Raw genomic sequence first — 57,240 nt, 5'->3', positions numbered from 1 at the left:
AAACATAGAAACGCTGTGGTGTACGACTTCACACTTAAGTGTTGACCGACTATTTTTTGTATTATTAGGGAAACAAAAGTCTTCTAACAGCATGTAGGCCGTCTCACACGGAAACAGCTTCAGTTAGAGCGAGTTGCCCACCTGCTTAATTGCGCGGGTTCAATACAAACCGTGAAGTTTCGGCACCAATACAGCTTTTTCTTTGCCTCCTTAGCTCAGTTGGTAGAGCAGTAGACTCTTAATCTATGGGTCGCAGGTTCGAGCCCTGCAGGGGGCATAATTTAGTGCCTAAAAGCCTTATTCTAAAGGCTTTTTTTCATATCTGTTCTACTTTTGTTCTACCAACGGATACTCAAGATATATTTGGTGTGTAAAAAATTCTTTTGCCCCTCAGTGATACAATCACTTTACTCAATTACAAACAGATCAAAAGTAAAAGACTTAGCTCTATTTCATACAGAACTAAGTCTTTTATTTAAACAATCTAATGTTTCCTCTTCATCTCAATCAACTCCAGACATTTATCTAGATCTACATCTCGTTCAAAATGTGCAGGAGTCCAAGGAACTTCTATATCAGGAAGAACACCTTTGTCCGTCATCCCTTTGCCTTTATCTATAGCCAACCAGCGAGAAGTTGGGAACATCAAAAAGTAATCATCATAATCTACCTTGCAACAATTTGAGTAGTCTAAAATACCAAGCGTTGGACGGCCGATAACTGTTACTTTCTTAAAATTCTTCATCATCTTGACAAAATTATCTCCTGATGATGCACAATAAATATCCGACAAAACAAAAATCTGCTCTGGATAGTGACTGCCCTTAACACCTGGAAAAAGCTCGTCCTGATCATCCTGATACCGAACATAGCCTTTCCCTCGATTTTGGAGTAAATTATTACGAAAATCTTCAAGCAGTTTCACTGTATCAGGACTGATATTTTCTTGTTGAAGCCATGTTTCAAAGTCTTTTAAGCGTCGATCGACATTTCCTTCTGTATAGAGAATTTCCATTCCATCATCCTGTAAATCAAGAGTGTCATAGCCTTTCCCTTCCTCCAATCCAAGATGTAAAAGTGGAAAATACAAAGAATCCGTGCCCCCATTGTTGTAACGGACATCTATAATAAGAGTTTCTGTCTCAGCAATCTTCTGCAAGCACTCTTGGTATAAACGGCTAATCGCTTCTTCATCCATAAAATTATCTAAGCGTAGATAGAGGATATCTGACTCCAACTCTTTCCAAAAGATCCGAGCTTTTTGAGCTTGCTGGCTAGCACGAACCGTAATAGACATCTCCTGCCCATCTCGAAAGACCATCACTTGCTCTGCCATCAGTAGCAAATCTGCCCATTCTCGGGATCGTCTTTCTGGAGTCAGACTAATAAAGTAATTTTGGTGTTGCAAAGCTACTTGCTCCAAACTCATTCCGTCCAGACCGAGGATTCGATCCCCCACTTGGAGGCCTGTATCTTGGTTTGCTTCCTCGACAAATATTCCCTGCTCACTTATCCTCAAAAGAAAACCTTTCGGACCTGATTTTTTATCATGAAAAGAAACATGCCCAATAATCCCAAAACTAGCAAGATAAGTCCTGACTTGATAGAGAAATTCTTGCTCAGTCATATCATCTGTAATCTTTTTTAGAAAGGGCTGAGGGTTGCACCCTTTACGATCTTTTACTGTAGATGAATCATGTGTCATAATCCAAATAATGTCTTTAAAAATATCTGTTTTTTTCATACGAGTCATTCCTTCTACCTTTAAAATAGTATAACCTTCTTCACAGCGAAAAAGGAGTTTTTACTACAAAGTTAATCTGCTATCTCCCCTTGTCATCTATTTCATCACCATCTTATCAATGTTTCTTTATTATACTACTTCTCCTATTTTTTACGAATAGATAAGTATGATTGATTTTTATTTTTTTCTTGTCGGGAGCATTCTCGCTTCCTTTCTCGGTTTGGTCATTGACCGTTTTCCTGAGCAATCCATTATCCGACCAGCTAGCCACTGCAATTCCTGTCAGACTCGCTTGCGACCGCTAGATTTGATTCCTATCCTTTCGCAGGTCTTCAATCGCTTTCGCTGCCGCTACTGCAAGGCTCGCTATACTATTTGGTATGCCCTCTTTGAATTGGGCTTAGGACTCCTCTTTCTGACTTGGTCTTGGGGGTGGATTGCCTTTGGTCAAGTAATCTTAATCACTGCTGGCTTGACCTTGGGCATCTACGACTTTCGCCATCAGGAATATCCCTTACTAGTCTGGCTAACTTTCCACCTAATCCTCATGGCTTTCTGTGGTTGGAATCTGGTCATGGTCTTCTTCCTTGCCCTTGGAATTTTGGCGCATTTTATCGATATTCGCATGGGCGCAGGGGATTTTCTCTTTCTGGCTTCTTGTGCCCTCGTCTTTAGTGTGACCGAATTACTGATTTTGATTCAGTTCGCTTCTGCGGCAGGGATTTTAGCCTTTCTCCTGCAAAAGAAAGAGGAAAGACTTCCTTTTGTGCCTTTCCTCTTACTTGCTGCTTGTTTGATTATTTTTGGTAAGCTACTGCTTGTTTGATAAAGTCCTCAATCGGCTCTCCTTGGTGGAGGGCTTTTACAATTTTCGAACCGACGATAACGCCATCTGACACCGCATTGAAACGTTCTACATCGGCTTGACTAGATACGCCAAAACCTGTCAAGACTGGGATGTCAGCTACTCGATGCAATTGCGCCAAGTGCTTGTCCAAGTCTGCACGGTAATTGCCTGATTTCCCTGTTACCCCATTGATGGCAACGGCATAGACAAATCCTTCAGCTCCCTTGATCAACTCTTTTTGACGCTCAAGTCCTGTCGTCAAGCTAACTAGGGGAATCAAGGCAATGTCTGTGTCTGCCAAAAAGGGCTCTACAAAGTTGGCATGCTCATGAGGCAGGTCTGGGATAATCAATCCTTTAACCGCTGTATCTGCCAAATCTTTGACAAATTTCTCCACACCGTACTGAAAGAGGGGGTTAAAGTAGGTCATGATAACAAGCGGAACTTCTGTTTGAATGGTTTTCAAAGTTTCAACCAAGGCCTGGGTAGAGGTTCCGTGAGCTAGACTGCGTAAGCCTGCTTCTTCAATCACAGGACCATCTGCAACAGGGTCTGAAAAGGGAATCCCCACCTCAATAGCTGAAACACCCAAATCTTCTAAAAAGTGGATTGTTTCAGCGAGACCATCCAAACCTGTTTCATGGTCTCCAGCCATGATATAGGGAACGAAAATTCCTTTTCCAGCTGCTTTGATAGCATTCAATTTTTCTGTTAGTGTCTTAGGCATGAGCTTCTCCCTTCTTTGCTGCATCTGCTTCCAAGCGGTCTTTGACTTGAACCACATCCTTGTCTCCACGACCGGATAGGCAGACAATCATAGACTTGTCTGGCCCAAGTTCTTTAGCTAATTTCACCGCAAAGGCGATAGCGTGGCTTGATTCTAAGGCTGGGATAATCCCTTCCACACGAGACAAGAGTTGGAATCCTTCCAAGGCTTCCTCATCGGTCACAGGAACATAGCTGGCACGTTTGATATCGTGGTAGTGAGAATGTTCCGGACCGATACCAGGGTAGTCCAAACCTGCTGATATAGAGAAGGCTTCAAGAATTTGACCATGGGCATCTTGGAGCACATCCATGAGGGAACCGTGAAGGACACCCGGACGACCCTTGGTCAAAGTCGCTGCGTGATGCTCTGTATCCACACCAAGTCCAGCTGCTTCAGCCCCATACATATCTACAGATTCATCTTCCACGAATGGATGGAAGAGTCCGATAGCATTCGAACCACCTCCAACACAGGCAACGAGGGCATCTGGTAAATCTTGGCCTGTCAAGTCACGGTACTGTTGTTTAGCCTCTCGACCAATGACACTTTGGAAGTCACGAACGATTTCTGGGAAAGGATGAGGTCCTAAGGCAGAACCAAGGATATAGTGGGTATCGTCGATATTAGCTACCCATGAACGAAGGGCTGCATTGACCGCGTCCTTGAGTACACGCGAACCATCTGTCACAGCCTCAACCTTAGCTCCCAAAAGCTCCATACGGAAGACGTTAAGGGCTTGGCGTTTGACATCTTCCTCACCCATGTAGATGGTACATTCCATCTTAAAGAGGGCCGCAGCTGTTGCAGTTGCCACACCGTGCTGACCAGCACCCGTTTCAGCGATAATTTTCTTTTTGCCCATACGTTTAGCCAGAAGAACTTGTCCCAAGGCATTGTTAATCTTGTGGGCACCTGTATGGTTGAGGTCTTCCCGTTTGAGGTAAATCTTGGCTCCGCCGATATGCTGGGTCAAGTTTTTTGCATAGTAGAGAGGCGTTTCACGTCCCACATACTGACGTAAGAGTTGGTTTAACTCCTCTTGAAAGCTTGGGTCTGCTTGACTTTCACGATAAGCCTTTTCCAACTCCAAAACTGCTGTCATCAATGTTTCTGGGACGAAACGTCCGCCAAATTTTCCGTAAAATCCATCTTTATTTGGTTCTTGATATGCCATTCTTTGCCCTCTCTATAAATCTTCTAATCTTTTCATGATCTTTCTGTCCATCTGTCTCCACTCCACTTGATACATCTACTGCAAAGGGAGTAAAGTGTTGAATTGCTTTTGCTACATTGTCTTCCTTAAGCCCACCTGCGATAAAGAAGGGCTGAGCAAGTCTTGCCGTATCTAGTTGACCCCAGTCAAAGGTCTGACCACTCCCAGCCACAGGGGCATCAAAGAGTAGATAGTCTGCCCGAGAATGAGGCACATGACCATTTCCATCCACCTGCACGGCCTGAATACTGGCACAAGGTAAATCCTCAAACAACTCATCTGCTACCTGACCATGAACTTGAACCAAGTCCAAACCAACTTTTTCAATCGCTTCTAGCAATTCTACCCGACTTGGTGAAACAAATACGCCAACCTTTTTAACATTAACAGGAATGAGCTTTGCCAGCTCAGCAGCCTGATCCAAGGTCACCTGTCTTTTACTAGGTGCAAAGACAAAACCGATGTAGTCTGCCCCTGCTGATACAGCTGTCTCTACCGCTTCTTTGGTCGATAGTCCACAAATCTTAACCTTTGTCAATCTGCAACTCCTTGATTCTCTGAGCCACATCTTCTGCCTGCATGAGAGCTGTTCCCACCAAAATTCCATTAAAGGATGGTGCAACACGTTTTGCATCCTGCCCTGTGAAAATAGCAGATTCAGAAATGTACAAGCAATCGTCCTTGAAGTGTTTGGCCAAGTCTACACTAGTCTGCAAGTCAACTTCAAAGGTAGTCAAATTACGATTATTCACACCGATAATTTGAGCTCCAAGGCGGTGGGCTACTTCTAGTTCTGCTAGATTATGAGTTTCCACCAAAACTTCTAGACCTAGCTCTGTCGCGTAGCCATACAGTTCCTTGAGGCGTTCTTCTGATAAAGCCGCTACGATGAGCAAGATAACTGTCGCACCTGCATTTCGAGCACGGATGATTTGCTTTTCATCGATAATAAAGTCCTTGTTAAGGGTCGGAATCTGCACCTGACTGGAAATCTCTTGTAGATAATCCAAATGCCCTTTAAAGAATACCTCATCTGTCAAAACCGAAATCATCACTGCGCCATTCGCTTCATAAGTCTGGGCCTGTTGCACAATATCCACATCTAGATTGATATCTCCCAGACTAGGGCTAGCCTTCTTGACCTCAGCGATTACCTGTAAACGATCTTGGTGATTCTTCAAAAATTCAGCCAAGCGATAGGTCTGGCGTAGGGGCTGAATCTCCTCCAGCTCCATTTGCTCTACCTCACGCGCCTTCTGCTCCAAAATTCGTGCTAAAAATTCCTGATTCATTTTTGGTACTCCTGTAACAGTCTGAGTTTTTCAAGGGCCTTGCCACTAGCAATCACTTGACGGGCCAAGGCCACTCCTTCCTTGATACTAGCCACCTTACCATTCGCATAGAAACCAAGACCAGCATTTAAAACAGTCGTTTCCAAGAATGGACTTGGTTGATTTTCAAGTACGCTCAGCAAAATCTCTGCATTTTCCTGAGCATTGCCACCACGGATATCTTCGATAGCGTAGCGTTCCATCCCCAAATCCTCTGGAGTGAAGCTTGACAAGGTGATTTCGCCATTTTCAAGAAGAGCAATCTTGGTTGTTCCGTTCAAGCCAGCTTCATCTAGCCCTTCTGGTCCAGCAACTACGATGGCACGTTTGCGACCCATATTTTTCAAAACTTGAGCTGTGCTTTCTAGAAGTTCTGGACGACTAATTCCAAGAAGCTGTGTTTCCAAGGCCATTGGGTGAATCAGTGGACCAGTCAAGTTCATGATCGTTGGAATACCCAATTCCAAACGAGCTGGCATGATATATTTCATGGCTGGATGCATATTTTTAGCAAAGAGAAAGACGATGCCAGTTTTATCGAAAACCTTACCTAGTTCAGCTGGTTTGAGGTCAAGATTGATGCCCAATGCTTGAAGGACGTCTGCCGAACCCGATTTAGAAGAAATCGAACGGTTACCGTGCTTGGCCATATGAACACCGCCACCAGCCAAGACAAAGGCTGCAGTTGTTGAGATGTTAAAGCTGAAGGACTTATCCCCACCTGTACCACAGTTGTCCATAGCATCATGAATTTCAGTTGGAATGTGTTGGGCATGTCCTCTCATGACTTGTGCAATGGCTGTGCGCTCTTCAGGTGTTTCCCCCTTCATCTTAAGAGCCAAAAGGAGAGAAGCAATCTGCGCTTCGGTTACACGTCCAGTTACAATACGCTCAATGACGTCTGTCATTTCCACACTTGATAAATTTTCAAATTTTGCTAATTTTTCAATAATCTCTTTCATCCTAGTTTCCTCACTTTACAACCTTCTCGATAAAATTCCGAATAGAAGACAAGCCATCTGGCGTTCCGATACTTTCTGGATGGTACTGGAAGCCATAAATTGGAAGATTTTTGTGTTGAATTCCCATGATAGCCTGATCGTCAGTCGAACGAGCTGTCACTTCAAAGTCTTCTGGCATTTCTTCAATCAAAATACTGTGGTAACGCATGACTGGACGACCATCCTCAATACCTTGATACAAAACAGATGGCGCTTCAAAGCTGATGTTGCTCTGTTTCCCATGCATGACTTTTGGAGCCAAACCTAGCTTACCTCCAAAGACTTCTGCAATGGCTTGGTGGCCCAAACAAATCCCTAGAATTGGCTTCTTGCCGGCAAATTCACGAATCATGTCTTCCATCTTTCCAGCATCAACCGGCCAACCAGGACCGGGAGAAAAAACCAGACCATCTGCTTTTTCAGCTTCTTCATACAGCTTGGGATCGTCATTTCTCAAGACCTGCACTTCTGCAAAATTCCCAATGTATTGCGCTAAGTTATAGGTAAAAGAATCATAGTTGTCAATCAATAAAATCATGGTCTTAGTTCTCCAATTCTAGTCATAGATTTTGCCTTGTTAATGGTTTCTTGGTATTCGTTTTGGGCGATGGAGTCGTAGACAATCCCTGCCCCAGCCTGCACATAAGCTCTTTGATTTTTGAGAATCATAGTTCGGATGGCAATGGCGAAATCCATATCACCCGTCGCAGACAAGTAGCCGATTGCTCCTGCGTATACGCCACGTTTTTCTGTTTCCAGTTCATAGATGCGTCTCATGGCCCGAATCTTTGGTGCTCCTGAAACTGTTCCAGCTGGAAGTGTAGATTTCAAAGCATCCATGGCAGTTAATTCTGGAAGCAAACGTCCCTTGACCACGCTGGTCAAATGCATGACATAGCGGAAGAGCTCCACTTCCATATACTTGGTGACTTGAACACTAGCAGTTTCAGAGATGCGACCAATATCGTTACGCCCCAAGTCTACCAACATCCGATGTTCTGCTGTTTCCTTCTCATCAGAAAGCAGGTCAGTCGCCAAGGCTTTGTCCTCTTCATCCGTAGCCCCTCTTGGTCGCGTACCTGCAATCGGATTGGTTGTCACGATGCCATTTTTGACAGAAACCAAACTTTCAGGACTGGCACCGATGATTTGATAATCCCCAAAATCATAGAAATAGAGGTAATTAGATGGATTGGTCACGCGAAGATTTCTGTAAAAGTCAAATGGATTTCCAGTAACTTCTGCTGAAAAGCGCTGACTGAGCACGCATTGGAACATATCACCATTACGAATCAAATCACGAGCGGTTTCGACCATTTGCTCAAACTTCTGAGGAGCAATATGCGGTTTGAAATCCAGTGGAGATAAATCCAAGTCTTCAAATTCATTTGGAGCAGGGATGCGTAATTCCTCAAGCACTTGGTTCAAGGCTTCTTCCAAGGCTTCTTGGCTACGATCACTATAGAGGACATCCTCGATAACATGGATTTTTTCCTTCTTGTGGTCAAAGACCATATAGCTCTCATAGACAAAGAAATGCATGTCTGGCGTCCCAATGGTATCTTCAGGGATTTGGCCGATCTCTTCATAAAGAGAAATCATATCGTAACCTACAAAGCCAATGGCCCCCCCACCAAAAGGTAGGTCTGAATGGTGCTGGCTCTTATGAGTCACTTCATAAAGGAAATCCAAGGGATCCCGATCAATCACTTTACCATTTTGATAAAGGACTCCATTTTCAAACTTAATCTCAAAAACTGGATTATAGGCTAGGATAGAAAAACGAGCGGTTTCCTTGTCTCTCGGAATACTTTCTAAGATAACCTTGTGTTGTCCTTTTAAGCGCATATAAGCCAAGATTGGTGATAAGACATCTCCATGAATGATTCGTTCCATTGTAATTTCCCTTTCAGTTCTACTTCTAGTCCGTGGCGACTGTATGAAAAATCCCCACGCAAAATAACTTGCGTGAGGACGAAATTCGCGGTGCCACCTCAATTATAGGATTTCTCCTATCTCTCATTCCTGTCTCAGAACCTTCCTGTAACAGGCTGTGCGATAAAGGGCACTCCCTTGAGAATTATGTTTTCTTCTCTCGTTTCAGATGGACCCAACCTTACAACTTTCTCTGCTTGTTTCCAGCAACCACAAGCTCTCTGTGAGAGAAAGGACTGTAATTTTTCCATCTTTTTAATTAAAAACTTAGATGATAATCTCATCTTTCCTTTGTTTCAGTGTATGATTTTTTCATACAGCCGATGCGATAATATAAAAAAGCCCACACACAGATTGGATTCTGTGTGAGGGCGTTGGTAACGCGGTGCCACCTCAATTATAAAGGGACTATCCCCTTTACATCTCTACCTTGTCTAACAACAAGTTGCACTATAAGGTGTGCGCACCGAATTTTCATTGTTTCAAATTCATTTTTAAAATCAGCCCAATTTCACTACTTCCAACCACCTGTTCACAATCACCACAGGCTCCCTGAAGATCAAACATAGTTACTTTTCTGATTTGTTGAACTTATTTTAATACTTTGTTTTTTCTTTGTCAAGACTTTTTTACGATTTTTTTGATAAAGTTAGTACTTTTTCAGAAACTGTTTTGAAAGTCTCAATGATATAGTCCACTTCTTCATCGCTTAGTTTAGTGTGAAGAGGGAGCGTAATTTCATTTTCAAAGAAGGCATAGGCCTTAGGATAGTTCGCCATATCAAAGCCAAGATTCTTATAAGCTGTCAGGAGAGGAAGCGGTTTGTAGTGGACGTTACTTGCAATTCCTGCTTTAGCCAATTCTTGGATGATGAGGTTGCGTTCTTCTAGACTTGCTCCTTCTACATGGGTGATGTAAAGATGGCGTGAAGATTCGACAGTATCGGTCTTGTGTGCCAATGGACGAATGCGAGAACCTGCAAAACCTCGATCATAGCGGTCCACAATGTCCTTACGACGTTGTAGCAAATCAGGGTAACGGTCTAATTGTACCAAACCAAGCGAAGCCATGATATCCGTCATGTTGCACTTGTAGGCAGGTGTTACGATATCGTATTCCCATGAACCCAATTGCATCTTAGCAAGAGCATCCTTAGTTTGACCATGAAGGGAAAGGATTTGGAATTCCTTGTACATCTCTTCGTCATCAATCGCTGGATTGGCCTTCCAAGTCGCACTTCCTCCCTCAGCCGTTGTAAAGTTTTTAACGGCATGGAATGAGAAGGAAGTAAAGTCAGCGATAGAGCCAGCAGGGTGTCCTTTATAAGTTGATCCCAAAGCATGGGCACTATCAGAGACAATCACAATACGGTTAAAGGCCTTTTGCCACTTGCTTGATGCAGTAAAGAGGTCACGTTTTTTCTCCACGACTTGGAACAAACGGTCATAGTCGCAAACAATCCCTGCAAGCTCTACTGGAATGATCACCTTAGTCTTTTCAGTGATGGCTTGCTCAAGAAGGTCATAGTCCATCTCAAAAGTATCTTCTTGGATATCCACCATGACTGGTGTTGCTCCTACGTGTGTGATAACACTACATGAAGCTGTATAGGTCATAGCTGGAACGATGACTTCATCACCTGGTCCCACTTCCAAAACACGCAAAATCAACTCAAGAGCGGCTGTTGCAGAGTTGAGACAGACAGTCTTAGGTGTCTGTGTGTATTGGGACAAGCGGCGCTCCAATTCTTTTGTCTTAGGACCTGTTGTGATCCAACCAGAACGTAGGGTATCCGCTACTTCAGCAATTTCAGCTTCGGTAATATCGGGTGGTGAAAATGGAATATTGTAATTTGGCATTGATTTGCTCCTTTTATCTGTACTCATTTTCTCATGACTGCTTTATTTTAGCACTTCAAACACGGTCTGAAACATGATTTTGATGTCTCCAAGGAAACTAAATTCTCGGAGATAGGCGAGATTATAGCGCATCTTTTCAGGAAGGACATGTTCGATATAGGCCTGGTCAACCGACAGACCTTTCTCCGTCATTTGACTGATGATGGTGTCCTCATCCTTGTAGTTGATACTAGCTGGAGAGGTGATTCCTGCTGGCAAGAGCAAGGTCGCCATCATTTCAGGGCTATACTGCTCCGTGTAACGTGGCACCTCAGGTCGTGTCCCAACAAAGGACATCTCGCCTTTAAGGACATTGACCAGCTGAGGCAGTTCGTCCAAGCGCACACGGCGGATGAAATTTCCCACTTTGGTAATACGGCTATCGTTAGCAGAAGTCACCAGACTACCTTTTTTATCCGCATCCGTTACCATAGTACGGAACTTCCAAATCTTGAACGGACGGTTGTACTGGGTCACGCGCTCTTGCTTGTAAATGACAGGCCCCTTGCTATCCAACTTGATCCAAATGCTCAAGATAAGAAAGACTGGGGAAGTCAAAATCAGCAAGACCAAGGCCAGAACCCAGTCCAAACAACGCTTGAAAATCAGCGACCCCTTCCTTTTAGAGACAAGCTGGTAGTAAGACTCAACCTCGCTTGATCGCATTTCCACGGGCAAGTCTTCCCATTTCAGCATACTGTTTCTCCTTTGTTTTTATTATACTATTTGTCAACATTTTTCATTATACCACAAAATGGAAAAGGCGGTGCAAGAAATCTGTGATTTGAAGAATTTCCTTCTGGTGCTCAATGAAAATCAAAGAGCAAGCTAGGAAACTAGTCGCAGGCTGTTCAAAGTACTGCTTTGAGGTTGCAGATAAATCCGACATGGTTTGAAGAGATTTCCAAAGAGTATTAGGACATAGCCCCTGCCTGCAAGCTATACATCTTATGATAGGTTCCTCCCAAGGCCAAGAGTTCCTCATGGGTTCCCCTCTCGATGATGCGCCCCTTGTCCAAGACATAAATGCAGTTGGCGTCCTGGATGGTCGAAAGGCGATGAGCAATAGCAATGGTCGTCCTCCCCTGTCTCATCTTGGCTAGGGAATCTTGAACCAAACTTTCTGTTTCAGAGTCAATATTGGCTGTCGCTTCATCCAAAATCAGGATTTTAGGCTGACTGGCGACTGTTCTAGCAAAGGCAAGAAGCTGGCGCTGGCCAGTAGAAAAGCTCGAACCACGCTCGGAAACAGGGGCATCATATCCCAGAGGAAGGTCCTGAATAAAGGAATCCGCATCCACAAAGGCAGCCGCAGCCTGAACCTCTTCATCACTAAGATCTTGGTACATGGCGATATTGGACTTGATGGTTCCATGATAGAGGAAGGGATCCTGTAAGACAAGACCGATGTTCTTTCTCAGCTCTTCCTGACTGTAGTCTCTAATATCCACACCATCCAAGAGAATACGGCCTGACTGAAATTCATAAAAACGCATGAGGACATTGATAATGGAAGATTTCCCCGAACCTGTATGCCCTACAAATGCAATGGTTTCACCCTTCTTAACTGAAAAGGAAATGTCATCCAGTATCGGATGTTTACCGTCATATGAGAAACAGACATGTTCAAAACGGATATTGCCTTCTTGAACTTTGGCTTGCCCATCTTCTTGAAGAGGCTCATAGGTTGTCTCATCAATCAAGGCAAAGACACGACCTGCAGACACCATGGACGTTTGAAGGGTTGAAAAGTTTTGCGTTACCTCAATCAAGGGATCAAAGAGACGATTGATATACTGGATAAAGGCATACATGGTTCCGGCTGTTATCCCGATAGAAAGACCACGGTAGCCAAAGTAGGCCATCAAAACTGCGTAGCCTAGGAGTTTCAGCAAACTCATGGCAGGTCTCAAAAAGAGGGCATCCAAGGCTACAGAACGGTTGGCATAGACCAAGTGTTCTTGGTTGATTTCATCAAATTCTGTCTGCAGGCGCTTCTCTTGATTAAAGGCCTGAATAATCCTGATTCCTTCGATATTTTCTGCCAGCTTACTATTGATATCCGACAAGAGACTTCTGGTTTTCTCGATAATCTTGACTGACTTTTTCCGATAGAGATTGACCAAAAGGAAAATCAAGGGAAGAAAGAGCAAGACTAAAGCTGTCAAACGAAAATCCAGAACCAACATGGTATACAGGGTTGTCAGAAAGATGAAAACTGCTGAGATAAAGCTGGATAAAATCCCCGAAAACATATCACTGATGGTCTCGGTATCATTGGTCAAACGAGAGACGATGGAACCTGCTGGCGTCTTGTCAAAATAAGACATGCCGAGTTTCTCCATATTGGCAAAGGCATCCCGACGAATATCTCTGACAATACTGTAGGACACCCGCGCAAAGAGAAGATTTCCGACATACTGAACTAGAGTTTGCAGGATATAGAGGCCATAGTAGGCAAGCAAAACGGTCATAGCAAGATGGTTTAGGTTGCTGAGGTACTGGTCGATAAAGTGGGAAGCCACAAGGGGAATGACACTTTTAATGACCGTAGTCGCAAGGAGAAAACTGAGTGCCAAAAAGGTCAGGAGGCCATAGGGCTTGAGATAAGACATCAAGCGCTTCAATACAGTCCATTGTTCTTGCTTATTCTGCATCTTCTTCTCCTTTCATTTCCAACTGTTGAGACTGGTATGTTTGGGCATACCAGCCATCTAGGGCTAGCAGGTCTTCGTGTGTCCCCCGTTCGATGATTTGGCCATTTTGCAGAACCAAAATCATATCTGCATGGACAACTGCACTGAGGCGATGGGCTGTGATAATGGTTGTCTTATCCTTACGAGTTTCCTTGAGATTGTCGATAATCGCATACTCCGTCTTGGCATCCACTGCTGACAAGGAATCATCTAGAATCAAAATATCAGGGTCTAAAATCATAGCCCGACTCATAGCCAGACGTTGCTTTTGCCCACCTGAAAGACTGACTCCCTTTTCACCGATCAACGTATCAAATCCCTGAGGCATGTCCACAATATCTTGGTAAACTTGAGCCAGCTTGGTCGCTTCCTCAACTGCTGAAAGGGGCAAATTAGGATTTCCAAAGCGGATATTGTCTAAGATCGAAGTCGCAAAGAGGAACTGGTCCTGAGGAACATAGCCCATGAGGCTGCGAAGGTCTGTCAGACGATAGTCCCGAATATCATGACCGTTTAGGTAAATAGCTCCCTTATCCACATCGTATTCACGCAAGAGGAGCTTAATCAAGGATGTTTTCCCAGAACCTGTCTGTCCGACCAAGCCCAGGGTTTGCCCTTTTTCCAAACTAAAGTGAATATCCGTCAGTGTTTCCTCATTTTCAAAGGCAAAGCTGTCAATGGCATACTCCAAACGTCCATTTTCAATACCGTCCAGAGGAAATTCAGGATCTTGTACAGGTGATTCCTGAGACAAAAGATTTTCAATTCGTTGATAAGAAACCTTCCCTCGCTGAGTGATATTAAAGAGGAAGCCGATGGCCATAAGTGGCCAAACCAGCATATCCAAGTAGCTGATAAAAGTGATCAGATTCCCAACTGTAATCTGTCCCTCCTGCACCATCAAAGAACCGACCAAAAGGGTTAAAACATAGGATGAACCAACAAACAAGAGAACCATAGGGTCAAAGAGACTATCGTATTTCATGGTTTGCAGATTCTTTTGGAAGGTCAATTCATTTACTGCCTGAAAGGACTTCAACTCATCCGCCTGATAACCGAAAGACTTGGTCACCTTGATACCTGATACAGACTCCTGCACCTTGTTATTGAGTTCGGAAAAGGCAGCTTGTGACTCGCCAAAGGCCTTGTGGGTCTTTCTCCCTAGACGACTGGTCGCATAGGCCATAAAAGGCAAGGGAAGAATGGCAACCAAGGTCATTTGCCACGAAATACTAAAGAGCATGGTCAGCAAAGTCACCAGAGCCGTGATAGAGGCATCCACCGCAGACATAACACCGCCCCCTGCTAATCGAGTTAAAGCATTGATATCATTGGTGGCGTGTGCCATCAAGTCCCCCGTCCGATAGGTCTGATAAAAGGCTGGCGACATCTTAGTAAAATGCTCAAACAAGCGAGACCGCATAATCTGCCCCAGACGATAGGAAGTTCCTAGGATATACATGCGCCAAACATAGCGCAGATAGTACATCCCAAAGGCCGCAAGTAGCAAATAAAATAGATTAAGAAGGAGTTCCTGCTGGGTTAATTGCCCCGATGTAATGGCATCAATGACCCGTCCCATGACCATGGGGGGAATGAGATTGAGGACGGAAACCAAGACCAAGGCCACAATCCCGACTAAATAACGGCGCTTTTCTAACTTGAAAAACCACCAGAGTTTTTGAATAATGGACATAAAATCCCTTTCTGATTGCAAATGGAAACCTGAGGCCAATACTCAATGAAAATCATCAGCAAACTAGGAAACTAGCCGCAGGCTGCTCAAAGCACTGCTTTGAGGTTGTAGATAGAACTGACGAAGTCAGTAACCTACATACAGCAAGGCGACGTTGACGCAGTTTGAAGAGATTTTCGAAGAGTACAAGACCCCAGGTTTTTCTTATTCATAGGTTACGACTGTGACAGCACCCTTGTCATACTCAGCGATAAAGATATTAGCGACATTGTCATGCCCTTGTTTGCTGAGGTTGTCAAGAAGCCACTCCTCCGTACGACCGATAGATTCTAGCACATCTAGCTGAATGACACCATCTGTCACGACAGGATACTTGGGATTTTCATCGCCCATTTGCACTACGATGAGCTGACCGTTTTGCTCCTGCACAGCTCGTTTGACTTGCTTCATCTGGAAAATTCCTTGCCCTCGCAGTTTAAGGGCGACGTCTGCTGCGGACAAACCAACCGAGCGACAGGCTTCGGGGTCGATTTTCCCATTTCTAATCAGGAGAGTTGGTTTACCGTCGATGAGGTGTTTGACAAAACGAACGTTATTGTTAAGCCATTTGAGGGTCAAGACCAATATAGTCCACATAATCAGGATAACTGCGTACTGAAGAATACTGATAGAGCTATTGTAAATCACCCCACCGATAATTCCCCCAAGAACATAGTTCTGAATTTGATCTGTTGCTGAATTGGGCGCTAGATTTCCCTTACCTGTCACATTGATGACGAATACCAGAGAAAAGAGACCCAAGGCCAGTTTGATTAAAATTTCAAGGTAATTAAGTGTCATTTCTTCACCTCCACCAATTCGATGTCATCTGTCTTATAAAGTTCCATTTTTTCTAACAGGTATTTGTCTGGCTCACTTCCACTCATGGCTCGATAGTAACTATTTCCTACCTTAAGAATGGCTCCATCCGTTGCTGCCGAGGTGTTTACATAAACTTTGGACTTGTCTACCCCCAAATCTCCAGAAACCACTTCGATAAAATGAAGGGATGTTTGAAACTGATTATTAGAGGCTTGATTGGACTGAAAATTTGAGATACTTACCAGTAGTAAGGTCAATAAGGTCAAGACAGAAATCATGACCAGCTCCCGAAACTTGGTTCCTCGATTGTCGCGATAAGCCTTGAAGGCAAAAAAACCGGTCACTCCCAGCAAGACAATCCCTAACCCAATCATGACATTATTTTGCTGATTGATTTGGCTGAGCACATAGTCATAAGAGTAGAATTTCATCTATTTTCACTCCTTTTCATAAAATCTTTTTTATTATAAACAAAAGAGAGGGATTTTTCAAACCATACGTTGGGGAAATGCGCCTTTTTTTGGTATAATATAGTCTGTAATCTGAATGAAAAAGGTAACTTTATGAAACTCATCTCATGGAATATTGATTCCCTCAATGCAGCCCTAACGAGTGACTCAGCTCGTGCAAAATTGTCCCAAGAAGTCCTACAAACCTTGGTAGCCGAAAATGCTGATATTATCGCTATCCAGGAAACCAAGCTTTCTGCCAAGGGTCCTACAAAGAAACACTTGGAAATTTTGGCTGAACTCTTCCCAGACTATGAAAACACTTGGCGCTCTTCCCAAGAGCCTGCCCGAAAAGGCTATGCTGGAACCATGTTTCTTTATAAGAAGGAACTCACACCAACGATCAGCTTCCCAGAAATCGGTTCCCCTTCTACCATGGACTTAGAAGGCCGTATCATCACCTTAGAATTTGATACATTTTTCGTGACCCAAGTATACACTCCAAATGCTGGAGACGGTCTCAAACGCTTGGAAGAACGCCAAGTCTGGGATGTCAAATATGCTGAGTATTTGGCTCAACTAGACAAAGAAAAACCAGTCCTTGCGACTGGTGACTACAATGTGGCACACAATGAAATCGACCTTGCAAATCCTGCCAGCAACCGCCGTTCACCTGGATTTACCGACGAGGAACGTGCTGGATTTACCAACCTTTTGGCAACTGGATTTACTGACACCTTCCGCCATATTCACGGCGATGTCCCAGAGCGTTATACTTGGTGGGCACAACGCAGTAAGACTTCTAAAATCAACAATACAGGCTGGAGAATCGACTACTGGCTAACTAGCAACCGCGTGGCTGACAAGGTGACCAAGTCTGACATGATTGACTCGGGAGCACGGCAAGACCATACGCCCATTGTCATGGAGATTGAGCTCTAAGGAGAAAGCTAATGGACTATCAAGCTGTCATTCCTGAATTTGTAGTATCTGACCTCGAAAAGTCACGCCACTTCTACTGCGACTTGCTGGGATTTTCTGTCGAATACGAGCGTCCAGAGGAGAAATTTCTCTTCCTCTCGCTTGAAGACTGCCAACTTATGCTAGAAGAAGGCAGCACAGAAGAATTAGCCCAACTAACCTATCCTTTCGGGCGCGGTGTCAATATTTCCTTTGGCATTGAAGATGTCCCTCAGCTCCACCAAAAACTGCTGGAAGCTGACTATCCTATCCATCGTCCGCTGACCAAAAGAGAATTTCGAGTGGGAGATAGCTTTATTTATCCTCACGAATTTGCAGTCTTGGATCCAGATGGTTATTTTCTAAGATTTAGCGAATAGAAGAATAAAAGGCTACAATACTATCTAGCGTTGTAGTCTTTTTCGTTCGTTTTTACGATCTATTTCCTAACAAAATATTTGATTTATAAAGTTAATTAGTGTAAAATAAAAACATTGGCGTCAGCCTATTTAAAATTGAATATCATTTTACTTGTTTATGTCGTGAATTGGCACGACGTTTCTACAAGGTGCCGGAACACCTAACAATGAGTATGTCAGCTGAAGGTATGGTGTTGGACATGCCTATTTTGGGGACTTACTTAGGGGATTAAGTAGGTCCTTTTTGAATATTTTTGTTAAAGCACGCCTTTAAGTGTAAACTAAATATTTTTAATATTTCCCTTAATTAGTGCGGACGGGAGCAACTTCCTTCGGAATTTCATCCCTAATTTTTGAGCCAAAAGTCTCAAAAATCCCGTCATAGACAATAACAAGATTATTGTCTATGATACCACTACGGCGGGAAATATTTGATAAAACTCGCTTCGCTCGTACTAGTTTTATCAAATATATAGTACTAGCAAACTGGTTCACTATAGAAACATTTAACCAACAAGTAAACTGGCTTTTAGACTTTAGGAGGTCTTATGAAATTATTAGAAGAACGTATCCTCGAGGATGGGCATATCTTGGGGGACAACATCCTCAAGGTGGATTCCTTTTTAACCCACCAAGTTGACTTTAGCTTGATGCGAGAGATTGGTAAGGTATTCGCGGAAAAATTCGCTTCTGCTGGCATTACCAAGGTCGTGACTATAGAAGCTTCAGGCATTGCCCCAGCCATTTTTACAGCTGAAACCTTAAACGTTCCCATGATTTTCGCCAAGAAAGCTAAAAACATCACCATGAATGAAGGAATCTTGACTGCAGAAGTCTACTCCTTTACCAAACAGGTGACCAGCACCGTTTCCATCGCTGGAAAATTCCTATCACCAGAGGACAAGGTCTTGATTGTAGATGATTTCCTTGCTAATGGCCAAGCTGCCAAAGGCTTGATCCAAATCATCGAACAAGCTGGAGCAAAAGTCGAAGCGATTGGTATCGTGATTGAAAAATCTTTCCAGGATGGTCGTAATTTGCTTGAAAAAGCAGGGTATCCAGTCCTATCACTGGCTCGCTTGGATCGTTTCGAAAATGGTCAGGTCGTATTTAAGGAGGCAGATCTCTAATGCAAAAACAAGAAAAACATTCACAAGCAGCCGTTCTTGGCTTGCAGCACTTATTAGCCATGTACTCAGGTTCTATCCTGGTTCCTATCATGATTGCGACAGCCCTTGGCTATTCAGCTGAGCAGTTGACCTACCTGATCTCCACAGATATCTTCATGTGTGGGGTGGCCACCTTCCTCCAACTCCAACTCAACAAATACTTTGGGATTGGACTACCAGTTGTTCTCGGAGTTGCCTTCCAGTCGGTTGCTCCCTTAATTATGATTGGACAAAGTCACGGTAGCGGAGCTATGTTTGGTGCCCTTATCGTTTCAGGGATTTATGTGGTTCTAATTTCAGGCATTTTCTCAAAAGTTGCCAATCTCTTCCCATCTATCGTAACAGGCTCTGTCATTACCACAATTGGATTGACCTTAATTCCTGTCGCTATCGGAAACATGGGAAATAATGTCCCAGAGCCAACTGGTCAAAGTCTCTTGCTTGCAGCCATAACTGTTCTAATTATCCTCTTGATTAACATCTTTACCAAAGGATTTATCAAATCTATCTCCATTTTGATTGGTCTGGTTGTTGGAACCGCCATTGCTGCTACCATGGGCTTGGTTGACTTCTCTCCTGTGGCTGCAGCACCGCTTGTCCATGTTCCAACTCCCCTCTACTTTGGTGTACCAACTTTTGAAATCTCCTCTATTGTCATGATGTGTATCATTGCAACGGTGTCTATGGTTGAATCCACTGGTGTTTACCTGGCCTTGTCTGATATTACCAATGACCCAATCGACAGCACGCGCCTGCGCAACGGTTATCGTGCAGAAGGTCTAGCTGTACTTCTCGGAGGAATCTTTAACACCTTCCCTTATACAGGATTTTCACAAAACGTTGGTTTGGTTAAATTGTCAGGTATCAAGACCCGTCTGCCAATCTACTACGCAGCTGGTTTCCTAGTCCTCCTTGGACTCCTTCCTAAGTTTGGTGCCCTCGCCCAAATCATTCCGAGCCCTGTTCTCGGTGGTGCCATGCTGGTGATGTTTGGTTTTGTTTCTCTTCAAGGGATGCAGATCGTCGCCCGAGTTGACTTTGCTAACAATGAACACAACTTCCTTATCGCAGCTGTCTCAATCGCTGCAGGTGTCGGACTCAACAATAGCAATCTCTTTGTCAGCATGCCGACAGCCTTCCAAATGTTCTTCTCAAATGGAATCGTCGTAGCCAGCCTACTCGCCATTGTACTCAATGCAGTATTAAACCGGAAAAAGAAATAAGAAAAAGAGGTGCGAGCCTCTTTTTTGTGTGACAAAATAAAAATATCTACTCATATATACTAGTGTCATAGTCCTGAAAATCATCTGCATCAAGAACAATTTCACCATTCTTATACTTTTCTCTTACAATACGTTCCGCTTCATACTCGTCTTCAGCTTCTATACTCACTAAACGGGTTAGAGTTTCAGTAATTTCTATGGTATACTTTTTCATCTTAAGTTTCTCTCCAATTAACTCACTTATTAGCAATAATCTATGCCCAATAAAGAAAGTTGTTCCTCATTACCAAACTCCATATTTTCAGATAACCACCTCACACAATCAGGGTCTGATAAAGTATAAACCATTACACATAAGTTTTCATAATTACTCTCTGTTTCATAATCAGGCCAGATGACTTTTAAGAAATCATACACCTCTTCTGGTGCAATAAGTTGTTTCATTTTCATAATTTCCGATACTTTCCTCTACCTTTAAATTCTATTATTTCTTTGTATCTTAATATTTGAAGCTGTTGCCGAATTTTTTCTTTGATATGATTGTTCTTAACAAAGATATTTTTTAGGTCACTTTCAAAACGATACATATCTTCAAGGGTAAATTCTGAACCCTCTATCTTATCTATACAATTTAGAATTTCTATTGTCCAACCTCTTGCTGAAAAAGAATTTTTCCTTAAAAATAAACTTTGCTTAAATTCTTTTGTAACTTTTTCTGGATCCCTAACTTGCCCATTTTGCACAAGAAATATTCTTCCTTTAGAAGGTACTTGCGATAAATCTATGTTACAACCAATCCAACCTGCTCGTCTGGTAGTTGGTGCAAGTGGCTTCCTTTGAATAATTGATTTCGGTGTAACAAATTGCTTTGGAAGGACCAGAAAATTATTTACCTCAAATTTTTTTGTGTAAGTCAAAAAAAAGAAATTAGGATTATTATCTGCCTGAACACGCTCCATCATCGTTGCATAAGCACCATCATTGATTGTTGATGAAAAATTTCCTTTTTTGCTCTTTAGTTCAAACTCCTCACTACAATGATTACAGTAAAAATCTGCTACAGGACGATTATTTTCAAAATGATTTAAGGGATTGTTCCCACAATTAGGGCAATAAGACTGACGATAAACCCAATCTTCCGTTAAGATACGTGCCTTTTGGCTATTACTTTTATAGGTTTCTACTAATTCTAAATTAAAGTGTAATTCCATTTAAAAATTCCTCACTAATATGAGAATTCACTCGATATAATACTCAATGAAAATCAAAGAGCAAACTAGGAAGCTAGCCGCAAGCTGCTCAAAACACTGTTTTGAGGTTGTAGATAAGACTGACGAAGTCAGTCACATATATACGGTAAGGCAACGCTGACGTGGTTTGAAGAGATTTTCGAAGAGTATAAGTAATTAAAATCTACCATAACTAGTATACCACATATAGGTACCTCTTCCCTTTGTATTTCATCACTCTCTTTAATATTTGCTTCTAACATATCTCATAGACCAAAAATGAGCGAGATAAATTTATCTCACTCACCTTTCTTTATATCCTCACCTGTCTGTCTTCTGACCGCTGGCCTGTGACAAACATGGTAAAGGTTGCTTTGCAGACATTTCTGCCTTCTTGATTGGTAATATCCACATCTACCACACAGGTTGTGCGTCCATGATGGACACATTCTCCTTTAATAGTCAGCACATCGTCGAGTTTTCCAGCCTTGAGGTAGTTGATAGAGGATTGGAGCGTCACTCCATCAAGTCCTAGTGAAATGACCACCAAACCACTGATCTGGTCACAAAGGGTAAAGAGATAGCCACCATGGGCATTGCCATAGTAGTTGAGCGACGAGTCCACTACTTTTGTCGTCACCACAACATGACCATCTCTCATTTTTTCTATTTCGTAATTTTCAAAGGCAGATATAGCGTCAAAATGAAAATCTTTCATCATTTCCTCCTGAGTTTTCAAACGACACTATGATACTACTTTTTATAGGACTGTGCAAGGAGAAAGCTCCTAGTCTGGCAAAATTCCGACCTGCTCTACAAATCGCATAAAGGCTGCCTGTCCTTGCTCCGTCTGCTTATAAACTCCTGCGTCCTCCAAAACACGCGCAAAGATAGCACCTACAGAGTCTTTGACGATTTCAAGGGCTTTTTCTTTATCTGTTATGTCTGGATGTTGAGCTTTGAGTTGGTCTGCCCATTCCTGATGATAGTCGGCAACTATATCACCATCTCCCACGAGGTAGCTAGCAACTTGCTCCACTTCCGCTTTCAGACGTGGTGGCAGGATAGCCAAGCCCATGACCTCAATCAAGCCGATATTTTCCTTCTTGATATGTTGGACATCCTTATGCGGATGATAGATGCCATCGGGGTGCTCCTCTGAGGTTTGATTGTCTCGCAAAACCAAGTCCAACTCAAACTGACCATCGCGTTTGCGAGCAATCGGTGTGATGGTGTGATGCGGTGTCCCGTCTGTCTCTGCCAAAATTTGCACTGCAGGGTCTGAATACTGGCGCCAAGCTTGCAAGATTTTATCCGCCAAGTTAATCAAATCCTCTTTAGAATCCGAGGTCAAACGTAGCACTGACATAGGCCACTTGACAATCCCAGCCTTGATCTGCTCAAAACCAGCAAATCGGAAAGTCTTTTGCAGAGGAGCGATTTCCATAGGAAACACGTGACGGCCTCCCTGATAGTGGTCATGGGTGAGAATAGAACCCCCCACGATTGGCAGGTCGGCATTTGAACCCGCAAAATAGCCTGGAAACTGCTCTACGATAGCCAGCAGACGCTCAAAGCTCTGACGACTAATAGCCATGGGACGGTGCTGGCCGTCTAAGAAGATACAGTGCTCATTAAAGTAGGCATAAGGTGAATACTGGAAGCCCCACTCCTGATCCGCCATTTCGAAACGGATAATGCGGTGATTGCTACGAGCTGGGTGGTTAACCCGACCATGGTAACCCTCGTTCTCTATACAAAGCTGACACTGGGGATAATTGCTAGCTTGCACCAACTTAGCCGCCGCAATCTCTTTCGGATCCTTTTCAGGCTTAGAGAGGTTGATGGTAATCTCAAGTTCTCCGTAGTCAGATGGAACACGATAAGCAATATTTTTAGCAATGGCCTTGAGCTTAATGTAGTCATTTTTCTGGCTGAGTTGGTAAAAATCCGCTATCGCCTGCTCTGGTGACTGGTCGTAAGTTGCCCAGAAATCACGATTGACTTGACTTGGACAAGGGGTCACCAAATCCATTAGTTCAGCACCGAGGATTTCACGTGCAGCCTGACTATCCTCAATCGTCTCTAATCGAACCGCCTCCTCAACAAGCTGATCTTTAAGGTCAATCAAGTTATCTGGGTCAGTCTCAACATCGAGAACTCCATCTCCCACCAGTGCTAAAACGCGATTGGTCAGGTAGATGCGATCCATTTCCTCAAAGGTACTTTCTGCAATGACGTGTGTTACAAATTGTTCTACTAAGGTCACGATAGAGCCTCCTTTTGACTAGTCAAGGACGCGAGTGCCACCTGCAACTTCAGCGATATAGAAGCTTGGAGCGTATCCAACGACTTCCTCGTAGTGCTTGCCCACAGCTTCCTTAAAGGACTCAACAACATCTTTTTGCACCAAAGCAATGGCACAGCCACCAAAACCAGCCCCTGTCATACGAGCACCGAGAACACCTTCCTGAGCCCAAGCAGTATGAACGAGGGTATCCAATTCCAAGCCAGTTACTTCATAGTCATGCTCTAGAGAAACGTGTGATGCATTCATCAAGCGACCAAATGTTTCCAAATCTCCTGCTTGAAGAGCTGTTTGAGCTTTAAGAGTACGTTGGTTTTCAAGTACAGCATGGCGAGCACGTTTTAAGCGATTTTCGTCTTTAATCAGATAGCTATATTGGTCAAAGGTCCACTCATCCAACTCACCCAAGGTCTGAATATCCAAGGCAGCTTGCAATTCTTCCACTGCTTTTTCACACTCAGCACGACGTTCATTGTATTTAGAGTCTGCTAGTTCACGGCGTTTGTTGGTGTTCATGATGACGACAACATTGTCCTTCAAATCAAGTGGCACCAAGTCATACTCCAAGGTGTTGGTATCTAGGTAAATAGCACGTTGGTCTGCCCCCATACCGATAGCAAACTGGTCCATGATACCAGAGTTGACTCCGATAAAGTTGTTCTCTGTTTGTTTTCCAATTTTAACCAAATCCAAACGGGCTAATTTTAAATCAAAGAGATGCTCTGCCACCACTCCTGTCAAAAGTTCCAAGGAAGCGGATGAAGACAAGCCGGCACCATTTGGGATATTCCCGTAAACATAAAAATCAAACCCTTTGTCAATCACGTGTCCAGCTTCTTGCAAGAAATGAAGAACCCCTTTTGGATAGTTAGTCCAGCTGTGCTCTTTTTCAAATTTGAGATCTGCTAGAGGCACTTCGATAATGCCCTTGTCTTCAAAGTTAGCTGAGTAAAAGCGCAAAACTTGGTCATCTCGCTTGCGAGCTGCACCGTATGTTCCCAAGGAAATAGCCGCTGGAAATACGTGCCCACCGTTGTAGTCTGTGTGTTCACCAATCAGATTGATCCGCCCTGGTGAAAAGAAAGTTTGGTCTGCTTCTTGACCAAAAACCGCAAGAAAGTCTTTGCGAAGGGCTTCAGTAGTAAGATCTTGTGTCATATGAATTCTCCTTTGACTGTCCGTTAAGTCATCTCAACGTGTAATCATTTTCTTCTATTGTATCCAAGGGATTTGCCAAGGTCAATCCTTTTTACTGAATTTTTACTAAACTATCGGTAAAAAACAGAAAAAATATGATATACTAACCTAAAAGAAGGAGGATTTATGGCTACCTTAAAAGACATTGCACAGCTAGCCTCTGTCTCTATCGCGACCGTATCTCGTGTCCTCAATCGCGACCAGAGTCTATCTGTTACAGAAGAAACCAGACACCGTATTTTAACTGTCGCTGAAGAGCTGGGCTATACTAAGCATCTCAAGACAGGCGAATCCCACAAACCCAAGCAAAAGATTGCCATTATCCAATGGGTTAGCGAACAAGGGGAGTTGGACGACCTCTACTACTATCAGATTCGTCTGGGTATTGAAAAACGTGCACAGGAGTTGGATTACGACATTCTGCGCTATTTCAACGATCAACCCTTTACCTTGAGCGAAGAGGTCATTGGCATTTTGTGTATCGGAAAATTCAGCCGCGTACAAATTACTTCCTTTGAAGAATACCAGAAACCACTTGTCTTTCTGGATAGCGATACCTTGGCACTCGGGCACACTTGCGTCATTACGGACTTTTGTACAGCTGTCAAGCAGGTTGTCGACCATTTTCTCAACCAAGGTTTGGACAAGATTGGCATACTGACGGGAATTGAAGAAACAACTGACCAGGTAGAGAATATTCCAGACCAGCGCTTGGAACACTTCCGACACTATACAAGCGAAAAGGGTATCTATCAGGAAACCTTTATTTTTCAGGGACAATTCACAGCCCAATCTGGCTATGATCTAATGAAAAGAGCCATTCAAACCCTAGGAGACCAACTTCCATCTGCCTTTTTCGCAGCTAACGATAGTTTAGCCATTGGTGCCCTTCGTGCCCTTCAGGAGGCAGGTATTTCCCTACCAGAACAGGTCAGTCTGATTTCCTTTAACGATACCAGCGTGATAAAACAAGTCTTTCCGCCACTCTCTAGCATCACCGTTTATACCGAAGAAATGGGACGTATCGGCATGGATATTCTTAACAAAGAAGTCCTACACGGAAGGAAAATCCCAAGCCTCACTATGCTCGGTACTCGACTAACCCTGAGAGACAGCACCAAAAATGGATAAAAAACTCACGAGGCTGGGCAAAAACTCAATTTCAGGAGAAAATGAAGTAAATATCCCCACAATAAAACGCATAGCATCAAGGTTTTTCAATACCTAATACTATGCGTTTTTCTGATTCCAGAGACTTTTTTTCCCAGCCTCGTGAGTTTTTCGCTACTCCACTACCAACATAGATTTAATGGACTTGCGGTCGTCCATGTCTTTGTAGGCTTGGTTGATGTCTGAGAGCTTGTAGGTATTGGTAAAGACCCGTCCTGGATTGATGTCTCCATCAAGAACAGCTTTAAGGAGCCCATCTTTGACATAAGTGGTAACAGAGGCTGGTCCTCCACCGACGATGGTGTTTTGGGCGAAGGTTGAACCTAGCGGTGTTTTGTCGTAATGAGGCACACCAACAAAGCCGACCCGGCCTCCATTGTGGAGTACACCCAGAGCTTGGTCGATGGCCGCTTCGGTACCGACGCATTCCAGAGCGACGTCTGCACCGTTGCCACCCACGATTTCACGGACTTTGGCAATGCCTTCTTCGCCACGTTCGGCGACTACTGCTGTCGCACCAGATGCCAAAGCCATCTCTTGGCGGTCTTTGTGACGGCTCATCAAGACAATCTGAGAAGCCCCTCGCATCTTGGCCGCAATGACAGCACATTGGCCAACGGCTCCGTCACCGATAACGACCACCCGGTCACCCGGTTTGACATCGGCCACACGCGCAGCATGGTAACCTGTCGGCATAACATCTGCCAAGGTCAAGAAGGATTTAAGCATGCCTTCAGTGTAGTCAGACGGTTGGCCAGGAATTTTAATCAATGACCACTCTGCATGTTGGAAGCGAATATACTCAGCTTGGACCCCACCTGAGAAGTTATCTCCGCCCTGATGGCGGTCACAAGAGCCGTCAAATCCGGCACGGCAGGCATCACATTGGCCACAACCATGCGTGAAAGGTGCGACGACAAAGTCCCCAGGTTTTACAGTCGTTATGGCATCGCCCACTTCTTCGACAATCCCAATAGCTTCGTGACCACTGTTACCATGGCCTTCTTCGATGTCAGGATTGCGGTAGCTCCATAGGTCAGAGCCACAGACACAGGTGCGGACAATCCGGATAATGGCATCATCTGCCGCCTGCAGTTGAGGGCGGTCAATATCTGTCAGACCGACTTGGCCTGCTTGGGTGTAAATAGCTGATTTCATTTAGCTGTCTCCTTTTGATAGTAAGTAATTTTGTAATCGAGTCGATGAAGGGCGGTCTCTAATTCGCTGATGCGCTGGGCGAGCTTGTCGCGTTCATCCAGCAAGATGTCTAGGCGAGCAGATTTTGTGGCCTCCCCCTCTTGATAGAGGGCCATGTAGGCTACCAAACTCTCTACTGAGACACCTGCTGACCGAAAGCACTTGACGAATTCGAGAGCCTCCATGTCGGACTCCTGAAAGTCACGGATACCCGCAGCCGACCGCGTGATGGGCGGTACCAGCCCGATACGTTCGTAGTAGCGAATGGTATCAGCAGATAGCCCTAGTGTTTGACTAGCAGATTTAATGTTCATATCTAACTCCTTTCCAGTATCGGACGACGGTTTTAATCACCTCACTCTTCTATTATAACCCTTAGAGTTGACTCCAAGTCAAGCATTCGCCTTCAGAAAATGAAAACTTTATGAAAAATCACGGTTGTTTGCAGTCACGTCAGGATGCGGTACCTTGTTTTGCTCCCGCACGCGACGGCGATAGCTCATCCCTGTCCGAGTCAAGGCCCGAGAAAGTCCTGCCAAGGTCAGACCCAAAAGAGCTATCTGTTGCCCAAATAGGTAGAAAAGCCCCATAGCGACAAGTAAGATCAGACCATATTGGGCAACTACACGACGGTCCAGACGGTAAAGTTCGATATTATAGTGAGAAGTAGACAGTGTCCCAACGAAGAAAGCCAAAATAGATAGCACAAAGAAATGCAGACCTAGATCATGATGGTGGCTGTCTTTTAAGAATTCCAAACCAACCGTAAAGAACAGGAGGCTAGCCACAATGACATAATGGGCGTAAGAGAGAGCTTTAACGGATACTCGTTGGTGGTGATTGATATTGACAAAGGTTTGAATGATATAAAAGACAAACATGAAGCCCAAGCCCATAAAGAGAGTCAAGCCTTCCCAAAATTTTTGGGACAGGGGATAGGTTTTAAGCACAGCAATGACACTCTCCCCAAAAGTAATAATCGTCAAGAGCTGGCAACGCTCCAAATAATGCGAGAAATTCATACAAATGGGGCGTTTTTTCGAGTTTAAAAACAAAGGCACCACTAGTGGTAGGTAGTAAAGAGGCAGAGCATGAACCGAAAAAGGCAGAAGATCCAAAGCCCTAGGGAGAACTGCTAGCGCATACACCACCAGTAAGGCAATAGACAGATACATGTCCTTGTTAAAACCTAGTTTTCTCCCTTTTAGGACGTACTGCAGGGCAATGGTCCCATAACTCAAGATCAGAAGGCTATTAAAATTGAGCGGGTTTTCCAAAAAAGGTTTAAGGCTAGTGGGGTCAAAGGTAATAGACAGGGCCAGATTTCCCACAAAAAGCATGAGGGCAATGACCGTGTAGATGTCAATCTGCCTCGAATCGCCGTATTTATTGTAGTAAAAGGCTTCTTGATTCCAGACATTGAGCATAACGATAATGGTGGTCAAAAAGTAAAAGATATGCTCAAGCTGCACATGAGGCACATGGATGGCGCCAGTCAGCTGACTAATGGTCAAGACAAAAGCTAAATCAAAAAAGAGTTCATAGTTGGAAACACGCTTGGAGCGAATGGATGTCATGAGGAGTCCTTTCTTTTTTCTTTTATTGTAACACGTCAGGGATCAAATGGCTATCAAAACTCCTGCAGCTACTGTCCAAGATTTCAAATAATCATTTATTTTTCAAAAAAACTTGTCCTAAGAACGAAAAAATGCTATACTAGTTTCATCAAGTTGTGACGAAAGTGAAAAATGGCAAAAATTAGAGATTTAAAAGAAGACAACATTCAGCGGGTAAGAGCTTGCTTTTATCAAGGTGGCAACTGGACCAAGACCGACTTAGCCCAGCAAACTGGGATTTCTCTGGCTGGGACCACCAATATTTTACAAACCTTAGAAGCTAGTGGGGAAATTTGCTTTATCGGCAATGCCAGCTCAACGGGGGGTAGAAAGTCCAAACTCTATCAGTTAAGTGTGAACTTTGCCCATATCGGAACGGTCCTCCTCAGTCATCCTTTTGACCGGTATCAGATAGCAACGCATGCCTTTAATCTTGCTGGGGAGACCGTATTTGAAGCGTTTGTAAGCAGTAAAACAGGTAGTTTAGCAGAAATCTGTGAGGCTGTAAGCATTTTGCTGGAAAGCGATCCCTTGATGCAAGTCTTGGTACTCAGCTTTCCGGGTATCATTGGCACGCATGGGGAAATCCTTTCTTCGGATTTTGCGCATTTAGAGAAGAGCCAACTGCTGACAAGCCTGTCAGCCTTGACAGACCTTCCGATTTTGATTGAAAACGATGTGAACTGTGCGGTCCTCGCTTACCAAAAAGAGCATCCAGACCATGACAATCTAGCCCTTCTCTACCAGCCAGATAGCGATTTTGCTGGGGCTGGGCTACTCGTTGACGGGCGCTTGCACCGAGGCAAACAGGGCTTCGCTGGGGAGGTCGGCTACCTCAGTAAAGAGGGAAAAGCAACAAAAGAAGAACTTCTTCTGCAAATCACAGCTCTTACAGCGGTCTTGGCTCCGGATGCTATCGCCTACTACTGCCCGTCTCTCAAGACAGATATCCAGATGACCGACACAGGCATTCCTCAAGATTTTCAGCCTAGACTGGAACGCCTAACGGAACTAGACACTCTGGTCTTGCAAGGCGGACAAGAGCTAGGGCGCTTGCACCTCTTGGAGAGACAAAGACAAGCATTCGTAAAGAGCATTTAAAAACTTGGAGAATCCTTATGAAAAAACGCATTTTAAATAAAGACTTAGCTGCCCTAGTGGCTGGACTTCGCCATGGCGAGATGATTTTTATCGCTGATGCAGGCAGTGGCACCTCAGCCAAGGCCCTACATCCCCTAGCCCCTTCTGTCCAATACATCGACCTAGAGGCCGTTACGGGCTGTCCTTCCATGCAAGCCATCGTGGATGTTCTCATCGAGGTGGGAGATTTCGAAGGCGCCCTGGTGACCGAGGAGATGCTGACGCTCAACCAAACAGATTATCAGTTTTTAGTGACAAAGCTAGGACAAGAAAACATCCAGACCATGCCTTATATCCCGGATTACTATGAAATGCGGGATCGCTGTAAAGCCGTCGTGCAAACCGGTGATTATGGGGTCCATGCCCAATGCATCTTGATTGCAGGCTATCCCAGTGCAGACATTCCCCTAGACTGGCTCAAATACGGGATTACCCGACAAGGCCTCAAAGAGGCGCAAAAGGAGAAGAACCATGACTGAAAAAGACAAAATGCTGGCCCAGAAACTTTATGATGCCAATTATGACAAAGAAATCCTAGAAGAACGAACAAGAGCCAAAGACCTCTGCTACGACTACAATCACTTGCGTCCCAGAGATGAGGCTGGGCAACACAAACTCCTGCAAGAATTACTAGGCAAAACCAAGGAAAATTGTTGCATCGTTGCGCCCTTTTGGTGTGACTATGGCTACAATATCGAGATTGGGGAGAATTTCTTTGCCAATCACAATACCGTCATCCTAGACGGGGCCAAGGTGACCTTTGGAGACAATGTCTTTATCGCCCCCAACTGTGGCTTTCATACCGCAGGTCACCCGATTGACGCCGACAGGCGAAATCAGGGCTTAGAATACGCCTACCCCATCACCGTAGGAGACAATGTTTGGATTGGAGCTGGGGTGCAGGTCATGCCAGGCGTTACCATCGGAAACAATGTGGTTATCGGTGGTGGTAGCGTCGTCGTCAAGGACATCCCAGACAACAGTGTCGCCGTCGGTAATCCCTGCAAGGTTATCCGTGCCATCACAGACGACGATAAAAAAACGAATTGGGATAGATGATCCCTTAGCCAGCAAACCTTACACAAGATTTTCACCTTCCAAAGGAGACTTTTTATGGATATCAAAGTTATCGCCACCGACATGGACGGCACCTTCCTCAACAACCAGATGGACTACGACAGAGCCCAATTTGCCCAATTGTTTGACAAAATGCAGGCAAAGGGCATTCGTTTTGTCGCCATCAGTGGCAACCAATATTACCAAATCGAGAGTTATTTCGAAGACTACAAAAAGGACATCACCATCGTGGGAGAAAACGGTGCCTACTTCGTCGAGAAGGGCCACTTTCTCAAAAGCTATACCTTGCCTAAGGAAGTGGTCAGAAGCGTTTTAGACTATCTGGAGGAACACCACTTGGACCACGAATTCGTTTTGAGCGGTGAAAAAATGGCTTATATGCATGCCAAATCAGCGCCCGAGGCCATTGCTTTTTTCAAAAAATACCATACCAAACTCCAACTGGTCGATTCTTTTGCTGTCCTTCCTGATGACCAATTTCTGAAGTTTTCCTTCAACACCCCAGAAGAGATTACCTATCAGATTATCGATGACCTCAAGGCACTCTTGGGGGATGTGATTGATGCGACCACCAGCGGTCACGGCAACATTGACATCATCGGAAAAGGCAAAAATAAGGGGGCAGCCCTGCAGGAACTCTTGGACAGGTGGCAGCTATCTAGCGACAATCTTTTGGCCTTCGGGGATGGTGGTAATGACCATGAGATGTTGGCACTTGCTGGCTACTCCTACGCCATGGGCAATGCCCCCCAAGCCACCAAACAAGTCGCCAAGTCCATCGCCCCTAGCAATGATGACAACGGTGTCTTAAGCGTCATCGCCCACTACCTTAACCAATAAAAAAGAGTGACAAACCGTCACACCAGAAAGGAACTAATTATGTCAATTGCAATCGAACACGTCGGCGTCTGGGTCAAAGACCTGGAAAATATGAAAACCTTCTACCAAACCTACTTCAAGACGACAGCCAGCGAAAAATACCACAACCCAAGAACAGGTTTTTCTTCTTATTTTCTTAGTTTTGAAGATGGTGCCCGCTTGGAACTCTGCCACCGCCCCGATATTGTCTCAGGGGACAAAGACACCTTTGGTTTCACTCACTTGGCCATCGCAGTTGGCAATGAGGCCGACGTAGATGGCTTTGCTCAGCGTTTTGAAGCCAACGGCTACCCCATCCAATCCGGCCCACGTACCACAGGGGACGGCTATTACGAAGCGGTGGTTTTTGACCCTGAAGGCAACCAACTCGAACTCACAACCCAGTTGAAGAAGCAGTAGCAGTTAGAAATGCTCTCTAGCAAAACAAAGAGTCCCTCATCATCAGATATGGGATGATGGGGGACATTTTTTTAACGGAGTTTGTGGGAAACAAAGCTGACACTAATTACCGTACAATTTGTCTCGCTTCCTACTCCTGTGCTTTCAGATAATCTTCCTCGGACACCGGCTCCTGCCAAGTCGTTGCGGTCGCTTCACCAGGAATTTCAAAGGCTAGATGAGAAAACCACTGGTCTTTGCTGGCCCCATGCCAATGTTTGGTATTAGCAGGAACAGTAACGGTATCCCCAGGGAGCAGTTTAAGGGCTGGCTTACCCCATTCTTGATAATACCCTTCGCCACCGACACAGATGAGCAACTGCCCTCCACCTGATTTAGCCTTATGCGTATGCCAATGATTGCGACACCCAGGCTCAAAGGTCACATTAAAAACAGGGAAAGCCTCCTCTGCAATTGGCTCCAAGTAAGACTGGCCACTAAAGTAATCTGCAAAAGCTGTATTTTTTTCACCGATGGGAAAGAAAAATGTCGCTTGATAAGCCTCTTTATCGCTGGCTTTGCCTTCTACTTCTTCGACAGTCCAAATCTTTTTGGCCAGATTGAAAACCGCCCAGGCTTTAGGCCATCCCGCATAAAAGGCCGTATGGGTAATAATCGCTGCTATTTCCTTTTGGCTAACCCCCTCTTTTTTGGCATTTTCCAAATGGTGCACCATGGCACTATCCGTTATCCCCTGAGCCATCAGAGCGACAACTGTGATGATCGCCCGTGTCTTTAAAGGAATCGTCGTATCATTCCAATTTTCACCAAAGAGAACATCGTCATTGAAATGAGCAAAATTCGGAGCAAAATCTCCCAAGAAATCTCGTCCTGCCGTTTGTTTTATACTTGTCATATCTTATTTCCTTTCATTACTTGCAATCACATCGACTTAGCTTGACCAAGTCAGACACTTTTTGGGGTCTGTGGAACATTTTTGGCTACCAAGGTCGTCAAGAAGGCGAGGGCAACAGAGACCAAGATGATGGTCACCATAGCGCCAGGGTGGCCGTTCGTCGCTGAAAAACTTGCCAAAAGTGCTGACGAGAGAATTCCACTCCCGTATTGGAGGGAACCGAGTAAGGCCGAAGCGGAGCCTGTCATCTCATCAGAGACAAAGGCCAGAGCCGCCGCATTGCTACAGGCAGCGATGATCCCATTCATGCTAAAGACGAAAAAGACAGGGATGGCCAAGGTCCAGATACTCGGACCATTGCCCAGATTGAGGCCCCACAAGGCCAGACTAGCTAAGAGAGCGATGACGCTAGCGCAACGCAACAAGAACCTCAGTGAAAAACGCTCCACCAAACGTCTGTTAAAGAGATTGAGCCCGACAATTCCTAAGACATTGACCCCGAACAAAAAGCCATAATCCTGTTCAGGCACATGGAAATAGGTGATGTAAACCGTGGAAGAACCTGTGATAAAGGCATAGGCGCCCACATAGTAAAAGGTTACACAGAGCGTGTAGAGCATAAAAGAGCGATTGGTCAAGAGTTGCCCGTAGTTGCTAAATGACCTTAGCAGACTCATGTGTCCTCTTTTTTCTTTTGGCAAGGTCTCAGGCAAGCGGTAAATCCCATAGAGCATGAGGAGCCCAGCCAGCGCCATAAAGTAAAAAATCACATGCCAACTAGTAAAACTAACGATAAAGCCACCGATAAAGGGGCCTAGGATAGGGGCCACTGCTGCGATAATCATAAGGGTCGATAGCACCTGGGCCGCTTCTCGACTGTCAAACAGGTCGCGACTCATGGCCCGACTTAACATTGGCCCCACGCAGGCTCCAAAAGCTTGAAAGACCCGCCAGATGATGACCTGGGTCATATCCGTCGACAGCGCACACCCCAAAGATCCAAGAATAAAGATTACAAGACCTAGATACAGAGGGATTTTCCGCCCGATCCGGTCACTGATAGGGCCCCAGACCAACTGGGCTAGGGCAAAGCCCACCAAAAAACCGGTCACCGTCAACTCCACTTGTCCACCCAGTTCTTTTTCCATAGTGGGCATAGCGGGCAAATAAACATCCGTCGACAGTGAGGTAAAGGCCATGAGTAGGCCAGAAATGATGAGAAAAGACTTGTTTTTCATGTTTCTCCTTTTACCTGTTTACTTATCGGCTAGGTTCATAAAGAACTCTGCCGTCTCAGGGTCTTGATGGTCAAAGAAAAGCGATTTTTCCTGATCCAGAGCCGCAATAGCCTGCATGTCCTCCTCGGTTAATGCAAAATCAAAGATATCAAAGTTTTCCTGCATGCGTTCTTTGCGGACTGACTTGGGAATCAGGACCACGTCACTTTGCAACAAGAAACGTAGGGCGACTTGGGCGACTGACTTGCCGTATTTGTCCCCAATCGCTTTCAAGACAGGGGTGTTAAAGAAGTCATTGCGCCCTTCAGCAAAAGGTCCCCAAGACTCGATCTGGCAATGGTATTTGTCCAAATAGCTTTTGGCTAGCTTTTGTTGTTGGAAGACATGGGTTTCAATTTGGTTGACGGCAGGCTTGATGTCTACAAAGTGCTGTAGATCAATGAAACGGTCTGGGGAAAAGTTGGAAACCCCGATTGCTCTTACTTTCCCAGCCTTGTAGGCTTTTTCCATGGCTCTGTAGCTGCCATAGTAATCACCAAAGGGTTGGTGGATGAGCAAGAGGTCGATATAGTCGGTTTGCAATTTGCGCAAGGATGCTGCGATTGAGGCCTTGGCTTTCTCATAGCCCGCGTTGGTGATCCAGATCTTGGTTGTGATGAAAAATTCTTCACGTGGCAAACCAGAGGCTTGAATAGCCTGGCCGACACCTGCTTCATTGCCATAGGCTTGGGCCGTATCAAAGGAGCGATAGCCGACTTCGATGGCTTCAAGAACAGCCTGCTTGGTTTCATCCACTGGGGTTTGGTAAACACCAAAACCAAGTTGGGGCATTTTGACCTGATTATTTAAGGTTTTGTAGAACATATTTGGCATCTCCTTTGATCTCTTGATGTTTCTAGTTTACAACGAGACTCTCATATTGTACACTAGTAATACAGGAAACTAGTTTTCATAAAATGAAAACTAAAAGGAGGACGACATGCTAAACTTAGAAGAACTGGAGCAACTGGTTGCCTTTAAGGAATTAGGTACCCTATCAAAAGTTGCAGAGAAATTTCACATTTCAACCCCCTCCCTTTCTCGTGCCATGCAACATGTAGAAGAAGATTTTGGCGTGACTCTTTTTGACCGTACTGCCAACCGCATTGCACTAAATGAAACAGGGGAAGTTGCAGTCAGCGTCGCTCGTCGAATCTTGCAAACCAGCCAGCAGGGCATTAAGGAAGTGCACCAATTTGACCAGAGCCTCAAGACCATCCGTGTCGCTTCTGTCGCTCCAGCCCCACTCTGGGAATTGTTTCCTCAGCTGAGTGCTTCCTTTCCCCACAAACACCTCCACCAACAGATTGGAAAGGAAGGAGAGGTTTTGGCTAGCCTGGAAAATAAAACGGTTGATTTGGCCATTCTCCCCTATCCCTATGAGAAAGAGGGAACTCACTGCTTGCCCTACCTGAAAGAAAATCTTTTTATCGCCGTCACAAAAGACCATGCCCTAGCTGAGTATGACCAGGTGACCTTTCATGACCTCAATGGCTACAATTTCCTCCTCATGAATCAGATTGGTTTTTGGAACGACTTGGTGCATGAACAGATGCCAGCTTCCAAGTTTCTGGTTCAAACCAACCGCTTTGAATTCGAAGAATTGGTTCAGCATTCCAACCTCCCACGCTTTACCACCGATTACAGCAAAAAGATGCATCCGATTAGAGACGACCGCATAGTGATTCCCATCAGTGACCCGCAAGCCCAGGTCACCTATTACCTCGTTTCTACAAATCCAGCTATCAATCTTATACTCAATGAAAATCATCAACAGACTAAGGAGTGAGCTGCAGGCTGTACTTGGGCGCAGCAAGACGACGCTGACGTAGTTTGAAGAGATTTTTGAAGAGTATAAGCTGTTTTTTATTTTCACTATTTGGGTAAAGATAGGGGGATAGAGCAACAGTTCTATCTACCATAGATTTCAGTGAGTATCCATATCTCATATGAATAATTCCGGCTCCATACAAAAATACCTCAGATTTTTTAAATCTGAGGTATTTTTGTCAATCAATCCTACTTCTTCTAGAATCCACTCTGTATCCTCCTCAGGTACAGCTAGCTTATCAAAACTCTTTCAATAGTGGACATACACCCCCATTCAGATCTTTTCAATTGTTCGTAAGAAGAGTTTTAAGCAAAGGAGAATCCTTATCGGTCATTGACGACCCACGTATAGACGACAGCCAGCACCTCACAAAGCTCCTTACCTTCTAAGAAGAACCTCAAGATGCTCACTGATAAAAACTATAGGCAGGACAATATAATGATCTGAATGTCCAGTTTTATACCGATGATGATCCAGCACACTAGGCTTTATCCAAGGAAGACCAGTGGCACTTTTACTCTGCCACATATTGGTGTATTGATTTTCTGTCAAGCCTAAAATTGCTACAATCAATCAGCTATTGTCATAGTATGATCGATATACGGAGTTCTTATCTTTCCATTCCATTCTAACTCTCACTATTGTTGATACAAGATAGAAAGAGATCCCTTCTCATGTCAATCAATCTCAGTAGTCAAATACTTTTGAAAGTTATCTCTTTCGTTGCCTTCTATATGAATAATATGGCTCTATTCTTCCTCTGGATAAATCAAGCCCCAGTCTTTTCGTAACTGCGTCATGAGTGCCATCACATCTCGACTATAGTTCAGGTAGAGCTGATCTTCTTGCCCAGAAATGGCCGCTTCCATATCTAGAACTTCATATTGAAGCGCTTTTGCAGTTTCTCCAACCTCGATGATCTCCTGTGACCCATCTTCTGTATAGGTAATCATGGCTTTCTGACCACGGGGATACTCATAAATCTCGATATATCCCTTGTCAAAAGCAATCATGCCTCGCTTTGGCTGTTTGGCATGTAAGCTGAGAGTGACGGTCGCCATTTCTCCCTCTTCATTTGTCAAGAGAATACCTGCCTGCTCATCTACTCCTGTTGGAGCCAGCTTAACTTGTGACAGTATTTGAGTAGGCTGGGAAGTCATAAACCAGCGGACAAAGGAAAGTGCATATACACCGATATCCAGCAAGGCACCTCCAGCCAAGCTTCGATTGAAGAAACGATTGCTCATGTCATAGTCCTTATAGGAACCAAAATTCATCTGAATAACCTTTAGAGATCCCAGTTTGCCACTTGTCACTATCTCATTGAGCTTACGATAGAGAGGCATATGAAAAATGGTCATAGCTTCTGCCAATAGAACCTGATGCTCCTCCGCCAGTTTAACAGCCTCCTCTAACTCTTCACTATTGAGGGTAATGGACTTCTCACAAAGCACATGTTTACCCGCAGCCAGTGCTTGGCGTAGATACTGAATGTGAGTATTATGCGGAGTTGAAATGTAGATAATGTCTACTTCGGGATCCTCAAAAACATCATCGATTCTCTCATAGACCTTTTCAATTCCGTATTTTTCAGCAAATGCCACTCCCTTATCATAGGTTCGATTAGCAACCGAATAGAGTTTTCCTCCTAAGGCTTCCAAAGCCTGCGCCAGTTCATTGGCAATCACGCCAGTTCCGAGACTCGCCCATTTATACTTGATTGTTGTTGCCATTTTTTACTCCTTTTTCCTAGTCTCTCCAGTATAACACAAGTTTTCTGTATGTCTTTCATTTTTCTATACTTACCCTAAATCTAACTCAGCCGTCTTTGGTTGCTCTTTTTCTTGAATCTTGTCAAGTCTTTAGTTCCTGTTAGACTTTATATCCATCTGCCAAGAAATTCTCTATTAAAAATAGTGACTCACACAACCGATTGCTCCTGCTACAAATACCTTCATTTGATTTTCCCTTTCTAAACGATTTCCAGACTATTTTTCCTTAAACCATTCCATCCCCGGTGAATCAAGAATAATCTTCGTCAACTGTTGTGGAGTTTCCTGTGCACCATTGACAATCCAGTCCACGATAAGCCCTGTCAAGCCAGATACATACATAGTGACAGCATAACGTTCAGGCATATGATAGGCATCCACAATTATAGTACGCGACCGAGGCGTTGACTCAATCATACCTAAAAGAAAAGTACGGATATTGTCCAAAAAATGAAACATCGGATTCTGGGCAATCTCAGAAAAAAAAGAAATATTTTCCCTGAAGTAGAGTAAAACCTCTTCAAGTCTTTCCTGTTGGTTGAAGGTCTCTTTTCTCAAAATCGTGCTAACAATTCTTAAGGTTTCTTCCCTTAATTGCTCTAAAAAATCTTGTTTGTCTAAATCAGGACTTGGTATTCGAAGCTCGATTGCAGACCTGAACAATCGTCAGTTCACAGACATTATCCGCTATGATATGATTGTCGCCCACAATACCAATACAACTCCAAAAGAGAGCGAAGAACTCGATAAACTTCTCAAGGATTCAAATGTCAGAGAGCGCCTCCAAGTACACTACGAAACGCTCCACAAAACAGCTGGTCGCAACAAGGATAATCAAGAAATCACAGCCCTAGTTATCCAAAATAAAGACCAAGCCAACTTTGGTGACTACATTCAACTAAAAGACCGCAAGACTGGTCAGGAACTGTCACTTGATCAAGACGGTATCATCCTCTCAGAAAAAATTGCTAATCTTATTGGTGTCAAGGTCGGTGATACCCTTACTGTTCAAGACAAGGATGGCAAGGACATTCAGTTGACCGTTTCAGGAATTGCTGAAATGTATATGAGCCATTTCATCTTTATGAATGAAGAAACTTATGAAAAAGCTTTTGGAAAAGTTGCCACTGACAATGCTCATCTAATCACATTGACCGACCACTCTAATCAGCTTGTTGCGGATATGGCAACTGAGTTTATGGATCTTGAAAGTGTTCAAGGGGTTGTTCAAAACACGACCCTTAAATCTCAAGTTGAAACCATTGTTAATTCCCTTAATCGGGTTATGGGAATCTTGATTGCTGTATCTGTTTTACTGCCCATTGTCGTTCTCTTTAACTTGACCAATATCAACGTTGCCGAACGTATCCGTGAACTCTCTACTATTAAGGTTCTTGGCTTTTACAATAACGAGGTCACTCTTTACATCTATCGTGAAACCATCTATCTCTCCATTGCCGGTATTCTTGTCGGATTTGGTCTCGGATTTGCTTTCCATCATTATATGGCAAGTATAATCCCTCCAGATACTGTAATGTTCAACCCAGCAGTCAGCTGGAGCATCTATGCTGTTCCAGCAGCGATTGTGGTTGCAATCCTCACTACTCTAGGCTTTATTGTGAACCGTTGGCTCAAGAAGGTCAACATGCTCGAAGCCTTAAAATCTGTTGAATAAGAATCAAAGAACCGATCTCATCAGAGGTCGGTTCTTTGATTCTCAATGATGATGTCCAGACAGGAATTTGATATTTTTGAGATTTCGCTTATGTTGCGCATGATTGCTTTGACTGCTATCCACTTCAATAGTGATATTCTGCACACCTCTTTCTCCTAAACATTGACGCACCACTTCTTTGGTCTCCATCATCTGTTCCCAGTCCTTGATACAAATGTGGACAACAGCGTTGTTCTCCAGACCGTCCATGGACCAAATGCTAAGTTGATTGACACTTTTGACATTGGATAGAGCCTCTAAATCCTTCTCCAAATCACTTGTCTCGACCCCTTCTGGCACAGCATCTAGGAAAATTTTCAGTGCGCTCCAAAAGCGAGGAATGGCTTTTGACAGAATAAAGATAGAAATAACCAGAGATAAAAGCGGATCGAGGATATACCAATCTGTAAATCGAAGGATAATGGCCATTAGAATGACAGCCAACCAACCAAGAGTATCTTCCAAAAAATGCAAGCTAAGAATAGACTCATTCTTTGTCTTTCCTTTACGAACTACCAGACTAGCTAGCACATTGATAGCTACTGCAATGATTCCCAGCCAGAGGATACCTTTCTCATTGACGGGTTGCGGGTGAACAATCTTTGTGATATTTTCCAAAATCACTAGGACAGACCCTATCATAAGAATCACAGCCGTTAGCATGGCCCCTAAAAGACTAAAACGTTTGTAACCCAAGGTATACTGCCTATCTTCTTCACGGTTGGAGATTGTTTCTAAAAGGGCTGATATACCAATGGCTAGTGCATCTCCCAAGTCATGAACAGAATCAGCAAGAACTGCACTTGAACCAAAGATTCCTCCTGCGATAAACTCGACTATCGCATAGCTTAAATTTAAGAAAAAAGCTAACCAGATAGATGTTTTAGAACTCATTTCTCTCCCTCCTTTGGTATAATGGGTATATACATACTTCTTTCATTTGTATTATCCAATAAAATCCAAAGAAAGGATAGAAGCAAACTGTTAGTCCTGTTCAGTTCTGAACAGTTTGTCTCAAGTGTCTATATGCTAAAAAGAGACCGTCGAGTCAGTAAGACTAAAAAAGCCATCTATCAGGCTTTTTTACAACTTTTGAACGACAAGGGCTATGATGCCACTACTGTTCAGGATATCATTGACCTAGCAGATGTTGGGCGTTCTACTTTTTACTGTCACTATGAAAGCAAGGAACTCCTTTTAGATGAGCTCTGTCGCTACCTCTTTCATCATCTCTTTGAAAGGGAAGGACACTTTACTACCGAGGACTACCTCGCACATATCTTTTTACATTTTCAGAAAAACCAGGACCATGTCACCAGTCTCCTTTTTTCCAAAAACGACTACTTCCTCCGCCAACTACACAAGGAACTCGAACACCACGTTTATCCCATGGTGGCAGATAGCTTGCAAGAGGCCTATCCAAACATCCCGGCCTCCTACCTCCAGCATTTTGTTGTGACGAACTTTATCGAGACCCTAACTTGGTGGCTAAAAAAAGGAAAATCTTATACCGAAGACCAAGTGGTGAGATTTTACCTTGATGTAATGGAGATGACCTCTACAACTCCACTTGATAACTAAGCCTGTAACTCAGAAAGGAACCAACTATGTTAACTTCGATGATCTTAGGAATATTAACAATCGTATTAGCCCTCGCCTTCTCGCTGCTTCACCTTGCTGCTGCTTTTTCAGCCATAAAACAAAAGAACTACAGTCTAGGAAATAAGTGCATTTTGGTTGGCAGTTGCATCACTTCTCTGGCTCTAGCCATTTTTTACTTCGTCCCACTGGCAACCATTCTTCTATGGATTGTGGGTTCGAGTATCGTCTGCTATGGTGCCTACTGGAACAGCCATCAGAAAGAAAAACAACATATATCGCACCACATCATTCGTATAACGAGCGCTATTGTCATTACGGTATTATTCATCTTGCTCTAACACAAAAAAGGATCATCCGATCCTTTTTTACTTTTTTAAGCACTCTTTGCTGCCTTGCTCCACTGATACCAACCAACTAGACTATTGATCAAGTAAATCAGGTATTTCCCTTGGATTTGCAGGCTTTCTCCCCACCAGAGATAGATAGAAAAGACATTGGTAGCTGCCCAGAATATCCATTGCTCACGGTAAACAGCTGTCATGAGGATTTGTCCAACCCCATTGGTCGCATCGGTGATGGAATCGCGATAAGGACGATTGGCTCCGATAGACTGATAAATGAATCCAAATACCAACCACCAAAGAACACTAATGGAAAGATACTTGGTCCAACCCTTGCCGTCCAGCTTACGTGCGACAAACTCCTGCTTTTCCTTTTTAAACTGTGCCTGGTAGATCCACACTAGAAGTCCAATTGGCTGCATGGCCGTAAAGTAGAGTGTCGTCAGCACCTCACCATAAAAGCCTTTCTGCAAAGCCAAGATAAGGTAAATGACAGAGTTAATCAAACCAAAAAGGTAATTACTTGCTCGACCTTCCGATACAAAGATGACACAGATAATACCAGTTAGACTACAAATCATCCCAACCCAGTCAACAATGCGATGTTCATAAATCAACTCAAGCCAGATTGGAAAACTTCCTAAAACTAGCAGGTAAAGCCACTGGGCAAAAGTACGGTGGGCAAAGAGGTCATACCAGATAGCCTTCATGGTTCCTGAAAATCCTAAATCAGCCATAGCAGCAACCATACGGCGGTAACCACCAGACATTTCACCAAGAGTAATTTTGATATTCTTGAGTTTTGTTTGCAAATAAGTCGTCATATTTTCTCCTTTTGTTTTTAAAGAGCCGTGTCTGGATAGACTTTCGGACGCAACGCTCTATTATATATCTACTGAACTGTCTGTACACAAGAATTCCATCCTTAGTCGACATGAGCCGGAAATCCTTATTTGTTAAGTAGTTCACAACACATTATACACCTATTATCTGAATAGTCAAGTGTATTTACAGTAAAATCTTGGAAATTCCTGAAAATTTTCTCTTATACTCTTCGAAAATCTCTTCAAACCACGTCAGCGTCGCCTTCCGTAGGTATAGGTAACTGACTTCGTCAGTCTTATCTACAACCTCAAAAGCATGTTTTGAGCTGACTTCGTCAGTCTTATCTACAACCTCAAAACAGTGTTTTGAGCAGCCTGCGGCTAGTTTCCTAGTTTGCTCTTTGATTTTCATTGAGTATTATTTTCCATTTTAAATGACATTTAGTAACTCTAATATCAAAAAAGCCCAGACAAGATTGTCTGAGCATTTTTCTATATGGTCGTTTAACAAAGTTGAGTTTAGCATTTTCAAGCTATTTCTTCAACAAACCTTGTTCTTGTAAAAACTCCTTGGCTACTTGTTCTGCTGACTTGCCTTCAACACCGACTTGGTAGTTGAGCTGACTCATCTGACTTTCCGTGATTTTACCAGCCAATTTATTGAGAACTTTCTCCAACTCAGGATGTTTCTTGAGAAGAGCTTCTTTCATGAGTGGCGCTCCTTGATAAGGTGGGAAGAGTTGCTTGTCATCCTCCAATACCTGTAAATCATAACGCGTTAATTCTGCATCGGTCGAATAGGCATCCGTAATTTGAATATCGCCTGACTGGATCGCTTGATAGCGAAGAGCTGGCTCCATGGTCGCTACGTTGAGATTGAGACCATACATTGATTGCAATCCCTTATTGCCATCTTCACGGTCATTAAATTCGAGTGTAAAACCTGCCTTCAACTGCCCTTCCACTTTTTTCAAGTCTGAAATGGTCTTCAAGCCATATTCTTGAGCAATCTTTTTCGGAACAGCTACAGCGTAGGTATTTTGATAAGACATAGGTTTGAGATAGGCTAGATGATCCTGTTTGGCAATGCCATAACGCGCCACCTGATAAACCTGATCTGGCTCATGACTCACTTTCGGTGATGGCTGAAGCAAACTTTCAGTCACCGTACCAGTAAATTCAGGATAGATATCAATATCCCCTTTTTTCAGAGCTTCATAGAGGAAGCTTGTTTTCCCAAAATTCGGCTTAACAGTCGCAGTCATACTGGTATTCTCTTCAATCAGCAACTTATACATATTGGCCAAAATTTCGGGTTCCGGCCCCAATTTTCCAGCAATCACCAAGTTTTCTTTCTCTTTTTGAGCTAAGAGGGCTGGACTATAAGACAGACCGAGTAATATGGTCACCAATGCAAAACCAGAGAAAATCGTCCGCAATTTTGCTTTTTCCATCACTTTTAGTAGGAAGTTAAAGGCAATGGCCAGCACTGCAGAAGAAAGGGCCCCAATCAAAATCAGACTGGCATTATTACGGTCAATTCCCAAAAGGATGAAGGAACCCAGTCCGCCAGCCCCAATCAAGGCAGCCAAGGTTGCCGTACCGATAATCAAGACCGCTGCCGTCCGAATCCCAGACATTATAACAGGCATGGCAAGTGGAATTTCAAACTTCTTGAGACGCTCCCATCTAGTCATCCCAAAGGCAATCCCAGCCTCTTGTAGACTTGGATCAATTCCCTTCAGCCCAGTAATAGTATTTTGTAAAATCGGAAAAATCGCATAAATCACTAGAGCTGTCAAAGCCGGTAAGGTCCCAATTCCCATCAAGGGAATAAAGAGTCCCAACAATGCCAAAGACGGAATGGTCTGGAAAATCCCTGCAATCTGCAAAACCCAGTCCGCCAACTTCTCATGATAACGAAGAAATACCGCTAAGGGAACTGCAAGCAAAATAGCTAGTAATAAGGTCAAAAGCGACAACTGCAAATGTTGAGATAGAGCTGTTACCCAATCACCAAAACGCTCCTGAAAAGTTGATATCAAATTAGCCATGAACACTACCTCCAAACAAGTCTGCTACAAAATCTGTTGCAGGAGCTTTTAAAATCGTCTCGGGATTCGCTACCTGACGAATTTCTCCATCCTGCAAAACAGCAATACGGTCCGCCAATTTCAAAGCTTCATCCGTATCATGGGTCACAAAAATCGTTGTCATCCCAAACTCTTTATGCAATTCTTTCGTCAAAACCTGTAACTGTTTTCTCGAAATAGCATCTAGAGCTGAAAAAGGTTCATCCATGAGAAGAATCTTAGGCTGACCAATCATAGCACGGACAATACCAACCCGTTGCTGTTCTCCACCAGATAATTCACTCGGAAGTCGATGTCCATACTCAGCTACCGGTAAACCAACCTTAGCCAAAAGCTCTTCTGTTTTCTTCGCTATTTCTTCCTTAGTCCAGCCCTTCATTTCAGGAATCAGGGCGATATTTTCTGCAACCGTTAGATTGGGGAAAAGGGCAATGGCCTGTAAAACATAACCAGTAGAAAGACGCAATTCACGCTCATCATAGTCTTTGATGCGCTTGCCATCCATATAAATATTTCCATCAGTGGGTTCCAAGAGACGATTAATGATCTTAATCATGGTCGTCTTACCGGACCCAGAAGGTCCAACTAAAACCATAAATTCCCCATTCTCAATCCGTAAATTGACATCTCTCAAAACATCCTTTTCTGTGTAGCGTAGCGCTACATTTTTGTATTCAATCATTCTTTGTCCTCAATTTAAAACTTCCCTCGGTTGGTCAAGTCTTCTACCTTAGGCATGACTTCTTTATTGTCCCAATGCTCTACAATTAACCCATTCTCTAAACGGAAGATGTCATACTGGGCATAAGCCGCCCCATCTATCTGAGTCTGTCCATAGCTAACCACATAGTTTCCTTGTCCCAAAAGCTGGAAAACAAAGTCAAAAGTAAGATCGTGCTCAGCTACATAATCTTTATAAGCCTGACTTCCTTGGCCAATCTCATGATTATGCTGAATCAAATCTTCTGCCACATAATCATTCCACTGCTCTAGTTCGCCGTTTTGGAAAATTTCTGTCAAGAAACGACGAACAGTTTTTTTATTTGCTACTGTCTTGTCCAAATCCGTGATTTCAAAATCTCCAAAGATCTGATCTAACTGTCCATTCTCTGGAGTGCGATAGTAGTCAATAACATCCCAATGCTCAACGATACGACCATTCTCATCCGCACGGAAAGTATCTGTCGTCACCCATTGCGCTTCCCCACCATTGAGATATTGATGAACATGGACGAAGACCAGATTGCCATCCTCAATAGTGCGAACAATTTTCATCTCACGCTCGGGATGACGCTCAAAGAAATTTGCAAAGAAAGCCGCAAAACCTTCTTTTCCATCTGGCACACCTGTCGAGTGTTGAATGTAGGTATCCCCTACAGACTGAGCTTGAGCCTCGGCAACTCGTCCGTCTTGAATGGCATGAATGTATAAATTTTGTGCATTTTTAATTTGTTTTGACATGATTTATGCCTCTTTTTCTTTTAAATTTGCTAAGATACGTTCCTGGTAACTTTCAAACTGACGAATTTCTTCCTCTGAGAAGCCTTTATAAAAAATAGCATCCAACTTTTGACTGATACGATGGCCAACTTCTTTCTGAGACCAACCTTGCTCCGTCAACTTGACATATTTTTTTCGCTTGTCTGAACCACACTGACTAAAGGTCACCAAACCCTGTTCTTCCAACTTTTTCAGCATAGTCGTCAGCGTATTGTTGGCGAGACCAGTCGCCAGCGCAATATCTGTGGCTGTAGCGCAACCTGTCTCACTATTCCATAAAACCGCTAAAATCTTTCCCTGTTCACTCCGATAAAGAGCCTCAGGATCCTGACTCAGTAACTTTTGAAAAATCCTCCCATTTAACAAACGAATATGATGGGCTACCAAATGACTATCTTTCATGATCTCTCCAATTTATTTCTATATCGAATTGTTTTTATTGTAACACCTGTCATTCTATCTGTCAACTATTTCGATTTAGAAATAATTTTCACCAACAAAAAAGACCTCCTACCTAGAGTAGAAGATCTTCACTATTTATTAACTTAATCTGTCATTTCGGACACTAAGGTTCGATGTTCCAGTGGTAGACTGCACATAACCAGCAAGAAGATGAATCCTGACTGAATCCAAAAGAGAGCCAAGTCAAAAATTCCATGTACAGCAACTACTGTAAGGAAGGAGAGATAAAGACCGATAATTGGTCGTTTGCCAGACTCCTGACTCATATCCATCATCATGTGAACCGGGATAACCGAAGAAATGGATAGGAGAATGGTTCCAATCAAACCATAACTTAAAATGGTATCGATGTAAAGACTATGCGCGTGCTCGTGGTAAGGTGCATGGATTCTCGGATAGGAATTCATATAGGTCAGTGGACCCTCACCCCAGATCGGATTTTGCTTGAACAAAGTCATACCCGCATTCCAGATTGAAACACGCTCCTCCATTGAAGAATCTAGGGTTCCCATACGGACACCCAAATCGCTTGAGAAGAGGAAACAGAGGCCAATCCCGAAAACACCAATACTGAGCCAAAAGGCACGCCAGTTTTTAATGGTTGTAAAGAGATAAATGATGGCACCAGCGATAATGGCAGGAAAGGCTGTTCTATTTTGCGTAAAATTCAAACCAAATAGATTCACAAAACCGGCCACCACACAAAAGATTTTCAACCATCTTAACTTCGTCGTTGTAAAGAGATAAAAGGCAATCATGATACAGAAGCAACAGATAATCCCATAGTAGTTAGGATTAAAGAAGGTGACCTCTGCACGGTTCTGGTGCCATACTTGCATATTTGGCGAAAGAAAGGCATAGTTAAATTTCTTTACAATTTGGAAATGCTCCAAGGTAGCAAAAGCCGCAGAGAGCACACTACCAAACAAGACCGTCTGCAAGATTAACCGAAAGAAAGCGTGTGTCAGGCGTTTCTGATAAAAACTAAAGAAAACGAGAAAGAGAAACATCAGTAAAGATGCAGCCAATCCCAGCCAGTTCTTGGCAACGATAGAGATGATACTACTGTAGGCAATAAAAAAGAGAAGTACAGGATGTTTGATTAATCCTTTGATAATTCCCTTCATCTCCCCAGTAACAAGTAAACCTATCAAATATAAAGCAAAGAGCGCTAAGAACAAATAAAAAGGTAAAAAGATACTTATGATCATCAAATACAAAAAGAAATCTTTTTTCGAAAGCCCTCTTATCTTATCCAGTAATCCAATTGATTTCAAAACGGATCCTTTCTGTTCTGGATTTCTCCAGAAGATAAATGCTAAACTATCTTTATATTCTACCATTTTTTCCTTCATTTGGAAACAATGAACACGTTTTCGCCACAAAAAAACTGTTTCATTAATATAGCACTAGAACTGAATTTTTCTGCCGTTTTCCACTACTTGATAGGTCTGACTTTGCAAATCAATTTCTGCTACTGCTGTTACGGACTTGTCTTTATTTTGACGCTTGATTACAATGCTGTGAGCTGTTGGTGTTTCAACGTCAATAGTCCCTTCTAGATCAAAGGCCTCTGATTGATTACGGAAAGAAAATAGATTGAGAAGAGCCTTCACCACAGGACGTTGAACTTCTTCTGCTATTTCCTCATTGCTATAGTAATGACGATTGATATTTCGACCTTCTTTGGTTTCTTCTAATAATTTCAAGTCATTTTTTCCTGCTAATAGACCCACATAGTAAACCTGAGGAATGCCTGGAGCAAAAGCTTGAATCAAACGAGCTAGGAAATACTTGACATCATCATCTCCAAGCGCAGAATAATAGGTTGAATTGATTTGGTAGATATCTAGATTGTTATACTCTGCACTAGAGTACTTACGTTTGACATTCGCTCCAACCTTATAGAGCTCATTTGAAGCATAGTCAATTTCATCATCAGTCAGGATATCCTTGACATCCACCACTCCAATCCCATCATGGGTATCTAGTGTCGTAAATTGCTTCATCGGGCTCATCTTTAACCACTGAGCCAAACGCTCTGTTCTGGAACTGTAAAGAGTATAAAGGGTCACCATTGGAAGGGCAAAATCGTAAACATAGTAATCATGGTCCGCTATTTTAAACTGAATCGAATAGTGTTCATGAATCTCAGGTAAGAGCTCTGTCCCATACTCAGCAGCGATATCTCGAACTTTGTCCAATAAATTCCAAATATCTGGTTCCACAAAGAAATCATTGGTATCCAATTTCTTCACTGCATAAGCAAAGGCATCTAGACGAATCAAATCACACCCGTTACTTGCTAGATGTTGAATCGTCTTACGGATGAATCTCATCGTTACTTCTTTGGTCACATCAAGATCAATCTGCTCCTCACCAAAAGTATTCCACAAATGTTCTACTGAACCATCCGCAAAAAGAATCTCTTGCTTTGGTGCACGATCCTTACGCTTGTAAATTAGGTCTACATCAGCTTGTGTCGGACGATTTTCCGGCCAAAACTTATCCCAGTTTAAAAAGAGATCTTTAAATTCACTAGCTTCATGTTTTTCTTGATAGTCCTTATAATATTTCGATTGACGAGAAATATGGTTAATCATAAAGTCAAACATAAGATAATATTTCTCACCTAAACGCTTAACATCCTCCCAATCACCAAACGCTGGATCCACTTCATCATAGTCAACTGGTGCAAATCCACGATCACCTGTTGACGGGAAAAATGGTAGAAGGTGAACTCCACCAATAGCATCGCCAAAATGTTCTTCCAAATTCTCATACAAGTCTTTAAGGTTATTTCCAAGACTATCTGAGTAAGTAATCAACATAGTTTTATTTTGAATGGTCATAGATGGTCTCCTTTTTCTGATGAAAGCCAAGTCTTATATGACCTGGCTTCGTAAATGAAAGATATTTTTAGATTTTTGTTCACATCAAACTCATACTAATATAGACTGCAAGCAATTAAGTAATACTGTCTTGTTTTCTACATAGAATTGTCAACAAGCTGAACTGTTCCTCTATGCACGGAATTATAAATTCCCTAAGCACTTTCTTACTTCACTGCTCCGTTACTCATTCCTGAAATGATATGTTTTTGGAAGATGAGGTAGACAATAGTTATCGTTACAATTCCCACAATATAGGATGCAAAACTTGGGCCATAGTCATTGAAGTACTGACCTTGGTAGTTGTATTGGAAAAGAGGTAAAGTCCACATCTTGGAATCCTTATTCAGAATCAAGAGTGGCAACATAAAGTCATTCCAGAACCAGAGAGCATTGATAATCAAAGTTGTCGCATGCATGGGCTTCAACATTGGAAAGATGATTCGACGATAAGTTGTAAAACGATCAGCCCCATCAATTTCCGCAGCTTCATCCAAACTATCTGGTACACTGATTTTAATATAACCAACATACAAGAAGAGGGTCTGTGGAATAGCATAAGTTAAGTAGAGTATTACTAGCCCCCACATATTTGCTAGACCGAGTTTACTCATCATAACTGTGATGGGAATCATAATCACCTGAAATGGAACAAATATCCCTAAGATCAAGAGCGAATACATAATTGCAAAGGCTTTTTTCTTGGACATATTTCGAGCAATGGAATAAGCTGCAGCTGGAATAAAGAAAGCTACTACAATCAATGATAACACCGTAATAACTGCTGAATTCCAGAAATAGCCTCCAATTCCATCCGAAATCAATCGTTCATAATTACTTAAGGTAAAAGGATTAGGCAAACTAAAGAAATGATTCATGATATCCTTAGTTGTTTTGAAAGAACTAAATACTGTTACCAATAAAGGAACAAGTATAAGAATACCACCGACTATCAAGAGGACATATTTCCAAAACTGATTCAATTTTTCTTCTTTTTTCATGTGTGGGACTCCTCTATTAGATTTCAAATTTCTTTGACAGTTTGATTTGGATAAGAGAAACAATTCCAATAATTAAGAATAAAATCAAGGCAATTGCATTCGCATATCCATATTGATTACTCTTGAAAGCATAGTTGTAGACTAAAAGTCCAAGGGACGTTGTAGCATTATTTGGACCACCACTCGTCAACGCAAAAATTTGGTCAAAGGCTGTCAAACCAGACTTAAGAGCCAAGATAAAAACCATTGAGATCGTTGGCAATAAATAGGGCAATTCAATCTTCCAAAAGGTTTGTTTACTTGTTGCACCATCAATTGATGCTGCCTCTAAAATATCATTTGGAATACTCTGAAGACCAGCAAGAAAGAGGATAATAGGCATAGCTACCCCTTGCCACAGAAGGACAAAGATAGCTGCGAGTACTGCTCCAACAGGGCTTCCTAATAAACTCTCTTGTAAAAAGCTAATTCCTAAAATTTTTCCAATCGTTGGAAGACCATAGTTGAAGAATTGTTTAAAAATCAAGGAAACTGTCAAACCAGACAAAACAGCTGGGAAAAAGAACCAAGCTCTAAAGAAGGTCTCCCCCTTCATCTTAGAATTTAAGGCTCGTGCCACAACCATCCCAATCGTAATCTCTCCAATAATCAATGCCAGAGTTAAAATCAAAGTAAAGGCTATGGCTGTGAAGAATTTCCCATCAATCATCAGCAATTTGTAGTTATTTAAACCAACAAATTTATAATTATAGGTCAATCCAGTCCAGTTAGTCAAACTATAGAAAGCACCTTGTACCATTGGAAAGTAAAAGAAGATAGCTTGTAAAGCAAGCGGGATGAGCAAAAATGTCCAACCCCAGTATTTATTTAAAAATTTTCGAATAGCCATATCATCTTAACTCCTATTCTAGTCCAAATCTGCCTTCATTGGATTAAAGAAAGCATTGAGATTGTTTGCCATATTTTTCAGATTTTTATCCATCAGGTAACCTGTACTTAGATTAAAAAAGTCTTCTTCAGAGTTCCAGCGTTGGCCCAACCAAACATAATGTTTGTCCGTAAATGCCAGTTTAGAAATTTCCGCAAGAGCTGAGTCCTCTTTTTCCTGTATGCCTTTCACCGCAACTGGTGAGCCATCCACATCATAGTAGGCCTGCATTGCCTTTGCAGAGGTCATGTAGCTGATAAATTCTTCCGTTTCTTTGGGATGTTTGGTTGTCGCAGAGATAGACAACGCCATATCCCCTGCTCCAACGGTCACCTCTTGACCTGCCTGCTCTCCTGGAAATGCAAACATGCCCACCTCAAATTTTGGATCCTGTTGATTAATTGCCGCTAATGCCCATGATCCTTGTGGCATCATCAAGGCTTTTTCACTCGAAAATGCTACCACCGAATCATTATAAGAGGCACCACGCCAACCATCTTGAGCATTATCTGCTAATAAATCGAGTCGTTCTGCATCTGCTTTTAAAATAGCATCATCTGCTGAGATAGCGTTTGGTTTTGAAAAGCGAAGGTAGTTATTAGCCTCATCTCCACTACCCGTAAGAGTAATGAGAGAAAGTTGGTGGTAACCATTTAATGTCCAGCCTTCATTGCCTGCAACCGCAAAGGGAGAATTCCCACTATCTTTTATCTTTTTAACAATCTCTTGAAACTCTTTAAAAGTCTTCGGTTCCTCAAGTCCTAATTCTTTAAACTTCGTTTTATTGTAATAGATTCCATAAAGATTGGCCGTTAATGGCACGCTATAAATCTTGTTATTGATTGCATACTTTTCAGCATAGTCATTCTTGATGTTCTCAAGATAGGGTTTTCCTGTCATATCTGCAAAATAGCCTGCCTTCGCCCACTCCTGAAAATCCATATTTTGAGGATAGATATTAATAATATCTGGAACGTCTCCTGATAAAATCCGAGTCTTTAGAACAATTCCAGCTGAAGGTACTGTAGTCAGCTTCACATCAATAGTAGGGTGTTCCTTCTCAAAATCATCCACTATCCTTTGCAAGGTATCTGCCATCTCGGTCTTCTGGTTAAAAAACTCAATCGTTACCTTACCATCAGCTGATTGATTGTTCTGACTACAAGCCACTAGGCCTAGTAAACTTGCCCCAGCTACTAAAAGAAAACCTGCTTTCTTATACCATTTCATTGGAATGCCTCCTTGATAAATTTATACGCTTTTATTATAGTCTTTTGAATTTATACTGTCTACTCAAAAAATCTCCTGGTGATAGGGTAACACTTAAACCTGCATACATGAGCTCTGCACCCGAATAAACAATGTTTGTCCCTTCCAGCTCATAAAGCCCTTCCACCTCTAAGTCTTTCAGTTTCAAGGTGGTTTCCATTGTTTCCACAACTGATAGGACTCGGACGTAGGTTACAATCGTTTGATTTCCATAATTAAATTGTAGAGCTGCTTCATTGGATTCAGCATCGGGATTGATTAACCTATACTGATTTCCCAACTGGACTACTGGTCGCAATTCTTTATACAAGTTCACCTGATTAGCAATCTCATCCTTCTCTTCGTCTGATAAACTTGTCAAATCAAGTTCATAACCTAGATTCCCCATCATTGCCACATGACCACGAGTTTCCAATGGTGTCATTCGTCCCATCTGATGATTTGGTACTGCTGACACATGAGCCCCCATAGAAATGGTTGGATAGAGGTAGGATGAACCGTATTGAATTGGTAAACGTGCAATAGCATCCGTATTGTCACTGGCCCAAACTTGTGGGAAATAGCGCATCATACCAAGATCATTTCGTCCACCACCACCAGAGCAGGACTCAAAGAGAATATGACTATGTTTCACTGTCAAATAAGAAACGAGTTCGTAAAGCCCCAGCATGTACTGATGAGACTGCATCTGGGTTTCCAGATAAACTGAACCATTCCCCAGATTAGTGATATTGCGGTTCATATCCCATTTGATGTAGTCAATATCATGATGAGAGAGGAGTTCATCTAAGACATTTTTCAAATATTCTACTACCTGAGGATTGGCAAGATTAAGTACTAATTGATTTCGAGAATAGGTATGCTCATAACCTGGAACCTGAATAGCCCAGTCAGGATGTTTACGATACAAGTCGCTATCAACAGAAATCATCTCAGGTTCTAACCAAAGCCCAAACTGCAAACCTCTTTCATGGATAGCTGAAATCAGACTTTCTAGGCTTCCACCCAGTTTTTTCTCATTCACAACCCAATCACCTAAAGCACGATTATCATCAAAGCGATTACCAAACCACCCATCATCTAATACAAAAAGTTCAATACCAACTTTCTTAGCCTCATCTGCCAACTCTAACAGTTTTTCTCTCTGAAAGTCAAAGTAGGTAGCTTCCCAGTTATTGATTAGAATTGGACGCTCTTTTTTAGAAAATTTACTTGGCATAATGTGCTTAAGTACAAAATTCTGACTTTCATGACTGATACCAGTTAATCCCTTATCTGAATAAGTCACTAAAGCTACCGGTGTTTCAAAATTTTCCTCAGGATCTAACTTCCAAGAAAAATTTTCTGGATTAATGCCAATAGCCACCCGAACTTCATTCAGTTGATTCTTTTGGACAAAAGCTTCGAAGTTTCCACTATACAGTAGTTGCAGAGCAAACACATTCCCAGCATCCTCTGTGACTCCTTGATCACATAAGAGAAGAGCTGGTGTTTGAGCATGCCCAGAAGCACCACGGTTCGAACTAATTGAAAAGATTCCTTGTTCTACCTGTTGATGTCGGACAGTCTTTTCACGAGCATAAGCTCCCTGTAAAGTCACTATTTCGTAAGCTGTAGCAGGAAAATCAGCCATGAAAGAAAAGTCCTTATGGATGACAACTTCCTGATTACTGTTATTTTCCAATTTGCTGTAACTAGCAATTGTCGCATCATTATCAAAAGCTGTATAATACAAAGTCAGACTAAGTTTAGCTTGAAAATCTTTTAAAATCAAGACAAGCGTCTCTGTATCATCCATGCTGTGAGGAGAAGGTAAGCCCTGTGGACCATTCTGACCTTTTAAAATCTTTGCTTCTACAAATCGAAAGTCTGTTACTTCAGTTGCATCATGTTGAACCAGTAAAGTTGGTTTTCTAAAGTCACCCAAACCATGTTGTCCAAAAATTTGACGTTGCGTATCCAAACTAAAGGTTCGATTGGTAGCTGTTGGATTACCAGAAAAAGCATGATCGCGTTCATAAACACTATTAGAACCTCTATAGTCCTTAATAGTCTTTCCCAAATGTTTTAATAATAAGAACCCATCCCTATTTTCAATAATCAAACTTAAACCTTTACTCTCAACGTAAAATAGATTATTCTCTATCCGAATTCCCATAACTTGTACCTCATCTATTTCTTGAAAAAATTTTAACATATAAAAGCGCTTTCTAAAATAGAAAAATGTCTCAAGAATATGGTAAAATGTTAGATAGGAGGTGGCCCATGCTCGTTTTTTCAGAATACCAGACAGGAACAATTGACCTTTCTCTTAGCTTTTACGGCTATGAAGAATGCACGCCTAACTACTCTTTTGGCCCAGCTATTCGAGATACCTATGTACTCCATTACATTACTAAAGGAAAAGGTCAATTCCATTATAAGGGGAAAATTGTTGATTTAAATGAAGGAGATTTCTTTCTATTAAAACCAGATGAATTAACATTCTATCAAGCAGATAGCCAGGATCCTTGGGCTTACTACTGGTTGGGGATTACTGGAGGGAGGGCACCTGACTACTTTGCTCTATCTCAAATTTCTGACCAATCTTACCTCATCCAGTCAAATAACTGTCATACACAAACAACTGCAAAACTCATCTCAGATATTGTCCGCTTCGCTCAGATTACAAAATCTAATGAATTGGCTCAACTACACATCATGGGACAACTCCATGAACTAATGTTTCATCTAGGAACTATTGCTCCCAATCAGAAAAAAAAGAATATTTCATCAACCCACCAACTCTATCTTGACTGCAAACGATTAATTGATAGTCACTATCCACAATCGCTCACCATTCAAAATTTAGCAAAAGAGCTATCGGTTCATAGAAGTTACTTAACTAGTGTGTTTAAAGAATTTCACCAACTCTCTCCAAAAGAATATTTACTTTTCGTTCGAATGAACCGTGCGCAACAGTTACTAGAACACACCAACGAAACGATAAAAGTCATTGCGTATTCTGTGGGTTTTTCAGATCCACTACATTTCTCAAAAGCCTACAAGCAGTTTTTTCATAAAACACCTAGTCAAACTCGAAAGGAATACTCTCACTCCCTCTTAGCTAGAAAGGAAAATCAATGAAATCACACCAACTAGTCTACCAAATATTGGCTAGAGAAAACGATTATGTTAGCGGAGAAAAAATCGGAGAAGAGCTGAATCTGAGTCGTACATCCATATGGAAAGCGATCCAACGTCTTCAACAAGAAGGTCTAGAAATTGACAGTATTAAAAATAGAGGCTACAAACTTATTCAAGGCGATTTGATATTGCCTGATTTGATACAAGAGAAAACCAACTTAACCATTCACTACAAACCTGAGACCAAATCAACCCAAACAGATGCAAAAGAAGGGATTGAAGCTGGAAACCAAGGAAATACACTCTATCTTTCAACCTGTCAAACAGCAGGACGTGGCCGCTTTCAGCGCCCCTACTATTCTCCATCTCAGGGGGGGGATCTATATGTCCCTGCATGTTCAACCCAATCTTCCCTATGAAAAACTCCCATCCTATACACTCCTGGTTGCTGCCGCGGTCTACAAGGCAATTAAAAATCTAACGATGATAGAAGTAGATATCAAATGGGTAAATGACATCTACTTTAAAAATAAAAAAATAGCAGGCATCCTTACTGAAGCTATGACATCCGTTGAAACAGGTTTAGTGACAGATGTCATTATCGGACTTGGTATAAATTTTTCTATAGCAGACTTCCCAGAAGACCTAAAAGAAAAAGCAGGCAGCCTATTTATGCCACCTGCACCAATTAGTCGTAATGAGCTCATCAGTGAAATATGGAATTGTTTCTACAATACGGATTCAGATGAGCTACTCTATATCTATAAAGAAAGATCAATAGTTCTCGGAAAAGAAGTTACCTTCCAGCTAGATGGAAAAGTAAAAAAAGGTCTTGCAAAAGAAATTTCAGAATTTGGCCGACTACAAGTCGAACTTGAAGATAAACATACTATCTGGCTAAATAGCGGAGAAATATCACTAACAAATTGGTAATAAACAAATCCCCCTTTTAACGATTTAGAAGGGGGATTTGCTTACAAAAAAAGAGCCTAACAGCTCTCTTAACTCACGGAGAATGGGGGATTCGAACCCCCGCGCCGGTTACCCGACCTAACGATTTAGCAAACCGTCCTCTTCAGCCTCTTGAGTAATTCTCCTATTAATGGGCACGAGTGGACTCGAACCACCGACCTCACGCTTATCAGGCGTGCGCTCTAACCACCTGAGCTACGCGCCCAAGTTCAAAAACTTGGTATGAACTTTCGTTCAAAGCGGGTGACGAGAATCGAACTCGCGACAACAGCTTGGAAGGCTGTAGTTTTACCACTAAACTACACCCGCTTAATAAAAC

Annotated in this window: 56 protein-coding genes, 4 tRNA genes, 2 pseudogenes, 1 riboswitch and 2 other annotated features; of the genes and pseudogenes, 18 read left to right on the top strand and 44 right to left on the bottom strand. The window is 42.8% G+C overall.

Annotated elements, in window-relative coordinates; translation table 11 throughout:
* Positions 1-204 precede the first annotated feature (204 nt).
* Positions 205-277 (top strand) — tRNA-Lys (locus SORDD15_RS00310).
* A gap of 207 nt (positions 278-484) precedes the next feature.
* Here the strand turns inward: SORDD15_RS00310 and SORDD15_RS00305 are convergent.
* Entirely contained in the window at positions 485-1,744 is a 1,260-nt protein-coding gene (locus SORDD15_RS00305; RefSeq protein WP_061413368.1) for a S41 family peptidase, read from the bottom strand.
* A gap of 166 nt (positions 1,745-1,910) precedes the next feature.
* On the opposite strand from SORDD15_RS00305, the gene SORDD15_RS00300 reads away from it, so the two are divergent.
* Complete coding sequence (locus SORDD15_RS00300; protein ID WP_061413366.1) at positions 1,911-2,570, top strand: prepilin peptidase; 660 nt, start codon at positions 1,911-1,913, stop codon at positions 2,568-2,570.
* Here the strand turns inward: SORDD15_RS00300 and trpA are convergent.
* The 13 genes from trpA to SORDD15_RS00230 all read right to left on the bottom strand — a co-directional run bounded on the left by trpA (position 2,542) and on the right by SORDD15_RS00230 (position 16,422).
* On the bottom strand, positions 2,542-3,318 hold the full coding sequence (gene trpA / locus SORDD15_RS00295) for a tryptophan synthase subunit alpha (protein ID WP_061413364.1): 777 nt from the start codon (positions 3,316-3,318) through the stop codon (positions 2,542-2,544). The genes SORDD15_RS00300 and trpA overlap by 29 nt on opposite strands.
* Positions 3,311-4,534 carry a tryptophan synthase subunit beta gene (gene trpB / locus SORDD15_RS00290; protein ID WP_061413362.1) on the bottom strand — a complete coding sequence of 408 codons (1,224 nt, stop codon included), beginning with the start codon at positions 4,532-4,534 and terminating at the stop codon, positions 3,311-3,313. Before trpB ends, trpA begins: the two co-directional genes overlap by 8 nt.
* Positions 4,512-5,111 (bottom strand): phosphoribosylanthranilate isomerase, encoded by a 600-nt coding sequence (locus tag SORDD15_RS00285; RefSeq protein ID WP_061413360.1) that lies wholly within the window; start codon positions 5,109-5,111, stop codon positions 4,512-4,514. Before SORDD15_RS00285 ends, trpB begins: the two co-directional genes overlap by 23 nt.
* Positions 5,098-5,865 carry an indole-3-glycerol phosphate synthase TrpC gene (gene trpC, locus SORDD15_RS00280; RefSeq protein WP_061413358.1) on the bottom strand — a complete coding sequence of 256 codons (768 nt, stop codon included), beginning with the start codon at positions 5,863-5,865 and terminating at the stop codon, positions 5,098-5,100. Before trpC ends, SORDD15_RS00285 begins: the two co-directional genes overlap by 14 nt.
* Positions 5,862-6,866 (bottom strand): anthranilate phosphoribosyltransferase, encoded by a 1,005-nt coding sequence (gene trpD, locus SORDD15_RS00275; RefSeq protein WP_061413355.1) that lies wholly within the window; start codon positions 6,864-6,866, stop codon positions 5,862-5,864. Before trpD ends, trpC begins: the two co-directional genes overlap by 4 nt.
* 10 nt (positions 6,867-6,876) lie before the next feature.
* A complete protein-coding gene (locus tag SORDD15_RS00270) occupies positions 6,877-7,443 on the bottom strand; it encodes an aminodeoxychorismate/anthranilate synthase component II (RefSeq protein WP_061413353.1) in 567 nt (188 codons plus the stop codon).
* A complete protein-coding gene (trpE, locus tag SORDD15_RS00265; protein ID WP_061413351.1) occupies positions 7,440-8,801 on the bottom strand; it encodes an anthranilate synthase component I in 1,362 nt (453 codons plus the stop codon). Before trpE ends, SORDD15_RS00270 begins: the two co-directional genes overlap by 4 nt.
* A gap of 71 nt (positions 8,802-8,872) precedes the next feature.
* Positions 8,873-9,105, bottom strand: a binding site (T-box leader).
* A 99-nt stretch (positions 9,106-9,204) separates the two neighbouring features.
* Positions 9,205-9,435, bottom strand: a binding site (T-box leader).
* A gap of 34 nt (positions 9,436-9,469) precedes the next feature.
* The gene (locus SORDD15_RS00255; RefSeq protein WP_061413349.1) at positions 9,470-10,699 is read right to left on the bottom strand and encodes a DegT/DnrJ/EryC1/StrS family aminotransferase; all 1,230 of its coding nucleotides are present in this window, start codon (positions 10,697-10,699) and stop codon (positions 9,470-9,472) included.
* Between the two features lie 42 nt (positions 10,700-10,741).
* On the bottom strand, positions 10,742-11,434 hold the full coding sequence (locus SORDD15_RS00250; protein WP_061413348.1) for a sugar transferase: 693 nt from the start codon (positions 11,432-11,434) through the stop codon (positions 10,742-10,744).
* Between the two features lie 218 nt (positions 11,435-11,652).
* The gene (locus SORDD15_RS00245) at positions 11,653-13,395 is read right to left on the bottom strand and encodes an ABC transporter ATP-binding protein (RefSeq protein WP_061413346.1); all 1,743 of its coding nucleotides are present in this window, start codon (positions 13,393-13,395) and stop codon (positions 11,653-11,655) included.
* Positions 13,385-15,130 carry an ABC transporter ATP-binding protein gene (locus SORDD15_RS00240; RefSeq protein ID WP_061413344.1) on the bottom strand — a complete coding sequence of 582 codons (1,746 nt, stop codon included), beginning with the start codon at positions 15,128-15,130 and terminating at the stop codon, positions 13,385-13,387. Before SORDD15_RS00240 ends, SORDD15_RS00245 begins: the two co-directional genes overlap by 11 nt.
* A gap of 204 nt (positions 15,131-15,334) precedes the next feature.
* Complete coding sequence (locus SORDD15_RS00235; protein ID WP_061413342.1) at positions 15,335-15,970, bottom strand: DUF421 domain-containing protein; 636 nt, start codon at positions 15,968-15,970, stop codon at positions 15,335-15,337.
* On the bottom strand, positions 15,967-16,422 hold the full coding sequence (locus tag SORDD15_RS00230) for a DUF3290 family protein (RefSeq protein WP_061413339.1): 456 nt from the start codon (positions 16,420-16,422) through the stop codon (positions 15,967-15,969). Before SORDD15_RS00230 ends, SORDD15_RS00235 begins: the two co-directional genes overlap by 4 nt.
* Positions 16,423-16,554: 132 nt before the next feature.
* On the opposite strand from SORDD15_RS00230, the gene SORDD15_RS00225 reads away from it, so the two are divergent.
* The 4 genes from SORDD15_RS00225 (at position 16,555) to SORDD15_RS00210 (ending at position 20,211) form a co-directional block, all read left to right on the top strand.
* The gene (locus SORDD15_RS00225; protein ID WP_061413337.1) at positions 16,555-17,382 is read left to right on the top strand and encodes an exodeoxyribonuclease III; all 828 of its coding nucleotides are present in this window, start codon (positions 16,555-16,557) and stop codon (positions 17,380-17,382) included.
* A gap of 11 nt (positions 17,383-17,393) precedes the next feature.
* Positions 17,394-17,780 carry a bleomycin resistance protein gene (locus SORDD15_RS00220; protein WP_000386233.1) on the top strand — a complete coding sequence of 129 codons (387 nt, stop codon included), beginning with the start codon at positions 17,394-17,396 and terminating at the stop codon, positions 17,778-17,780.
* Positions 17,781-17,911: 131 nt separating this feature from the next.
* Positions 17,912-18,007, top strand: a riboswitch (purine riboswitch).
* Between the two features lie 360 nt (positions 18,008-18,367).
* Positions 18,368-18,949, top strand: a complete 582-nt coding sequence (locus SORDD15_RS00215; protein WP_061413335.1) for a xanthine phosphoribosyltransferase — start codon at positions 18,368-18,370, stop codon at positions 18,947-18,949.
* Positions 18,949-20,211: a nucleobase:cation symporter-2 family protein gene (locus SORDD15_RS00210; RefSeq protein ID WP_061413333.1), complete on the top strand. Its 1,263-nt coding sequence runs from the start codon at positions 18,949-18,951 to the stop codon at positions 20,209-20,211. The genes SORDD15_RS00215 and SORDD15_RS00210 overlap by 1 nt, the downstream gene beginning before the upstream one ends.
* A 46-nt stretch (positions 20,212-20,257) precedes the next feature.
* Here the strand turns inward: SORDD15_RS00210 and SORDD15_RS10375 are convergent.
* The 5 genes and pseudogenes from SORDD15_RS10375 to SORDD15_RS00185 all read right to left on the bottom strand — a co-directional run bounded on the left by SORDD15_RS10375 (position 20,258) and on the right by SORDD15_RS00185 (position 24,906).
* A pseudogene (locus SORDD15_RS10375) lies at positions 20,258-20,661 on the bottom strand (DpnD/PcfM family protein).
* Complete coding sequence (locus SORDD15_RS00200; RefSeq protein ID WP_061413331.1) at positions 20,658-21,422, bottom strand: DpnI domain-containing protein; 765 nt, start codon at positions 21,420-21,422, stop codon at positions 20,658-20,660. The pseudogene SORDD15_RS10375 and the gene SORDD15_RS00200 overlap by 4 nt, the downstream one beginning before the upstream one ends.
* 331 nt (positions 21,423-21,753) lie before the next feature.
* Positions 21,754-22,158, bottom strand: a complete 405-nt coding sequence (locus SORDD15_RS00195) for a PaaI family thioesterase (protein ID WP_061413329.1) — start codon at positions 22,156-22,158, stop codon at positions 21,754-21,756.
* Between the two features lie 69 nt (positions 22,159-22,227).
* Positions 22,228-23,709, bottom strand: coding sequence for a UDP-glucose--hexose-1-phosphate uridylyltransferase (locus SORDD15_RS00190; protein ID WP_061413327.1), 1,482 nt, complete (start codon positions 23,707-23,709; stop codon positions 22,228-22,230).
* Positions 23,710-23,727: 18 nt separating this feature from the next.
* Complete coding sequence (locus tag SORDD15_RS00185; RefSeq protein WP_061413325.1) at positions 23,728-24,906, bottom strand: galactokinase; 1,179 nt, start codon at positions 24,904-24,906, stop codon at positions 23,728-23,730.
* 165 nt (positions 24,907-25,071) lie between these two features.
* Between SORDD15_RS00185 and SORDD15_RS00180 the strand changes: the two genes are divergently transcribed.
* Positions 25,072-26,076 carry a LacI family DNA-binding transcriptional regulator gene (locus SORDD15_RS00180; RefSeq protein WP_061413323.1) on the top strand — a complete coding sequence of 335 codons (1,005 nt, stop codon included), beginning with the start codon at positions 25,072-25,074 and terminating at the stop codon, positions 26,074-26,076.
* Between the two features lie 153 nt (positions 26,077-26,229).
* Here the strand turns inward: SORDD15_RS00180 and SORDD15_RS00175 are convergent, their stop codons facing one another.
* The 3 genes from SORDD15_RS00175 to SORDD15_RS00165 all read right to left on the bottom strand — a co-directional run bounded on the left by SORDD15_RS00175 (position 26,230) and on the right by SORDD15_RS00165 (position 28,889).
* A complete protein-coding gene (locus SORDD15_RS00175) occupies positions 26,230-27,273 on the bottom strand; it encodes a zinc-binding dehydrogenase (RefSeq protein ID WP_061413321.1) in 1,044 nt (347 codons plus the stop codon).
* Positions 27,270-27,626, bottom strand: coding sequence for a stress response transcriptional regulator NmlR (gene nmlR / locus SORDD15_RS00170; RefSeq protein ID WP_061413319.1), 357 nt, complete (start codon positions 27,624-27,626; stop codon positions 27,270-27,272). The genes SORDD15_RS00175 and nmlR overlap by 4 nt, the downstream gene beginning before the upstream one ends.
* A 108-nt stretch (positions 27,627-27,734) precedes the next feature.
* On the bottom strand, positions 27,735-28,889 hold the full coding sequence (locus SORDD15_RS00165; RefSeq protein ID WP_061413317.1) for a low temperature requirement protein A: 1,155 nt from the start codon (positions 28,887-28,889) through the stop codon (positions 27,735-27,737).
* A gap of 171 nt (positions 28,890-29,060) precedes the next feature.
* On the opposite strand from SORDD15_RS00165, the gene SORDD15_RS00160 reads away from it, so the two are divergent.
* From SORDD15_RS00160 to SORDD15_RS00140, 5 genes are read left to right on the top strand one after another with little or no spacing between them, the layout of a single operon-like run.
* Positions 29,061-30,029 (top strand): ROK family protein, encoded by a 969-nt coding sequence (locus tag SORDD15_RS00160; protein WP_061413315.1) that lies wholly within the window; start codon positions 29,061-29,063, stop codon positions 30,027-30,029.
* A gap of 17 nt (positions 30,030-30,046) precedes the next feature.
* Positions 30,047-30,547, top strand: coding sequence for an RbsD/FucU domain-containing protein (locus SORDD15_RS00155; protein ID WP_061413313.1), 501 nt, complete (start codon positions 30,047-30,049; stop codon positions 30,545-30,547).
* Positions 30,540-31,127 (top strand): sugar O-acetyltransferase, encoded by a 588-nt coding sequence (locus tag SORDD15_RS00150; protein WP_061413311.1) that lies wholly within the window; start codon positions 30,540-30,542, stop codon positions 31,125-31,127. The genes SORDD15_RS00155 and SORDD15_RS00150 overlap by 8 nt, the downstream gene beginning before the upstream one ends.
* Positions 31,128-31,181: 54 nt before the next feature.
* Positions 31,182-31,985: a Cof-type HAD-IIB family hydrolase gene (locus SORDD15_RS00145; RefSeq protein WP_061413309.1), complete on the top strand. Its 804-nt coding sequence runs from the start codon at positions 31,182-31,184 to the stop codon at positions 31,983-31,985.
* Between the two features lie 39 nt (positions 31,986-32,024).
* A complete protein-coding gene (locus tag SORDD15_RS00140) occupies positions 32,025-32,423 on the top strand; it encodes a VOC family protein (RefSeq protein ID WP_081102319.1) in 399 nt (132 codons plus the stop codon).
* A gap of 130 nt (positions 32,424-32,553) precedes the next feature.
* Here the strand turns inward: SORDD15_RS00140 and SORDD15_RS00135 are convergent, their stop codons facing one another.
* Genes SORDD15_RS00135 through SORDD15_RS00125 form a run of 3 tightly spaced genes read right to left on the bottom strand, consistent with a single transcriptional unit; the run spans position 32,554 to position 35,420 of the window.
* A complete protein-coding gene (locus SORDD15_RS00135; RefSeq protein WP_061413307.1) occupies positions 32,554-33,318 on the bottom strand; it encodes a carboxymuconolactone decarboxylase family protein in 765 nt (254 codons plus the stop codon).
* 50 nt (positions 33,319-33,368) lie between these two features.
* Complete coding sequence (locus SORDD15_RS00130; protein WP_061413305.1) at positions 33,369-34,556, bottom strand: multidrug effflux MFS transporter; 1,188 nt, start codon at positions 34,554-34,556, stop codon at positions 33,369-33,371.
* Positions 34,557-34,574: 18 nt separating this feature from the next.
* Positions 34,575-35,420: an aldo/keto reductase gene (locus SORDD15_RS00125; RefSeq protein WP_061413303.1), complete on the bottom strand. Its 846-nt coding sequence runs from the start codon at positions 35,418-35,420 to the stop codon at positions 34,575-34,577.
* Between the two features lie 115 nt (positions 35,421-35,535).
* On the opposite strand from SORDD15_RS00125, the gene SORDD15_RS00120 reads away from it, so the two are divergent.
* Positions 35,536-36,384 (top strand): LysR family transcriptional regulator, encoded by an 849-nt coding sequence (locus SORDD15_RS00120; RefSeq protein WP_061413301.1) that lies wholly within the window; start codon positions 35,536-35,538, stop codon positions 36,382-36,384.
* A 420-nt stretch (positions 36,385-36,804) separates the two neighbouring features.
* On the opposite strand, the gene SORDD15_RS10640 is transcribed toward SORDD15_RS00120, so the two are convergent.
* From SORDD15_RS10640 to SORDD15_RS00110, 3 genes are all read right to left on the bottom strand, one after another.
* On the bottom strand, positions 36,805-36,999 hold the full coding sequence (locus tag SORDD15_RS10640; protein WP_081102318.1) for a ferrochelatase: 195 nt from the start codon (positions 36,997-36,999) through the stop codon (positions 36,805-36,807).
* Between the two features lie 176 nt (positions 37,000-37,175).
* Positions 37,176-38,159 carry a Gfo/Idh/MocA family protein gene (locus SORDD15_RS00115; protein ID WP_061413299.1) on the bottom strand — a complete coding sequence of 328 codons (984 nt, stop codon included), beginning with the start codon at positions 38,157-38,159 and terminating at the stop codon, positions 37,176-37,178.
* 255 nt (positions 38,160-38,414) lie between these two features.
* Positions 38,415-38,756: a TetR-like C-terminal domain-containing protein gene (locus SORDD15_RS00110; protein WP_231097600.1), complete on the bottom strand. Its 342-nt coding sequence runs from the start codon at positions 38,754-38,756 to the stop codon at positions 38,415-38,417.
* A 55-nt stretch (positions 38,757-38,811) separates the two neighbouring features.
* Here SORDD15_RS00110 and SORDD15_RS00105 point away from each other — a divergent pair, with 55 nt between their 5' ends.
* Complete coding sequence (locus SORDD15_RS00105) at positions 38,812-39,873, top strand: ABC transporter permease (RefSeq protein ID WP_231097599.1); 1,062 nt, start codon at positions 38,812-38,814, stop codon at positions 39,871-39,873.
* A gap of 42 nt (positions 39,874-39,915) precedes the next feature.
* Here SORDD15_RS00105 and SORDD15_RS00100 read toward each other — a convergent pair whose 3' ends face one another.
* Positions 39,916-40,806, bottom strand: a complete 891-nt coding sequence (locus SORDD15_RS00100) for a cation diffusion facilitator family transporter (protein ID WP_061413295.1) — start codon at positions 40,804-40,806, stop codon at positions 39,916-39,918.
* Between the two features lie 132 nt (positions 40,807-40,938).
* Between SORDD15_RS00100 and SORDD15_RS00095 the strand changes: the two genes are divergently transcribed.
* Positions 40,939-41,493 (top strand): TetR/AcrR family transcriptional regulator, encoded by a 555-nt coding sequence (locus SORDD15_RS00095; RefSeq protein WP_061413294.1) that lies wholly within the window; start codon positions 40,939-40,941, stop codon positions 41,491-41,493.
* A gap of 26 nt (positions 41,494-41,519) precedes the next feature.
* Positions 41,520-41,852, top strand: coding sequence for a hypothetical protein (locus SORDD15_RS00090; RefSeq protein ID WP_061413292.1), 333 nt, complete (start codon positions 41,520-41,522; stop codon positions 41,850-41,852).
* 35 nt (positions 41,853-41,887) lie between these two features.
* On the opposite strand, the gene pnuC is transcribed toward SORDD15_RS00090, so the two are convergent.
* The 12 genes from pnuC to SORDD15_RS00030 form a co-directional block, all read right to left on the bottom strand.
* Positions 41,888-42,679 carry a nicotinamide riboside transporter PnuC gene (gene pnuC / locus SORDD15_RS00085; RefSeq protein ID WP_061413290.1) on the bottom strand — a complete coding sequence of 264 codons (792 nt, stop codon included), beginning with the start codon at positions 42,677-42,679 and terminating at the stop codon, positions 41,888-41,890.
* Between the two features lie 184 nt (positions 42,680-42,863).
* Complete coding sequence (locus tag SORDD15_RS10370) at positions 42,864-43,091, bottom strand: hypothetical protein (protein WP_061413287.1); 228 nt, start codon at positions 43,089-43,091, stop codon at positions 42,864-42,866.
* A gap of 121 nt (positions 43,092-43,212) precedes the next feature.
* Complete coding sequence (locus SORDD15_RS00075) at positions 43,213-44,733, bottom strand: ABC transporter permease/substrate-binding protein (protein WP_061413285.1); 1,521 nt, start codon at positions 44,731-44,733, stop codon at positions 43,213-43,215.
* A complete protein-coding gene (locus SORDD15_RS00070) occupies positions 44,726-45,454 on the bottom strand; it encodes an ATP-binding cassette domain-containing protein (RefSeq protein WP_061413283.1) in 729 nt (242 codons plus the stop codon). The genes SORDD15_RS00075 and SORDD15_RS00070 overlap by 8 nt, the downstream gene beginning before the upstream one ends.
* A gap of 14 nt (positions 45,455-45,468) precedes the next feature.
* Positions 45,469-46,233 (bottom strand): nuclear transport factor 2 family protein, encoded by a 765-nt coding sequence (locus tag SORDD15_RS00065; RefSeq protein ID WP_061413281.1) that lies wholly within the window; start codon positions 46,231-46,233, stop codon positions 45,469-45,471.
* Positions 46,234-46,236: 3 nt separating this feature from the next.
* The gene (locus tag SORDD15_RS00060; protein WP_061413279.1) at positions 46,237-46,674 is read right to left on the bottom strand and encodes a MarR family winged helix-turn-helix transcriptional regulator; all 438 of its coding nucleotides are present in this window, start codon (positions 46,672-46,674) and stop codon (positions 46,237-46,239) included.
* Positions 46,675-46,817: 143 nt separating this feature from the next.
* Positions 46,818-48,011, bottom strand: coding sequence for an O-antigen ligase family protein (locus SORDD15_RS00055; protein ID WP_061415604.1), 1,194 nt, complete (start codon positions 48,009-48,011; stop codon positions 46,818-46,820).
* A gap of 132 nt (positions 48,012-48,143) precedes the next feature.
* On the bottom strand, positions 48,144-49,586 hold the full coding sequence (gene gtfA, locus SORDD15_RS00050) for a sucrose phosphorylase (protein WP_061413277.1): 1,443 nt from the start codon (positions 49,584-49,586) through the stop codon (positions 48,144-48,146).
* Between the two features lie 206 nt (positions 49,587-49,792).
* Entirely contained in the window at positions 49,793-50,626 is an 834-nt protein-coding gene (locus SORDD15_RS00045) for a carbohydrate ABC transporter permease (protein ID WP_000711271.1), read from the bottom strand.
* Positions 50,627-50,642: 16 nt separating this feature from the next.
* A complete protein-coding gene (locus SORDD15_RS00040) occupies positions 50,643-51,515 on the bottom strand; it encodes a carbohydrate ABC transporter permease (protein WP_061413275.1) in 873 nt (290 codons plus the stop codon).
* 18 nt (positions 51,516-51,533) lie between these two features.
* A complete protein-coding gene (locus tag SORDD15_RS00035) occupies positions 51,534-52,784 on the bottom strand; it encodes an extracellular solute-binding protein (protein ID WP_061413273.1) in 1,251 nt (416 codons plus the stop codon).
* A 34-nt stretch (positions 52,785-52,818) separates the two neighbouring features.
* Positions 52,819-54,981, bottom strand: coding sequence for an alpha-galactosidase (locus tag SORDD15_RS00030; protein WP_061415602.1), 2,163 nt, complete (start codon positions 54,979-54,981; stop codon positions 52,819-52,821).
* Between the two features lie 107 nt (positions 54,982-55,088).
* Between SORDD15_RS00030 and SORDD15_RS00025 the strand changes: the two genes are divergently transcribed.
* Together SORDD15_RS00025 and birA are read left to right on the top strand one after the other, a co-directional pair.
* Positions 55,089-55,949 (top strand): AraC family transcriptional regulator, encoded by an 861-nt coding sequence (locus SORDD15_RS00025; protein ID WP_061413271.1) that lies wholly within the window; start codon positions 55,089-55,091, stop codon positions 55,947-55,949.
* Positions 55,946-56,882 (top strand): annotated as a pseudogene (gene birA, locus SORDD15_RS00020) (bifunctional biotin--[acetyl-CoA-carboxylase] ligase/biotin operon repressor BirA). The gene SORDD15_RS00025 and the pseudogene birA overlap by 4 nt, the downstream one beginning before the upstream one ends.
* 76 nt (positions 56,883-56,958) lie before the next feature.
* Here birA and SORDD15_RS00015 read toward each other — a convergent pair.
* From SORDD15_RS00015 to SORDD15_RS00005, 3 genes are all read right to left on the bottom strand, one after another.
* A tRNA-Ser gene (locus tag SORDD15_RS00015) sits at positions 56,959-57,046 on the bottom strand.
* A 6-nt stretch (positions 57,047-57,052) separates the two neighbouring features.
* A tRNA-Ile gene (locus SORDD15_RS00010) sits at positions 57,053-57,126 on the bottom strand.
* A 33-nt stretch (positions 57,127-57,159) separates the two neighbouring features.
* Positions 57,160-57,230, bottom strand: a tRNA-Gly gene (locus SORDD15_RS00005).
* Between the last annotated feature and the right edge of the window lie 10 nt (positions 57,231-57,240).

The sequence above is a fragment of the Streptococcus oralis genome (assembly GCF_001578935.1).
Taxonomy (GTDB): Bacteria; Bacillota; Bacilli; order Lactobacillales; family Streptococcaceae; genus Streptococcus; species Streptococcus oralis_R.
The sequence above is the reverse complement of the archived record's forward strand: the minus strand, read 5'-3'. Positions and strand labels throughout refer to the sequence as shown.

Bases quoted from the DNA above. Each gene is read 5' to 3' on its own strand.
- SORDD15_RS00305 (WP_061413368.1), bottom strand. From the start codon at position 1,744: ATGAAAAAAACAGATATTTTTAAAGACATTATTTGGATTATGACACAT.
- SORDD15_RS00300 (WP_061413366.1), top strand. From the start codon at position 1,911: ATGATTGATTTTTATTTTTTTCTTGTCGGGAGCATTCTCGCTTCCTTT.
- trpA (WP_061413364.1), bottom strand. From the start codon at position 3,318: ATGCCTAAGACACTAACAGAAAAATTGAATGCTATCAAAGCAGCTGGA.
- trpB (WP_061413362.1), bottom strand. From the start codon at position 4,534: ATGGCATATCAAGAACCAAATAAAGATGGATTTTACGGAAAATTTGGC.
- trpC (WP_061413358.1), bottom strand. From the start codon at position 5,865: ATGAATCAGGAATTTTTAGCACGAATTTTGGAGCAGAAGGCGCGTGAG.
- trpD (WP_061413355.1), bottom strand. From the start codon at position 6,866: ATGAAAGAGATTATTGAAAAATTAGCAAAATTTGAAAATTTATCAAGT.
- SORDD15_RS00270 (WP_061413353.1), bottom strand. From the start codon at position 7,443: ATGATTTTATTGATTGACAACTATGATTCTTTTACCTATAACTTAGCG.
- trpE (WP_061413351.1), bottom strand. From the start codon at position 8,801: ATGGAACGAATCATTCATGGAGATGTCTTATCACCAATCTTGGCTTAT.
- SORDD15_RS00255 (WP_061413349.1), bottom strand. From the start codon at position 10,699: ATGCCAAATTACAATATTCCATTTTCACCACCCGATATTACCGAAGCT.
- SORDD15_RS00250 (WP_061413348.1), bottom strand. From the start codon at position 11,434: ATGCTGAAATGGGAAGACTTGCCCGTGGAAATGCGATCAAGCGAGGTT.
- SORDD15_RS00245 (WP_061413346.1), bottom strand. From the start codon at position 13,395: ATGCAGAATAAGCAAGAACAATGGACTGTATTGAAGCGCTTGATGTCT.
- SORDD15_RS00240 (WP_061413344.1), bottom strand. From the start codon at position 15,130: ATGTCCATTATTCAAAAACTCTGGTGGTTTTTCAAGTTAGAAAAGCGC.
- SORDD15_RS00235 (WP_061413342.1), bottom strand. From the start codon at position 15,970: ATGACACTTAATTACCTTGAAATTTTAATCAAACTGGCCTTGGGTCTC.
- SORDD15_RS00230 (WP_061413339.1), bottom strand. From the start codon at position 16,422: ATGAAATTCTACTCTTATGACTATGTGCTCAGCCAAATCAATCAGCAA.
- SORDD15_RS00225 (WP_061413337.1), top strand. From the start codon at position 16,555: ATGAAACTCATCTCATGGAATATTGATTCCCTCAATGCAGCCCTAACG.
- SORDD15_RS00220 (WP_000386233.1), top strand. From the start codon at position 17,394: ATGGACTATCAAGCTGTCATTCCTGAATTTGTAGTATCTGACCTCGAA.
- SORDD15_RS00215 (WP_061413335.1), top strand. From the start codon at position 18,368: ATGAAATTATTAGAAGAACGTATCCTCGAGGATGGGCATATCTTGGGG.
- SORDD15_RS00210 (WP_061413333.1), top strand. From the start codon at position 18,949: ATGCAAAAACAAGAAAAACATTCACAAGCAGCCGTTCTTGGCTTGCAG.
- SORDD15_RS00200 (WP_061413331.1), bottom strand. From the start codon at position 21,422: ATGGAATTACACTTTAATTTAGAATTAGTAGAAACCTATAAAAGTAAT.
- SORDD15_RS00195 (WP_061413329.1), bottom strand. From the start codon at position 22,158: ATGAAAGATTTTCATTTTGACGCTATATCTGCCTTTGAAAATTACGAA.
- SORDD15_RS00185 (WP_061413325.1), bottom strand. From the start codon at position 24,906: ATGACACAAGATCTTACTACTGAAGCCCTTCGCAAAGACTTTCTTGCG.
- SORDD15_RS00180 (WP_061413323.1), top strand. From the start codon at position 25,072: ATGGCTACCTTAAAAGACATTGCACAGCTAGCCTCTGTCTCTATCGCG.
- SORDD15_RS00175 (WP_061413321.1), bottom strand. From the start codon at position 27,273: ATGAAATCAGCTATTTACACCCAAGCAGGCCAAGTCGGTCTGACAGAT.
- nmlR (WP_061413319.1), bottom strand. From the start codon at position 27,626: ATGAACATTAAATCTGCTAGTCAAACACTAGGGCTATCTGCTGATACC.
- SORDD15_RS00165 (WP_061413317.1), bottom strand. From the start codon at position 28,889: ATGACATCCATTCGCTCCAAGCGTGTTTCCAACTATGAACTCTTTTTT.
- SORDD15_RS00160 (WP_061413315.1), top strand. From the start codon at position 29,061: ATGGCAAAAATTAGAGATTTAAAAGAAGACAACATTCAGCGGGTAAGA.
- SORDD15_RS00155 (WP_061413313.1), top strand. From the start codon at position 30,047: ATGAAAAAACGCATTTTAAATAAAGACTTAGCTGCCCTAGTGGCTGGA.
- SORDD15_RS00150 (WP_061413311.1), top strand. From the start codon at position 30,540: ATGACTGAAAAAGACAAAATGCTGGCCCAGAAACTTTATGATGCCAAT.
- SORDD15_RS00145 (WP_061413309.1), top strand. From the start codon at position 31,182: ATGGATATCAAAGTTATCGCCACCGACATGGACGGCACCTTCCTCAAC.
- SORDD15_RS00140 (WP_081102319.1), top strand. From the start codon at position 32,025: ATGTCAATTGCAATCGAACACGTCGGCGTCTGGGTCAAAGACCTGGAA.
- SORDD15_RS00135 (WP_061413307.1), bottom strand. From the start codon at position 33,318: ATGACAAGTATAAAACAAACGGCAGGACGAGATTTCTTGGGAGATTTT.
- SORDD15_RS00130 (WP_061413305.1), bottom strand. From the start codon at position 34,556: ATGAAAAACAAGTCTTTTCTCATCATTTCTGGCCTACTCATGGCCTTT.
- SORDD15_RS00125 (WP_061413303.1), bottom strand. From the start codon at position 35,420: ATGTTCTACAAAACCTTAAATAATCAGGTCAAAATGCCCCAACTTGGT.
- SORDD15_RS00120 (WP_061413301.1), top strand. From the start codon at position 35,536: ATGCTAAACTTAGAAGAACTGGAGCAACTGGTTGCCTTTAAGGAATTA.
- SORDD15_RS00115 (WP_061413299.1), bottom strand. From the start codon at position 38,159: ATGGCAACAACAATCAAGTATAAATGGGCGAGTCTCGGAACTGGCGTG.
- SORDD15_RS00100 (WP_061413295.1), bottom strand. From the start codon at position 40,806: ATGAGTTCTAAAACATCTATCTGGTTAGCTTTTTTCTTAAATTTAAGC.
- SORDD15_RS00095 (WP_061413294.1), top strand. From the start codon at position 40,939: ATGCTAAAAAGAGACCGTCGAGTCAGTAAGACTAAAAAAGCCATCTAT.
- SORDD15_RS00090 (WP_061413292.1), top strand. From the start codon at position 41,520: ATGTTAACTTCGATGATCTTAGGAATATTAACAATCGTATTAGCCCTC.
- pnuC (WP_061413290.1), bottom strand. From the start codon at position 42,679: ATGACGACTTATTTGCAAACAAAACTCAAGAATATCAAAATTACTCTT.
- SORDD15_RS10370 (WP_061413287.1), bottom strand. From the start codon at position 43,091: ATGAAAATCAAAGAGCAAACTAGGAAACTAGCCGCAGGCTGCTCAAAA.
- SORDD15_RS00075 (WP_061413285.1), bottom strand. From the start codon at position 44,733: ATGGCTAATTTGATATCAACTTTTCAGGAGCGTTTTGGTGATTGGGTA.
- SORDD15_RS00070 (WP_061413283.1), bottom strand. From the start codon at position 45,454: ATGATTGAATACAAAAATGTAGCGCTACGCTACACAGAAAAGGATGTT.
- SORDD15_RS00065 (WP_061413281.1), bottom strand. From the start codon at position 46,233: ATGTCAAAACAAATTAAAAATGCACAAAATTTATACATTCATGCCATT.
- SORDD15_RS00060 (WP_061413279.1), bottom strand. From the start codon at position 46,674: ATGAAAGATAGTCATTTGGTAGCCCATCATATTCGTTTGTTAAATGGG.
- gtfA (WP_061413277.1), bottom strand. From the start codon at position 49,586: ATGACCATTCAAAATAAAACTATGTTGATTACTTACTCAGATAGTCTT.
- SORDD15_RS00045 (WP_000711271.1), bottom strand. From the start codon at position 50,626: ATGAAAAAAGAAGAAAAATTGAATCAGTTTTGGAAATATGTCCTCTTG.
- SORDD15_RS00040 (WP_061413275.1), bottom strand. From the start codon at position 51,515: ATGGCTATTCGAAAATTTTTAAATAAATACTGGGGTTGGACATTTTTG.
- SORDD15_RS00035 (WP_061413273.1), bottom strand. From the start codon at position 52,784: ATGAAATGGTATAAGAAAGCAGGTTTTCTTTTAGTAGCTGGGGCAAGT.
- SORDD15_RS00030 (WP_061415602.1), bottom strand. From the start codon at position 54,981: ATGGGAATTCGGATAGAGAATAATCTATTTTACGTTGAGAGTAAAGGT.
- SORDD15_RS00025 (WP_061413271.1), top strand. From the start codon at position 55,089: ATGCTCGTTTTTTCAGAATACCAGACAGGAACAATTGACCTTTCTCTT.